At 52.2% G+C, this 55619-nt stretch carries 49 protein-coding genes and 1 pseudogene; 34 read left to right on the forward strand and 16 right to left on the reverse strand.

Going from position 1 to position 55619, the window contains the following annotated elements; all coding sequences use genetic code 11:
* Positions 1–14 precede the first annotated feature (14 nt).
* The 9 genes from fabG (at position 15) to LI114_RS06135 (ending at position 6942) form a co-directional block, all read left to right on the forward strand.
* Positions 15–749: a 3-oxoacyl-[acyl-carrier-protein] reductase gene (gene fabG, locus LI114_RS06095; protein WP_022128113.1), complete on the forward strand. Its 735-nt coding sequence runs from the start codon at positions 15–17 to the stop codon at positions 747–749.
* Between the two features lie 23 nt (positions 750–772).
* Positions 773–2008: a beta-ketoacyl-ACP synthase II gene (gene fabF / locus LI114_RS06100; RefSeq protein ID WP_227219905.1), complete on the forward strand. Its 1236-nt coding sequence runs from the start codon at positions 773–775 to the stop codon at positions 2006–2008.
* Between the two features lie 23 nt (positions 2009–2031).
* On the forward strand, positions 2032–2514 hold the full coding sequence (gene accB, locus LI114_RS06105; RefSeq protein ID WP_227219906.1) for an acetyl-CoA carboxylase biotin carboxyl carrier protein: 483 nt from the start codon (positions 2032–2034) through the stop codon (positions 2512–2514).
* A gap of 19 nt (positions 2515–2533) precedes the next feature.
* The gene (fabZ, locus tag LI114_RS06110) at positions 2534–2965 is read left to right on the forward strand and encodes a 3-hydroxyacyl-ACP dehydratase FabZ (RefSeq protein WP_022128116.1); all 432 of its coding nucleotides are present in this window, start codon (positions 2534–2536) and stop codon (positions 2963–2965) included.
* Between the two features lie 24 nt (positions 2966–2989).
* The gene (locus LI114_RS06115; RefSeq protein WP_227219907.1) at positions 2990–4333 is read left to right on the forward strand and encodes an acetyl-CoA carboxylase biotin carboxylase subunit; all 1344 of its coding nucleotides are present in this window, start codon (positions 2990–2992) and stop codon (positions 4331–4333) included.
* Positions 4334–4353: 20 nt separating this feature from the next.
* Entirely contained in the window at positions 4354–5235 is an 882-nt protein-coding gene (accD, locus tag LI114_RS06120; RefSeq protein ID WP_022128118.1) for an acetyl-CoA carboxylase, carboxyltransferase subunit beta, read from the forward strand.
* Complete coding sequence (locus LI114_RS06125; protein WP_227219908.1) at positions 5232–6065, forward strand: acetyl-CoA carboxylase carboxyltransferase subunit alpha; 834 nt, start codon at positions 5232–5234, stop codon at positions 6063–6065. The genes accD and LI114_RS06125 overlap by 4 nt, the downstream gene beginning before the upstream one ends.
* A gap of 102 nt (positions 6066–6167) precedes the next feature.
* Entirely contained in the window at positions 6168–6404 is a 237-nt protein-coding gene (locus LI114_RS06130; RefSeq protein WP_022128120.1) for an acyl carrier protein, read from the forward strand.
* A 94-nt stretch (positions 6405–6498) separates the two neighbouring features.
* Positions 6499–6942: a hypothetical protein gene (locus tag LI114_RS06135; protein ID WP_227219909.1), complete on the forward strand. Its 444-nt coding sequence runs from the start codon at positions 6499–6501 to the stop codon at positions 6940–6942.
* 53 nt (positions 6943–6995) lie between these two features.
* Here the strand turns inward: LI114_RS06135 and LI114_RS06140 are convergent, their stop codons facing one another.
* Genes LI114_RS06140 through LI114_RS06160 form a run of 5 tightly spaced genes read right to left on the reverse strand, consistent with a single transcriptional unit; the run spans position 6996 to position 10569 of the window.
* Positions 6996–8003, reverse strand: a complete 1008-nt coding sequence (locus tag LI114_RS06140) for an immunity protein YezG family protein (RefSeq protein ID WP_227219910.1) — start codon at positions 8001–8003, stop codon at positions 6996–6998.
* A 25-nt stretch (positions 8004–8028) separates the two neighbouring features.
* Positions 8029–8199 (reverse strand): DUF6472 family protein, encoded by a 171-nt coding sequence (locus tag LI114_RS06145; protein ID WP_022128194.1) that lies wholly within the window; start codon positions 8197–8199, stop codon positions 8029–8031.
* Complete coding sequence (locus LI114_RS06150; protein WP_227219911.1) at positions 8199–8336, reverse strand: hypothetical protein; 138 nt, start codon at positions 8334–8336, stop codon at positions 8199–8201. The genes LI114_RS06145 and LI114_RS06150 overlap by 1 nt, the downstream gene beginning before the upstream one ends.
* Before the next feature lie 28 nt (positions 8337–8364).
* On the reverse strand, positions 8365–8616 hold the full coding sequence (locus LI114_RS06155; RefSeq protein WP_022128195.1) for a YdbC family protein: 252 nt from the start codon (positions 8614–8616) through the stop codon (positions 8365–8367).
* A gap of 15 nt (positions 8617–8631) precedes the next feature.
* Positions 8632–10569, reverse strand: coding sequence for a polysaccharide biosynthesis C-terminal domain-containing protein (locus tag LI114_RS06160; RefSeq protein WP_227219912.1), 1938 nt, complete (start codon positions 10567–10569; stop codon positions 8632–8634).
* 208 nt (positions 10570–10777) lie between these two features.
* Here LI114_RS06160 and LI114_RS06165 point away from each other — a divergent pair, with 208 nt between their 5' ends.
* The 8 genes from LI114_RS06165 to LI114_RS06200 all read left to right on the forward strand — a co-directional run bounded on the left by LI114_RS06165 (position 10778) and on the right by LI114_RS06200 (position 22121).
* Positions 10778–11749, forward strand: a complete 972-nt coding sequence (locus tag LI114_RS06165) for a helix-turn-helix transcriptional regulator (protein WP_227219913.1) — start codon at positions 10778–10780, stop codon at positions 11747–11749.
* Positions 11750–11981: 232 nt separating this feature from the next.
* Positions 11982–12215 (forward strand): hypothetical protein, encoded by a 234-nt coding sequence (locus tag LI114_RS06170; RefSeq protein WP_227219914.1) that lies wholly within the window; start codon positions 11982–11984, stop codon positions 12213–12215.
* A gap of 5 nt (positions 12216–12220) precedes the next feature.
* Positions 12221–12817, forward strand: a complete 597-nt coding sequence (gene lepB, locus LI114_RS06175) for a signal peptidase I (protein ID WP_227219949.1) — start codon at positions 12221–12223, stop codon at positions 12815–12817.
* A gap of 65 nt (positions 12818–12882) precedes the next feature.
* On the forward strand, positions 12883–17931 hold the full coding sequence (locus LI114_RS06180; protein ID WP_227219915.1) for a Cna B-type domain-containing protein: 5049 nt from the start codon (positions 12883–12885) through the stop codon (positions 17929–17931).
* A gap of 44 nt (positions 17932–17975) precedes the next feature.
* A complete protein-coding gene (locus tag LI114_RS06185; protein ID WP_227219916.1) occupies positions 17976–19652 on the forward strand; it encodes a SpaA isopeptide-forming pilin-related protein in 1677 nt (558 codons plus the stop codon).
* Between the two features lie 82 nt (positions 19653–19734).
* Positions 19735–20670, forward strand: coding sequence for a class C sortase (locus LI114_RS06190; protein ID WP_227219917.1), 936 nt, complete (start codon positions 19735–19737; stop codon positions 20668–20670).
* Between the two features lie 22 nt (positions 20671–20692).
* A complete protein-coding gene (locus LI114_RS06195) occupies positions 20693–21502 on the forward strand; it encodes a hypothetical protein (RefSeq protein WP_227219918.1) in 810 nt (269 codons plus the stop codon).
* Entirely contained in the window at positions 21492–22121 is a 630-nt protein-coding gene (locus LI114_RS06200; RefSeq protein ID WP_227219919.1) for a sortase, read from the forward strand. The genes LI114_RS06195 and LI114_RS06200 overlap by 11 nt, the downstream gene beginning before the upstream one ends.
* A gap of 53 nt (positions 22122–22174) precedes the next feature.
* On the opposite strand, the gene LI114_RS06205 is transcribed toward LI114_RS06200, so the two are convergent.
* Genes LI114_RS06205 through LI114_RS06220 form a run of 4 tightly spaced genes read right to left on the reverse strand, consistent with a single transcriptional unit; the run spans position 22175 to position 25791 of the window.
* Entirely contained in the window at positions 22175–23617 is a 1443-nt protein-coding gene (locus LI114_RS06205; RefSeq protein ID WP_227219920.1) for an SPFH domain-containing protein, read from the reverse strand.
* Positions 23618–23671: 54 nt separating this feature from the next.
* On the reverse strand, positions 23672–24379 hold the full coding sequence (locus LI114_RS06210; protein ID WP_227219921.1) for a hypothetical protein: 708 nt from the start codon (positions 24377–24379) through the stop codon (positions 23672–23674).
* The gene (locus LI114_RS06215; protein WP_227219922.1) at positions 24379–25467 is read right to left on the reverse strand and encodes a hypothetical protein; all 1089 of its coding nucleotides are present in this window, start codon (positions 25465–25467) and stop codon (positions 24379–24381) included. Before LI114_RS06215 ends, LI114_RS06210 begins: the two co-directional genes overlap by 1 nt.
* A gap of 42 nt (positions 25468–25509) precedes the next feature.
* The gene (locus LI114_RS06220) at positions 25510–25791 is read right to left on the reverse strand and encodes a hypothetical protein (RefSeq protein ID WP_227219923.1); all 282 of its coding nucleotides are present in this window, start codon (positions 25789–25791) and stop codon (positions 25510–25512) included.
* Positions 25792–26051: 260 nt separating this feature from the next.
* Between LI114_RS06220 and LI114_RS06225 the strand changes: the two genes are divergently transcribed.
* Genes LI114_RS06225 through LI114_RS06240 form a run of 4 tightly spaced genes read left to right on the forward strand, consistent with a single transcriptional unit; the run spans position 26052 to position 32504 of the window.
* The gene (locus LI114_RS06225) at positions 26052–28832 is read left to right on the forward strand and encodes a glycoside hydrolase family 2 TIM barrel-domain containing protein (RefSeq protein WP_227219924.1); all 2781 of its coding nucleotides are present in this window, start codon (positions 26052–26054) and stop codon (positions 28830–28832) included.
* 29 nt (positions 28833–28861) lie between these two features.
* Positions 28862–29947 (forward strand): serine hydrolase, encoded by a 1086-nt coding sequence (locus LI114_RS06230; protein ID WP_227219925.1) that lies wholly within the window; start codon positions 28862–28864, stop codon positions 29945–29947.
* Positions 29948–29987: 40 nt separating this feature from the next.
* On the forward strand, positions 29988–31424 hold the full coding sequence (locus tag LI114_RS06235) for a hypothetical protein (RefSeq protein WP_022128213.1): 1437 nt from the start codon (positions 29988–29990) through the stop codon (positions 31422–31424).
* A gap of 39 nt (positions 31425–31463) precedes the next feature.
* Complete coding sequence (locus LI114_RS06240; protein ID WP_227219926.1) at positions 31464–32504, forward strand: 3-deoxy-7-phosphoheptulonate synthase; 1041 nt, start codon at positions 31464–31466, stop codon at positions 32502–32504.
* A 96-nt stretch (positions 32505–32600) separates the two neighbouring features.
* Here the strand turns inward: LI114_RS06240 and LI114_RS06245 are convergent, their stop codons facing one another.
* Positions 32601–34772, reverse strand: coding sequence for a D-alanyl-D-alanine carboxypeptidase family protein (locus tag LI114_RS06245; protein ID WP_227219927.1), 2172 nt, complete (start codon positions 34770–34772; stop codon positions 32601–32603).
* Positions 34773–35071: 299 nt separating this feature from the next.
* On the opposite strand from LI114_RS06245, the gene LI114_RS06250 reads away from it, so the two are divergent.
* Positions 35072–35581 (forward strand): MarR family winged helix-turn-helix transcriptional regulator, encoded by a 510-nt coding sequence (locus tag LI114_RS06250; protein WP_227219928.1) that lies wholly within the window; start codon positions 35072–35074, stop codon positions 35579–35581.
* Positions 35582–35588: 7 nt separating this feature from the next.
* Positions 35589–38600 (forward strand): ABC transporter ATP-binding protein/permease, encoded by a 3012-nt coding sequence (locus LI114_RS06255; protein ID WP_227219929.1) that lies wholly within the window; start codon positions 35589–35591, stop codon positions 38598–38600.
* 81 nt (positions 38601–38681) lie between these two features.
* On the opposite strand, the gene LI114_RS06260 is transcribed toward LI114_RS06255, so the two are convergent.
* Entirely contained in the window at positions 38682–39386 is a 705-nt protein-coding gene (locus LI114_RS06260; RefSeq protein ID WP_227219930.1) for a zinc-ribbon domain-containing protein, read from the reverse strand.
* Between the two features lie 216 nt (positions 39387–39602).
* Here LI114_RS06260 and LI114_RS06265 point away from each other — a divergent pair, with 216 nt between their 5' ends.
* The gene (locus LI114_RS06265; RefSeq protein WP_227219931.1) at positions 39603–40178 is read left to right on the forward strand and encodes an SH3 domain-containing protein; all 576 of its coding nucleotides are present in this window, start codon (positions 39603–39605) and stop codon (positions 40176–40178) included.
* Between the two features lie 107 nt (positions 40179–40285).
* Here LI114_RS06265 and LI114_RS06270 read toward each other — a convergent pair whose 3' ends face one another.
* The 5 genes from LI114_RS06270 to hydF all read right to left on the reverse strand — a co-directional run bounded on the left by LI114_RS06270 (position 40286) and on the right by hydF (position 48132).
* Positions 40286–42682, reverse strand: coding sequence for a GH25 family lysozyme (locus LI114_RS06270; protein ID WP_227219932.1), 2397 nt, complete (start codon positions 42680–42682; stop codon positions 40286–40288).
* A 222-nt stretch (positions 42683–42904) separates the two neighbouring features.
* Complete coding sequence (gene pflA, locus LI114_RS06275) at positions 42905–43702, reverse strand: pyruvate formate-lyase-activating protein (RefSeq protein ID WP_227219933.1); 798 nt, start codon at positions 43700–43702, stop codon at positions 42905–42907.
* A 31-nt stretch (positions 43703–43733) separates the two neighbouring features.
* The gene (locus LI114_RS06280) at positions 43734–45014 is read right to left on the reverse strand and encodes a bifunctional folylpolyglutamate synthase/dihydrofolate synthase (RefSeq protein ID WP_227219934.1); all 1281 of its coding nucleotides are present in this window, start codon (positions 45012–45014) and stop codon (positions 43734–43736) included.
* 7 nt (positions 45015–45021) lie between these two features.
* Positions 45022–46866, reverse strand: coding sequence for an excinuclease ABC subunit UvrC (gene uvrC, locus LI114_RS06285; RefSeq protein ID WP_227219935.1), 1845 nt, complete (start codon positions 46864–46866; stop codon positions 45022–45024).
* Positions 46867–46932: 66 nt separating this feature from the next.
* Positions 46933–48132 (reverse strand): [FeFe] hydrogenase H-cluster maturation GTPase HydF, encoded by a 1200-nt coding sequence (hydF, locus tag LI114_RS06290; RefSeq protein ID WP_227219936.1) that lies wholly within the window; start codon positions 48130–48132, stop codon positions 46933–46935.
* A gap of 222 nt (positions 48133–48354) precedes the next feature.
* Between hydF and LI114_RS06295 the strand changes: the two genes are divergently transcribed.
* The 10 genes and pseudogenes from LI114_RS06295 to LI114_RS06340 form a co-directional block, all read left to right on the forward strand.
* Positions 48355–48873 (forward strand): hypothetical protein, encoded by a 519-nt coding sequence (locus LI114_RS06295; RefSeq protein WP_227219937.1) that lies wholly within the window; start codon positions 48355–48357, stop codon positions 48871–48873.
* Between the two features lie 39 nt (positions 48874–48912).
* A complete protein-coding gene (locus LI114_RS06300; protein WP_227219938.1) occupies positions 48913–49668 on the forward strand; it encodes a zinc ribbon domain-containing protein in 756 nt (251 codons plus the stop codon).
* A 275-nt stretch (positions 49669–49943) separates the two neighbouring features.
* Entirely contained in the window at positions 49944–51110 is a 1167-nt protein-coding gene (locus LI114_RS06305; RefSeq protein ID WP_227219939.1) for a hypothetical protein, read from the forward strand.
* A 140-nt stretch (positions 51111–51250) separates the two neighbouring features.
* Complete coding sequence (locus tag LI114_RS06310; RefSeq protein ID WP_227219940.1) at positions 51251–51811, forward strand: hypothetical protein; 561 nt, start codon at positions 51251–51253, stop codon at positions 51809–51811.
* 26 nt (positions 51812–51837) lie between these two features.
* The gene (locus tag LI114_RS06315) at positions 51838–52836 is read left to right on the forward strand and encodes an LCP family protein (protein ID WP_227219941.1); all 999 of its coding nucleotides are present in this window, start codon (positions 51838–51840) and stop codon (positions 52834–52836) included.
* Positions 52837–53029: 193 nt separating this feature from the next.
* The gene (gene rimP / locus LI114_RS06320; RefSeq protein ID WP_022128229.1) at positions 53030–53512 is read left to right on the forward strand and encodes a ribosome maturation factor RimP; all 483 of its coding nucleotides are present in this window, start codon (positions 53030–53032) and stop codon (positions 53510–53512) included.
* A 27-nt stretch (positions 53513–53539) separates the two neighbouring features.
* Entirely contained in the window at positions 53540–54724 is a 1185-nt protein-coding gene (nusA, locus tag LI114_RS06325) for a transcription termination factor NusA (RefSeq protein ID WP_227219942.1), read from the forward strand.
* Complete coding sequence (gene rnpM, locus LI114_RS06330; RefSeq protein ID WP_022128231.1) at positions 54724–55002, forward strand: RNase P modulator RnpM; 279 nt, start codon at positions 54724–54726, stop codon at positions 55000–55002. Before nusA ends, rnpM begins: the two co-directional genes overlap by 1 nt.
* Positions 54992–55336, forward strand: a complete 345-nt coding sequence (locus tag LI114_RS06335; protein ID WP_022128232.1) for a ribosomal L7Ae/L30e/S12e/Gadd45 family protein — start codon at positions 54992–54994, stop codon at positions 55334–55336. Before rnpM ends, LI114_RS06335 begins: the two co-directional genes overlap by 11 nt.
* 11 nt (positions 55337–55347) lie before the next feature.
* Positions 55348–55619, forward strand: a pseudogene (locus LI114_RS06340) (translation initiation factor IF-2 N-terminal domain-containing protein); the annotation flags it as partial.

Genomic DNA, 55619 nt, shown 5'->3' on the forward strand with positions numbered 1-55619 from the left:
GGAGGATATAGGATATGTCAACTGCAATAATCACAGGTTCATCAAGAGGTATAGGCGCTTCCATAGCGCTGCGTCTGGCTAAGGACGGCTACGATATAGCACTCAACGATATAAGCGAGGCTATGTTCGAGGACAACGACATAATGGATAAGATAAGAGCCGAGGGCGTTATCTGCGAAAAATTCATCGCTGACGTTTCCAACTACGCGCAGTGCGAGCAGATGGTAAAGGACATAAAGGCGAAGTTCGGCACTATCGACGTGCTGGTAAACAACGCAGGGATCACCCGCGACGGGCTTCTCGCAAGAATGAGCGAGGAGAATTTCGACACAGTTATCGCTGTAAACGAGAAGAGCGTTTTCAACATGACAAAGTTCGTAGGCAGCGTAATGATGAAGCAGCGCAGCGGAAAGATAATAAATCTCTCTTCCGTAGCGGGTCTTTGGGGCAACCCCGGTCAGCTCAATTACTCCGCATCTAAGGCGGCTATAATCGGTATGACTAAGACGGTAGCGAAAGAGCTCGGCTCGCGCGGGATAACCTGCAACGCCGTAGCCCCCGGCTTTATAAAGACCCCCATGACCGACAAACTCACCGAGGCGCAGAAGGAGAACATACTGCGCATGATAGCTATGAGAAGATACGGCACGGTAGAGGAGATCTCGGGCGTTGTATCGTTCCTTGCATCTAAGGACGCAAGCTACGTTACGGGTCAGGTGATAGAGATCTCAGGCGGACTTTCGATGTAATGAAAGAGAGGTAATAAAGCGCTATGAAAAGAGTTGTAATAACAGGAATGGGCACTATAAACCCGCTGGGCAACAACGTGCCGCAGTTTTGCGAGGGTCTGAAAGAGGGCAGACTGGGTATAAGCAAGATAGACCAGTTCGACTGCTCTGATTTTGACGTAAAGTGCGTAGGCGCAGTAAAGGACTTCGACCCCCTTACCGCCATAGATAAAAAAGAGAGCCGCAGAATGGACCGCTTCACCCAGTTTGCAGTATGCGCGGCTGACGAAGCTATGAAAGACGCTGGCAGCGATTTTAAGGATGTAGACCCTTACAGAGCGGGCGTGATAATCGGCGTAGGCATAGGCGGACTCAACCTTACCGAGCAGGAGCACGCGAAATTCCTCGCTAAGCCCGATAAGATAAGCGTTTTCTATATCCCGATGATGATAGCGAACATGGCGGCGGGTACTGTTTCGATGAAAACAGGCTTCAAGGGCGACAACTACGCTACCGTTACCGCTTGCGCTTCGGGCACTCACGCAGTGGGCGAAGCTTTCAGAAAGATAAAGGACGGCTACCTCGACGTAGCTATCGCGGGCGGCGCTGAGAGCTGCATCTCGCGCTTTGCGCTGGCGGGCTTCAACAATATGAAGGCGCTTTCGCGCGAGGAAGACCCCGAAAAGGCTAGTACGCCTTTCGACCTCAACCGCAAGGGCTTTGTACTGGGCGAGGGCTGCGGAATACTCGTTCTCGAAGAGTACGAGCACGCTAAGGCACGCGGTGCCAAGATATACGCCGAGGTGGCAGGCTACGGCGCTACCTGCGACGCTTACCACATGACCAGCCCTTCGCCGACGGGCGAGGCTGCGGCTGCCGCTATGAAGGCTGCTTACACTGAGGCAGGTCTTGCGCCGGAAGACGTTACCTACATCAACGCCCACGGCACTTCCACCCACCTCAACGACGCTTACGAAACTATCGCGATAAAGATAGCGCTGGGCGAAGAGGCGGCTAAGAAGACTATCATAAATTCCACCAAGTCGATGACGGGCCACCTGCTGGGCGCTACCGGCGCGGTAGAGGCGATAGCCACCGCTTTGCAGATAAACGAGGGCTTTATACACCAGACCATCGGCTATGAAACTCCCGACCCCGAGTGCGACCTTGACTACTGCACCGAGGGACTTCGCAAGACTGAGATAAAGGCTGCGCTTTCAAACTCGCTTGGCTTCGGCGGACACAACGCTACCATCTGTCTGAAAAAGTTTGCTGACTGATTTTACGGGGAGGATATTTTGAAATGAGCAAGATCTTTGATATAATCGACGTAGAGGCGATAGAAAAACTCGCCGATATAGTGAACGAAAAGGACTTAGGCGAGATAACCGTAGGCTACGAGGGCAAGAGCGTTACCGTAAAGGGCAAAAAGCCTGCGCCGCCCGCACCACCTGCAGGTGGTTTCGCACCCGCTATGCCCCCTGTATCGCCAGCAGCGGCAGCCGCCGTTACCGAGCCGATAGAGATGTCGCCAAAGACTGAGGAGATAAGCGGAACACCCGTAAAAGCGCCGATAGTGGGCACATATTACTCAAAGCCCCGCCCCGACGCCGCGCCTTTCGTAACAGTTGGCAGCAAGGTGAAAAAAGGCGATGTGCTGTATATCCTCGAGACCATGAAGGTGATGAACGAGATAGCGGCAGAGAGCGACGGAATAGTTACCAAGATACTGGTAGCCGACGGCGATTCGCTAGAGTACGGACAGACCGTAATGATACTGGGCTGATAAACGGAGGATACAAAAAATGGCTGTAATAATGGATAAAGAGCAGATAAAGGAAGTAATACCCCACCGCGACCCCTTTCTGCTTATAGACGAGATAAACGAGCTGGAGGTAGGCAAGAGGGTAGTGGCTACAAAGTACATCAAGGCTGAGGATTTTTGGTTCAAGGGTCATTTTCCCGAGTACCCCGTTACCCCCGGCGTGCTGATGATAGAGATGCTGGCGCAGGCGGGCGCGGTAGCGCTGCTTTCCATGCCCGAGAACAAGGGAAAGATAGGCTTTTTCGGCGGCATAAACAACGCTAAGTTCCGCAAGCAGGTAGTTCCCGGCGACGTGCTGCGTCTGGAAGTTGAGATAACAAAGGTAAAAGGCCCTGTAGGCTACGGCAAGGGCGTTGCTACCGTAGATGGCAAAAAGGCAGTTTCGGCTGAGATCTCCTTTGCTATAAAGTAAGCGGAAGGAGCTGTAATAAAAACCATGTTCAAAAAGGTTTTGATAGCAAACCGCGGCGAGATAGCGGTGCGCATAATACGCGCCTGCCGCGAGCTGGGTCTGCGCACCGTGGCGGTGTATTCAGAGGCTGACAGAAGCGCTCTGCACGCCAAGATAGCCGACGAGGCGGTATGCATAGGCCCTGCCGCCAGCAGCGAGAGCTACCTGAACGTCCGCGCGATAATAGGCGCTTGCGAGATCACGGGTGCTGACGCTATACACCCCGGCTTCGGCTTTCTTTCCGAAAACGCTTCGTTTGCGCGTACCTGCGAAAAGTGCGGAATAACGTTTATAGGCCCCGACTCGCACAGCATAGAGATGCTGGGCGATAAGGCGGCGGCTAAAGAGGCTATGAAGGCTGCGGGCGTGCCCGTTATCACAGGATCTGACGGCGCTGTAAAAAGCTTTGAGGAAGCAAAGCGCATAGCTGCCGAGATAGGCTACCCCGTGATGGTAAAAGCCTCGGCGGGCGGCGGCGGAAGAGGAATACGCATAGTAGAAAAGGCGGAGGAGCTGGAAAACCAGATAAACGCCGCCAAGCAGGAAGCTCTCTCGGCTTTCGGCAACGACGAGATATACATAGAGAAATTTGTGGTAAATCCGAAGCATATCGAGATACAGATACTTGCCGACTCGCAGGGCAACGTTATCTCGCTGGGCGAGCGCGACTGTTCTATGCAGCGCCGCAACCAGAAAGTGCTGGAGGAAGCGCCATCTACCGTTATCGACGAGGACACCCGCCGAAAAATGGGCGAGGCTGCCTGTGCCGCGGCTAAGGTATGCGGCTACAAAAACGCCGGCACGATAGAGTTTCTTGTGGATAAGGATAAGCATTTCTACTTTATGGAAATGAATACGCGCATACAGGTAGAGCACCCGATTACCGAGGAGGTGACGGGCGTTGATATAGTAAAAGAGCAGCTTCGCATAGCGGCGGGCGAGCCCCTCTCGTACAAGCAGGAGGATATAAAGCTCAGCGGCCACGCGATAGAGTGCCGCATAAACGCCGAGAACCCCGCTATGAACTTCATGCCCTCGCCCGGCGTGATAGATTCGCTCTTTATCCCCGGCGGCCCCGGCGTGCGAGTAGACACGGCTGTTTATCAGGGCTACGAGATAACGCCTTATTACGACTCTATGATAGCGAAGCTGATAGTACACGGCAAAGACCGCGAAGAGGCTATCGCGAAAATGAAATGGGCGCTGGCTGAGTTTATAGTAGACGGCGTCAGCACCAATATAGATTTTCATCTGAAGCTTATACGCACCGAAGCCTTTGAAAAGGGCGATTACGACAACGGCTATCTCAACCGCGTTAAGCTTATCTAAGAAAGGGGGAGCTTACAGATATGCTGGAGGATCTTTTTTCAGTAGTGCGCACGCGCTTTAATTACGGCGACGATGACGAGCCGCCAAAGAAAAAAAAGACCGATATACCAAAGGGGCTGCTCTTTAAATGCCCCCGCTGCTCGAACAACACCTTTATGGAGGATTTTGCGGCAAACGGCAAGGTATGCCCCCACTGCAACTACCATTCGCGCCTTACCGCGCGCGAGCGGCTGGACATCACCATAGATAAGGATAGTTTGGAAGAATTTGACGCAGATATGATCTCGGGCAACCCGATAGATTTTCCCGATTACGAAAACAAGCAGCAGGCGCTGCGCGAAAAAACGGGTCTGAAAGACGCCGTAGTGACGGGAAGAGCCAAAATACGCGGCGAGGATATAGTTATAATAGTAATGGATTCTAACTACATGATGGCTTCTATGGGCAGCGTAGTGGGCGAGAAGATAGCCCGCGCTTTTGAGTACGCTGCCGAGCACCGCCTTCCCGTCATCGCGTTTACCGCTTCTGGCGGCGCTAGAATGCAGGAGGGCATAGTTTCGCTCATGCAGATGGCCAAGACCTCGGGCGCTGTCGGCAGACACAGCGACGCAGGCCTGCTGTACATCACGGTAATGACCGACCCGACTACGGGCGGCGTTACGGCATCGTTCGCCTCGCTGGGCGACATCATAATCGCCGAGCCGAAGGTGCTGATAGGCTTTGCGGGCAGAAGAGTTATAGAGGGCACTATCCGCCAGCGCCTGCCGGACGATTTTCAGTCGGCAGAATTTATGCTGGAAAACGGATTTGTAGATATGATAGTAGAGCGCAAGAGGATGCGCCGCACGCTGGCACATCTGCTCAAGCTGCATAAGCCATATGACGGAGGTGCTGAGCAATGAGTGAAAATAATATCCCCGCCAGCAAGCGCATGGAGATAATCCGCACCAAGGGCAGACCTACGGTAAAGGACTATATCCCCATGATATTCGACGATTTCTTCGAGCTGCACGGCGATAGGCTCTATGGCGACGACGGCGCTATAATGGGCGGCGTGGCCTACTTTAAGGGCGTGCCCGTAACGGTGATAGCGCAGGTAAAGGGCAGAACGCTGGAGGAAAACCAGCAATGCAATTTCGGTATGCCCCACCCTGAGGGCTACCGCAAGGCGCTCAGGCTGGCGCATCAGGCTGAGAAATTCCACCGTCCCGTTATATGCTTTGTAGACACCGCGGGCGCGTTTTGCGGCGTAGAGGCTGAAAAGCGCGGACAGGGCGAGGCTATAGCCCGCTCGATAATGGAATTTATGGAGCTGAAAACCCCCGTTATCTCGATAATACTGGGCGAGGGCGGCTCGGGCGGAGCGTTGGCTATGTGCGTTTGCGACGAGCTGGCTATGCTGGAAAACGCGGTGTACTCGGTGATATCTCCGCGCGGATTTGCCTCCATACTCTGGAAAAACGCCGAGCGCGAGAAGGAAGCAGCCGACATCATGAAGATAACTGCCGAAGACCTTGTACACTTAAAGGTCTGCGACAGCATAATAAAAGAATCTGACGGCGGTGCCCATACCGACCCCGAGCAGACGGCTGAGAATATTTCTGAATATATTTCGCAGGCTTTGAAAAGAAATTTGCAAAAAGGGCTTGACGAAATGCTAAATGGGCGTTATAATAAGTTTAGGACAATCGGCGAGTTTAGCGTGTACGAAGAGGATAGCGAAAGCGAATGACCTTTTTCGGCGCAAAGCTGCTGCCTTTGTTTTAGCGGCGAGGTTCTTGAAAAAAAACAGCTCCTCTCCGGCAATACTCAAATGACAGGAGGTTTGTTTAGAATGGTATTTGACAAGATCCGCGATATTATCGTAGACCAGCTCGACGCGTCTGCTGATGATGTTACCGCAGAGGCTTCGATCATCGACGATCTGGGCGCTGATTCTCTCGACGTAGTAGACCTTATCAGCTCTGTTGAAGATGAATTTGATGTTGAGATCCCTGATGAAGAGGTTGAGAACATCAAGACCGTAGGCGACATCGTTTCCTACATCGAAAGCGCTACTTCTGAGGAATAAGCAATTAGCTTTCACTAAAAGAAATCAAATGACGGAACGTGGCTGAAAGTAACGTTCCGTTTTTTCTTACGATCACCGCGAGGGGGATAAGCTTGTGCTTTGGGAAGAAAAAAATTACGATGATATTATAGACCTGCCGCACCACGTTTCGGAAAACCACGCGCATATGTCTATACGGGGCAGGGCGGCGCAGTTTTCGGCTTTCGCCGCGCTAAAGGGCTACGATGAAGCCGTGGCGGAGGCGGCAAGGCGCACCGACAGCCGCCGTGAGCCGGACGAGGACACCGCGCGAGAGATAAACGAGCGGCTGGTATGGCTGATAGAGCATTTGGCGGAGCTGCCGCGGGTGGAGCTGACGTATTTTGTGCCCGACGAGCGCAAGGCGGGCGGCGCGTATGTGCCCGTGAGCGGTGCTGTGCGCATTTACGACTCATACGCGAAAGAGCTGGAATTCGTTGGCGGCAAGCGCGTGCCGATAAACGATATTTACAGCATCGAGATCTTAGCCGACCGCGATTATACGGACGAGCAGACATAAAAAAGGCGGGTACGCTTAGTGTATAGCGTACTCGCCTTTGCTGTTTATGTACTTTAAGCCTTTGCGGTTTCCTGCGCGTCTTCGCCGGTGTACTGCTTTTTCCAGTCCTCTAAGCGCTGCTTTTCGCCGGCAGCATCGGCAGCGCCGAAGCCGAGGTGGCTCTGGAACTCGCCCTTTGAGGTGACCGAGAGGGTGATGGAGGTGAAAGGCTTCTGCTTCTCGCCGATGAACACCTGACGTATAGCCATGATGAGTTTTACTATCTCAACGCGGTTCTTCGCCGCCTCTTCCTTATCCATATCGAATTTCTCGAACATCTCGTCGCCGTCGATAAGCTCGCCGTCTGCGGTAACAAGGCGGTGGTAGTAGAAAACGCCGTTCTCGCCGTTCTCAGCGTAGAAATAGGCTATCTTGTAGTCAGTCTCGGGCAGGAAGCTGAAAAACTCGGTGCCGAGCTGTCTGTAAAGCTCAGCCGTTTTCGACTGTATCTCTTTAAGCTGCTGCTCGGAAACTTGGGGCGGCTGGTAGCGGGGGTTAGCCTTCTCTACCTTCTCGCGCCAAGCGGCGTAGCGCTTTTCCTCTTCGCCCTCGGTAAGCTCGGCGGCGGTAACGTCCATCTTTACCTGACCGTTATTGAGTATCATTATGCTGATAGCGTTGCAGGGCTTTCCGGTAGCCGCCTGCGAGCTTTCGTGCATAGCCATGAATGCCTTTTCAAGCTTCTCCTCGCGGGATACCATTTCGGGCAGGCTGAGTCCGCAAAGCTGGGGTATAGTCTGGCGCTCGAGAAGTCTGCCGTCAAGCGCGTAGCAGCAGAAATCGTCGATGTATCCGCCCGACTGAAGCTCGGCGTAGTAAAAGCCTATCAGCATCTGCTGCGGGAACATGACTCTCAGCGCTCTGCTCATCTCGGCGCAGTCTTTCTTAAAGCGCTCTTCGGGGGTAAGCTCGGGGGCTGCTTCTTCCTCAGCCGCAGCGCTCTCCTCCGCTTCGGTATTTTCAAGGGCTGCCTCCGCGGGGGCGGTATCAGCCTTTTTCTTTTTTTTGCCAAATAAAGCCATAGTAATGTCCTTTCGTGGTGTAGCGTCAATTCTGCTTTCTTACCACGGCGTATTCGTCGCCGTTTCGGTAATACGGGCAAGCGCCGCGTGGGTCTGACTCGAGCCTGTAAAGGTCGTCCTCGTCAATATCCACCGAGCAGAAATATTCTTCGTATTCTTCATCGTACATATAGTACGCGCAGGTATCGCAGTTCATCAAATATCTATCAGCTTTCTCGATACTGCGAAATATTTGTTTTTCTCGGAGCAGACCAGCCGTGCTATTACTATAAAAGCGGTGATCACTGCTGCCGCCGCCGCTGCCGCGGCTATTATTTTGCCAATTTTTTTCACAGCGCAGAAACTCCTTTCTTTGCGTTAGTTATACAAAATCGTCCTCGTCGATGTCGTCCTCTATCTCCTCGCCGTTGAGCAGCTTTTTCAGCGTTTCAACTTCCTCTTCGGTAAGGGTTATGCCCTTGCCCATGCGGGTGTGGTCGGGGTTCCATTCTCTAAGGTCGTACTTCGGCTCGCGCTCGTTCCAGCTTACCATGTTCAGCTCTTTTGTCCAGCCGCGCGCGCTTTCGGAAAGCACTCCTATATTTTTCGTGATCTCAAATTTCAGTTCTGCCATTTTTATCTACCTCCGTTAGTTTTGTTTTTTATTTATCGGCATATTTTCGCTGCCGTTTTTTACACGTTTTTCGTTCGCCGCAGCCGCTATCGCCGCGAGCGCGCCCTGCAATGCGCCGAGGTTCGTTATCGCCGCCGCCAGCAGTATCACCAGTCCGCAGAAAATTCCCGCGAGAGCGCCGCTTAGCGCCCATATCACGCCCGTGATGCAAATGCTGCCCGCCGCCGTGGTAACGCTGTCAGGCTCGCGCAGGTAGTCGAGCGCCGAGAGGATAAGCATTGCGAGCAAAGCTGCGGGCAGATCGTACATCGCCCATACGCATATGAATATCATAGCGCCGCCGCCCAGCTTTATAGCGCGCTTGCCGGTAACTGCGCCGAATGCCGCCGCCGCCGCAAATACCGCGAGCAGCGCCCAGCCGCGCGTAAGCCAGCAGATAACGAGGTACACCGCCGCGCCGAAAGCCAGCGCGATGAGCTTTTTGCTGCCTATACGCTCTACTATGCCGCGCAGCTTCGCAGGCATGAGCGCGAGCATAGCGTTCCAGACGGGCTTGATGTTTATCGCTGTGATTATGATGAAAAGTATCGGCAGAGTAACTATCGTAAATTTTACCGAGCCGCCCATAAACTGCATAACGTTTATCAGCACCATTGATATGAGCAGCGCGTTATTGATCATAAGCTTAGTAAGTCTGAGGTCGAAAGGCACTATCTTGCGCGAATCGTAAGCGCGCACCGCAAATACCGCCATGTAGGAAACTACGGTGGTTATCGGCGGGCCGTAAAGACCTATGCGCGGTATCAGTATGATATTCAGCGAGATATTTATCACGCCTGCGATAAGGCTGGTGAAAAGCGAGCGCTTAGTCTTGTTTGAAGCCAGATATATCGAGCCCATAAAGGTGGTGAAGCATGAGAATATCGAGGAGTATATCAGTATAGGTGCGTACCGCGCGGACTCCTGAAAGCTGTCGCCCATCCAAATAGCGGTAAGCGGCTGAACTATCAGCAGGCAGCCCGCCGCGAGGATATACATAAGGCACTGGTTCAGATGGAAAACGTTGCCGTAAAAATCATTGCGGTCGTCTGAGTCGTCCTCCATTATAGCCGACATATTCCATGCCTGCCCGAACATCATGTAAACGGTGGATACTAAGTTCGCTATTTTGTACGAAGCGGAAAGTATGCCGTTTCGCTCGCTGCCGAGGTAGTAGGTGGTCATGAAAGAGTCGGAGCTGTTTGTCACCAGCCACATAAGCTGCGCGGGGATAAGCGGCATACAGTAGGAGAACATGGTCTTTACCATCTCGCGCTCGATATGCTTGAAATCGAAATATCTCCAAAGCCGCGCTGCGAAGAGCATGAAAACGGTGGAGCATAGGTCGGAAAGGATGACCGAGAGCAGGTAGCCGGTATTGCCCATCTTGAAAACGCAGATGAAGAGTATAGTGCCTATCAGCGTAAGCAGGGTGGTGAGTATAGAGTTTACGGCGTAGAGCTTTACTTTCTCTATGGCGCGCAGGAAGTTTGAGTAAACAAGCTTCAGCGAAGCCGCCACGATGTATACGAATATCAGCAGCGAGTAGCCGTGGATATACTTATCCGCCACGCCTGTAACGGTAACTATCGGCAGTACTATCGCGAGCAGAGCGAAGCCCATAAGGCAGGCTATATTGCCTATGCTGAATACCTGCCGCTTGTCGTAAGCTTTATCGAGGCCGAAGCGTATTATCGACTCGCTTATAGTCATGGTAACTATCGGCAGCAGCCAGTTCGCTATCTGCTGTATAACGTCGTTGACGCCCATTTCGGCGGGCGTGAGGTAGGTGGTGTAGACGTTGACGAGCAGTATTATCAGCACTTTCGAGCTGAAAGAGCCGAGCGCAAATATCAGCGTATTAGAAAAAAGCTTTTTATAGCTTGACTTGGTAACATTATTCTTTTCAGGCATATTTAAAGAGTATCCTTTCTGCGGGGTGTGCCGCCGTTGTGACAACACATATACATTATAACATAAGAGAGAGAAAAAAGCAAGTACTTAGCGGCAAAAAGGCGGCTGGGCGTTTTTCGTCGGCATAGCCCTCTTGAAAATCTTGGCGAAAAGTGCTATAATTATACCGATAAATGATAAATACAAATAACACGGAGGTACTGCCGATATGTCTACCGCTAACCAAAGATTGAAAATACTGTATCTTGCGAAGTTTTTCGCAGACAGCACTGATGAAGAGCACCCCGTTACCATGCAGCAGATAATAGCCGAGCTGGACAGGCACGGAGTATCCGCCGCGCGCAAGGCTATTTACGAGGATATTGAAGCGCTGCGCGTTTTCGGCATGGATATAGTTTCGGTAAAGGGCAAATACTCGGGCTACTACCTCGCCTCGCGCGAATTTGAGCTGCCCGAACTGAAACTGCTCGCCGACGCGGTAAGCTCGGCGCGATTTCTCACCCAGCGCAAATCTGAGCAGCTTCTGAAAAAGATAGAGTCGCTCGCCAGCGTTTACGAGGGAAGGCAGATACAGCGGCAGGTGTACGTCACCGATAGGGTGAAGTCGATGAACGAGAAGATATATCTCAATGTAGATGCTATAAATTTTGCCATATCGTCCAAAAAGCAGATAGTCTTCAAATATTTCGACTATGGTGCAGATAAGAAAAAGAAGTACCGCGAGGGTCTGCGCGTATGCTCGCCCTATGCGCTGACTTGGAGCGACGAGCGCTACTATCTTGTGGCGTATTACGAAAAGTACGGCAGTATATCAAATTTTAGGGTTGACAGAATGGAGAGCGTGCAGCTGCTTGAAGAGCCGATAAAAACCGCGCCCGCCGATTTCAGCCTGCCGAAGTACCTCAATTCTACGTTCTCGATGTTTAGCGGCGAGGTCTGCGACGTGTGCTTGAAATTCAGCGACAAGCTGGTAAACGCCGTGTTAGACCGCTTTGGCAAGGACGTTTGGCTCGTGCCCGCTGAGGAGGGCTGGTTCACCGCGCGTGTGAAAGTAAAGCCAGAGCCGCCATTTTTCGGCTGGCTTTTCCAGTTTGCGGACAAGGCGCAGATAATCTCGCCCGAAAGCGTAAAACTGGAATATTTGAATATGCTGAAAGCCGCCGCAGACGCACAGAAGTGAATTTATCGGAATACATATATGTAAAAATATGCATCAAAACCAATCAAGTATCAATCGAATAAATTGTATAAAATATCTACATTTTCGGCGTGGCAATTGTATAAGATGTACAAAATGTTTGGAAAAATATTGACAGTGTGATAGAGCAGTGATATAATATGTTTACAGTATAAAATGCTCGGAGTGCGCCTGTTTTTAAATGCGGCGGCGCTGCGGGCGGAAAGTGTTTTTTATGACCGATAAAGAGCTTAAAAAACTGAATAAAAGAGAGCTTTTAGAGCTGCTCGCCGCCATGCGCGAAGAGATAGACGCGCTGAGGGTGGAGAACGAGGCTCTGCGCCGTACCATAGCGGGCGGCGAAGGCGACCTGCTTTCGGCAACGGCTATGCGCGTGAAAAAGCTTTACGAAGAGCGTTTCGGCGCGGATACGCCCGCCAAGCCCGAAACGGAGGGCGCGAAAGAGTGAGCGGTATGAGCCGTATGAACGGCAAACGTGAGTTAGCCAAAGACCTGCCAACAGCCGAGCAGCTAAAAGCCGAGCTTGCTAGGCGCAAGTCGCGCGCGGGATTTATGCGCATGCTTTACAGCACCGCAGCTTCGCTGATAGTGGTGGCGGCGCTGGCTGTTATAATATCCATGCTTTTCCTGCCGGTACTAAGGGTTACGGGTACGAGCATGACGCCTACTCTCGCCAACGACGAGCTTGTAGTGTGCAAGCGGCGCGGCGATTTCAAGCAAGGCGATATAGTAGCTTTTTACTACAATAACAAAATTTTGCTGAAACGCGTTATCGCTGTATCGGGCGACACCGTTGATATAAAGGACGACGGCACTGTTTATGTAAACGGCAAAAAGCTGGACGAGCCTTACGTTAAAGACAAAGCCTTCGGCGAGTGCAACATAAGCCTGCCTTACCAAGTGCCCGACCAGCGGATATTCGTAATGGGCGACCATAGGTCTACCTCTATCGACAGCCGCTCATCGGCTATCGGCTGTGTGAGCGAGGAAGCGGTAGTAGGCAAGGTAGTGATGCGCATAATGCCGCTGAAAAAGCTGATGTTTTTGTGAGAAGAATTTAACGCCGCCAATATCTGCACGCGGCTTTCGATAAATTCCGAGAGGGGGAACATATCGTGCAGAATATCGAACAAAAGATAAGCCAATATCTAAAGGAAAGAAAATACCGCAAGCGCGGGAGGATAGCGGCAGCTGTAATGTCGATTGCTGTTGTGATCTCGGTGTTTGCGGGTCTTATCATGCCTGCGGTAAGCATGACGCCTAAGCGCCTTGCGGGGGAAACCAAAACGGATGTGGATAAAGAGGGAATATCCATACCCTATACCAAGCCGCCCGAGGGCGCGCACCTCTTCAAGCCCGACGTTGTAAAGGTAGTTGCCACGCAGATAGAGGCAGGCCCTGACAGCGACGGCGGCATAAAGGTAAAGTTCGAGTTGAATTACGAGCTGCCCGAAAATACCATCACCAACGGAAATACATACATTTATTATAATCTGAATACCGACAGAGCGGATTCGGACGACCCAAACGCGCCTAAGATAGATGTGCCTAAGGGAGGTCTGCCGCCTATATCATCTGAGGATAATCTTGGGCCTGTAATGTATGACGGCAAGGCAGTCGGCGAATACCGTATAGAGGAAAACGGACTTATAGTTATCCACTTCACCGATGAAGAGTTCATCGCGAAGAACAAGGACGCTAAGATACCCGGCTGCTATGTACAGTTCAACGCCGACGTAGTTCGCGGCGAGGGCGACACCAGAGATGCGGTAGATATACCGATAGGCAATGACGCCAACAGCACCGTTACCATCAAGGGTTTTGAGTATGGCAACGCGGGCATTGAGAAATCCGCCGTTTACAACAAGGACGGCACTATAACTTGGAGCGTTAAGGTAAAGAACCCCGACGGCAAAAACCTCAAAGACTTTAAGGTAACGGACGAGATGTTTGATGAAAACACCGTTATCAACTGCGATAAGGGCACTTACGACGCGGCGAACAAGCAGTTTGTATTCAACGACGGCGTTGCCGATAAGGAGATCACGCTGGAATACACCACTAAGGTAGACAGCGACCTGCTTTTCGACGGCACTAACATCACAAACAACGCGAGCCTTATAAAGCCCGACAATTCCAAGGTCAGCGACTCGAAAAAGGTATATGTTGAGAGCGGATTCAGCATTGATAAATCCGGCTCGGCAAGCTACGGAAAAGACGGCGCTGACGATAAGATAACATGGACTGTAACGGTGAAGAACGCCGCGGGTACAGATATGGGCGGCTACTACGTTGAGGACAGCGCCATCACCGCTGATACCGCAATAACGGGCGTAGACAAGAAGTATTACGAAATTTCCGACGGCAAGATAACCTTTAAAGAGGGTCTTACCGATAAGGAGATCACGTTTACATACGTCACCAGCGCTAACAAATCTGACTCAAGCGCTTACGAGAACAAAGCTACCCTGCGCCCGCCGAAAGACCCCAGCAAGGGCAAGGACAGCTATGCAAAGGTAGAAAAGGAACAGTTCAGCATTAAAAAGAGCGGCACACCTAAGCAGGGCGAGTCGCTGATCAACTGGACTGTTACGCTTACCGACTATGTGCGGGATGATAATACCTCGCTCGAAGATTTTGTGGTCACCGACCCGCTGCTCATAAAGCGGCTCAACGAGGGCGGAAGTCTTACGATGAACGGCGCGGACTATACATTGGTAAAGGACGAAAACGGCAAGATCACGGGCGTGAAGATCGGCAAAGTTACTAACTCCCCCGATTGGCATGGCTATGTTTATGTCAATATAAAATACTCCACCCCCGCTAAGGACGCTGATTATGCCCAGAAAAACGAGAATGGAAGCTGGACGACCAAAAACACCGCTAATATGGCAAAAGATGGTTTTAACTACTCGACCGGCGAAGTTGACGCTACCTATCATAATATTTCGAAGGTAAAGAAATCTGCGAAGAATGAGCCTAAGTTTTCGGACGATAGGCAAGGCATTGTCCAAAAATGGGAAGCTGAGTATACGGGCGAAGAGGGCGGCTTTGTAAACGCTGAATTTTACGACGAGATGCGCTCAGATGCCGGCACCGACCACTATATCACTAGTGAACAACTTGGTTCTGCTGAGATACTGGTAAGGCAAAAAGGCAGCGATTCTTTTTCACCTTACACTGGAAGTGGCACGATAAAGCTTACGCAGGTAGACGCTGTTGACGGAAAAGCGAAGAAATTCAAGATAACGATCGACGGCGGTGAGAAAAACATCAACGGTATAAGGGTAAGTTACTACACAACCGTTGACCTCAGCAAGATCGATGTGGGCGAAAAGGTGACTTTTTACAACAAGGCAAGCGACGGCACTAATGAAAAAGAAGTTTCTAAGGAATACACCAAGGTAGAAGACCATAAACTGGTAAAGAGCGCAGCAGGCGACGACACCACCGCAAAGACCACGATAGATTTCAAAGACCTCGAAACCGTAACGGTAGACGGCGAAGAATGCTATCTGCTGAGATACAAGGTAGAGCTTAACGAAAACGGCGCGTACAACCATAAGAACGTAGTGCTGACAGATACTCTGCCCGAGGGCTTCAAGCTTTACACGGTCGCGAACAAGACAAGTAATTGGGCTGACAAGCCTAACCTTGCGATATGGAAAGACGGCGACAGCAGCGTAGGCGAGATACAGAATTTTGAAAAGTATCAGTATTGGGATTATTACCAAATCGACAAGAACGATCCTACCAAGATAACTTTCAAGATATTTGGAAGCGACAGAAATTACAAGTCGGTATTCGCATACGCGGCGTATATCCCTAAGGCAGACCTCGAAGCGAAGGTAGCAGAGGGCAAGAGCGTAGACTTTACGAACGTTATAGCCGACAGCGACGGCGAAAAGAGCAGCCAGGAGTACACTATAGACCGCAAGCCGAACGTCAACCCCTCAGGCAAAGCGGTGCTGACTAAGGGAGCAAGACCGCAGGCGGCGGGCGGCTCGATAACTTACGAGCTGGATGTAAACCCAGACGGACTTACCCTTGCACCGAACAGCTCGACAATAACGCTTACCGACCTTTTCAACTTCGACAAGACTCAGTACACGCAGGTCAAGTACGATCAGAAGGTCGAGAACGGTCAGTTGGTATTTGACGAAAACGGCGACCCTGTATACGTCAAGCCCGGCCACGCGGGAAGCGTAGTCAACGGCGACGGCAGCAAGTACATGAACGTGAGCTTGCGATCCATCAAGGTGGAAAAGGTCAACGCCGACGGCACTACAACGCCCGTTGACTTTACATACAACTTTGAGAACAAGGCTAAGGACGTAAAGAAGCTGAACTGCACGGTAACGGAAGTTACGTCGAAAGATGAAGTAATAAATAACAAACCGGGCTATGATCCATGGCTTGACAACGCTTTTAATAACTATTCAAAGGTCTATAGGGTCGACGGACTTAAAGCGGGCGGAAAGCTGAAGCTCACTTTCACGGGCGATCCAAGCAAAGCAACAAAATTCAACTTCATCACCAACTGCAACGGCTGCGTATGGTCGCCTCAGCATACCATCATTACTGCAAATGCTGATGGTACATACACATTTGAAGCGGATATAAGCAGTAATTTTGTAAATGGAAGCCCTGCATTTGTTTATTTTGAGGGCTATTCGGAAAGCAATTATATCCCCAAGACCGTTTCAGCGGAAGCTTACGAGATAAACGATACGGCGGACGCCAAGCTGACTATGCAGGTGCCCGACGGCGAACACCTCAAGATAACTTACACATATGTGTCCCGCTCGGACGAAGTTTTCTCCATCGGCGCAAGCAATAAGGTAAACGCTTCCACCAGATACGGCGGAGAAAGCGACACGAGCAAGGTAATTTACAAGGCGCACGATGATTCGCAGGCAGGCGTTATCAATAGCGAGCCTATCGAGATAAACAAGCTCGACGTTGGCGACACGGCTGTACGCTTAAAGGCAGGATTTATCCTCGCCAAGTACGACACCACCGTGAACAAGTGGGTATATGCGACTGGATTTACAGTTCCGACCACCGAGGACAACTTCTACACAGTTGCCGATGATAAATGGGGCGACAAGAGCGCAGCGCAAGAGATAAGCACATTTACCGAAAGCGCGCTGTACTTCAAGCCCGAAAAGGCTACGGTATATGCGCTGATAGAGGTCGACGCCCCCGCGGGCTACGACGACACGCTGCTCGCGACCAAGTACTTCACATACGAGGAAGCGCCGAAGAACCTGCCGACCACCAATGTGAACGGCGGCACGCTGAAATCTGACGACGTGCTTTACCTCAATTCGGGCAGTGCGCTCAATATCAAAAACAGAAAGAACATTTCGATAAGCGCTTCAAAACAGTGGGCTGACGGCGACTCTGCCGACCGTCCCGAAAGCGTAAGATTCACGCTTTACCGCTCTACTCAGAAGACGGATGACGGCACGATACCTGCGGACGCGGAACTGGTCGAAGGCTCTGAAAAAACGCTGAATGAAGCGAACAGCTGGACGGCTGAGTGGACAGATCTGGTAAACGGCAATGCGTTTGAACAGCCGTATTACTACTACGTTCACGAAGAGCCGATAGACGGCTACACCGCGCATTATACCAACAACGGCGTAAATGACAATGGCGCGTCGGTGACAGTGCTAAACTCAAAGGGACTTACGATAACTAAGGAATGGCTGACGAATACAGGCCTTGCGGCGAACGCGCCTGTTGATTCGGTAGACATTGAGCTGGTAAGATCGACCACAGCGCCCGACAGCAGCGGCAAGCTGCCCGACGGAGCGGCAAGCGAAACCCTTGGCACATACACGCTGACGGCTGCCAACAGCTGGAAGCTGAGCGTTACGGGCGACAAGATCGCTGAAAAGGACGCTAACGGCAATATCTGGTACTACTACGTTACCGAAAAGACCGACGTTGAAAACTATGCGCCTGTTTACTCGGTAAACGGCGTTGGCAGCAGCGACGTTATAATCCTCACTAACAAAAATACCCTGAAGCCCGGAGAAGTGATACTTCCCGAAACGGGCGGCATAGGCACACGCGTATTCTACGCGGCGGGCGGCGCTATGATGATCGGCGCGGCTGTATACTACATCGTTAACAAGCGCAGAAAAAACGCTTGAAAATAAAGGAATTAATATTTAATTCAAAAGGAGAGAAATCTGTTATGAAAAAATCCAAAAGAATTGCAAGCACTGCGGCAGCGGTGCTGATGGCTGTAAGCATGGCAGCGGCAACCTCCGCGATGAGCGTTTCCGCAGCAGCAGCTACCAGCTACACACTTACCATCACTGACGCGAGAACCGGTCACGAATACAATGCTTACCAGGTATTTGACGGTGATGTAAGCGCCGAGGCTACTAAGTCTATGACCAATGTGATTTGGGGCAACGGTGTTAATGGTGAGAATCTTCTCACTGCTCTGAAGGCTGACGCAAAAATCGGCAGCACGTTCGCTGCATGCAACAGCGCGCAGGACGTTTACAACGCACTTGCTGAGCACACAGAACTCGTTGACGCTTTCGCAAAGGTCGTAAGCGCTAATCTTAACGAGATCAACGCAGCATCAAGCACCACAGCTACCGGCGGCTACGAGTTTACAAACCTCGACGGCGGCTACTACTTCGTAAAGGACAAGACTGTTCCCGAAGCAGACGCATACAGCAAGTATATGCTGAAAGTAGTTAAGAACACTACCGTTTCTGTAAAGGCTGACCAGCCTAAGGTAGAGAAGAAGGTTTACGAAGAAGATTACACCGGCGATGAATACGGCACCGGTTACAATGACGTTGCCGATCACTTCATCGGCGAGTCTGTACCTTTCAAGCTGATAGGTACTCTGCCTTCCGCGGAGCAATTTGCAGCTTATGACAGCTACTACTATGAGTTCAACGATACTCTTGACGCAGGCTTTAAAGCACCCGCTGCCGGCGATTTCACCGTAAAGATCGGCGACACCGTAGTTACCGAAAATTTTGACATTGATATCAGCAATCTTATTGACGCAAGCGGCAACAGCATTGGTACGAGTATCAGCATCAAGCCTAAGGGCAACGACATCAAGAAAATAATGACAGATAAAAGCATCGACTTTTCTACTGCTACTCCTAAGGTAACTGTTGATTACAAAGCTGTTCTTGACGACGACGCGGTTATCGGTCTGGACGGTAACGAGAACAAGGTAGACCTGAAATTCTCGAACAATCCTAACGCTACCGGCGACGGAACAAACAACACCGGCAAGACCCCTGAGGATAAGGTAATCGTATTTACCTACGAATTCGACACCTTAAAGGTAGACTCGGCTGATGATACCAAGAAGCTTCAGGGCGCTGAGTTTACTCTTCAGGACAAAGCTACCGGCAAGTTTGCTAAGGTAGTGAATGGCATTTTCCAGGGCTGGGTAGACGCAGCTGAAGCAAGCACCCTCACCACTGACGAAAATGGTCTTATCGCAATCAAGGGTATGGAAGGCGGTACATACATCGTTAAAGAAACGAAAGCTCCCACAGACTACAACCTGCCCAGCGAGCCCTTCGAGATCACCCTTAAAGCTACTAAGATCATGTCTCAGGATTGGAACACTACCGCAAGCGATGCACTCGGTGAATTTAGTGCTACTATTGCGAACCCGCTTCCTAATACTTCTAATACAGCTACCGATAACGCAAAGGTCAGCGTTGACGGCTATACTGCAACTCTGACCGTCAAGAACACCAAGGGCGCTGAGCTTCCTGAGACCGGCGGCATCGGCACCAAGCTCTTCTACGTTGGCGGCGGCGCACTGGTACTTGCATCCGCAGTTATCCTCGTTTCCAAGAAGAGAGCTAAGGACGCTGAATAATTTCACGAATAGAGATTCGTTATAAAACCTTTGTCCGACGGCGAACGCACAGCCGTCGGGCATCAGGGAGGGCTTCATAAGCATGAGCGCGAGCGAAAAAAAAGTTAAGACTAAGCGGAAGATGAGCAAATCGACTGTAATACTGGTCATAACTCTGCTTGTGGGGTTCTCCGTGATGCTGTACCCATCGTTCAGTAACTGGTTCAACAACCGAAATATGTCAAAAGCCGTGGCCGGTTACCAGCGCACAGTTTCGGGCATGACGGACGAGGAGTACGAGGAAATAATCGGGCGCGCGCACGAGTACAACCGTGAACTTGCGGGCGTTTCCGACCCATTCAGAAATTACGATGAGGTGCCCGATTACGATAAGATACTTGACATCACAGGCACGGGGATAATGGGGTATATTACCATTCCGCAGATACGCGTTGAACTGCCCATCTACCACGGTACCAGCAAAGAGGTGCTGAACGTTGCGGTTGGGCATTTTCAGGGAAGCTCGCTGCCCGTTGGCGGCGAAACTACCCACGCAGTTATCTCGGCGCACCGCGGTCTGCCATCGGCAAAGCTTTTTTCCGACTTGGATAAGCTGACCGAGGGCGACGATTTCACGATAACCGTGCTTAAAGATACCTATACATACCGCGTAGACCAAATTTTGATAGTCGAGCCTGATCAGACGGAAGCCTTGCAATTGATGAAAGGCAAGGACTACGTTACGCTGACGACCTGCACGCCTTACGGAATAAATTCGCACAGACTGCTGGTACGCGCGCACAGGGTCAGCAACGCGGAAAAGGAAGCAGAATTTAAGATCACAGCCGATGCGACGCAGATCGACTCGATGCAGGTGATACCTTTCGTCGCCGCACCGCTGTTACTGGTACTTATTTGCATTTGGGTACTGGGCGGCAAGCGCAGAAAGCGCACTTTTAACGCCGAAAGCACGATGGCGGAACTTTGCGATAAAAATGAAAATACAGAAAAATCTGATGGCTGCTCGGGAAATGGGTAGGCTGGAAAGGCTTGGTGTAATAATGAATACAAGGAAAATTCGGCTTTTCAGCGTGCTGATGTGCGCGCTGGGGCTGGTAATGTATATCATGCTCGGCACGGCTGTCGCGGCGCACGCCGACGAGGCGCAGGCAGAGAGCGGCACGCTGAATATCGTCAGCAGGGACGACGGCACGGCGCTTTCCGGAATAAAGTGGAATATTTACCGCGTCGGTTCGCACCTCGCGACGGGCGAATTTGTGCTCGAGGGCGATTTTGCCGATTATCCTGCCGATTTCGGCGACCTTTCGGCTTCGGCGATGCAGGAAGCGGCACAGATTCTTGAGGAAAACGCCATCGCAGACGGTCTGCTGCCCGGTTGGACGGCTTCGGCTGATGAAAACGGCGAGCTTAGCGTAAACGGCGTTGCGGCGGGTCTTTACCTGCTTTCGGGCGAGATTATCACGATAGGCGACGTCACCTACGACCCTGCCCCTGCGATAATCGAGGTCAAGGCGAACGCTGACGGCAGCTACGATCTTACGGTTTACCCAAAATTTGAATCGACCGAAGTTCCGCCCAGCAGCTCGCAGGCGGACAGCTCTTCTGATGTTGGCAGCAGTTCGGAGGAGTCTTCCAGCAGCACCGATACCTCAAGCAATTCCGACGTTTCCAGTTCGACTTCAAGCACATCTACCAGTTCGGGCATGACGAATTCGACCAGCAGCGGCGAAAAAGTTCCGCAGACGGGTCAGCTTTGGTGGCCTGTTCCGATTTTCTCGGCACTCGGCATCGTGCTGATCGGCATGGGTCTTAGAGTTTGCGCGAAAAGGGAACACGATAATGACGAATAAAAAACGCGGCGTTGTGCTTATCGCCGCAGGTGCAGCGCTGCTTTTGGCGGCGCTGTTTCTGATTTTTGCCAATTTCAGAGAGGCGGATAAGGCTGACAAGACCGCGGCGAACGCCCTGCAAAAGCTGGATGCGGCGATAGCTGCTCAGCAGGCGCAGACGGAAACGACCTCCGCGCCCGAAGCGGAAAGCGCTGCTGACCCAGAGCCCGCCGAGCAGGAGGACGCTGCCTTAGAGATCGACGGACAGATGTACATATGCATAATCGAGATACCGAAGATAGGCGTGCGTCTGCCCGTAATGCGCGAGTGGAGCTACGATAACCTTGCTGCCGCGCCGTGCCGCTACTCTGGCTCAGTCGCGGGGCGAAACATCATAATCGCGGGGCACAATTACAAGGGCTTTTTTTCGCGGCTGCAAGAGCTGAACAGCGGCGACAAGATCTACCTCACCACCATCGACGGCGTGCGGCATGATTACGAGGTCGATTACTCGGTGCTGGTCGGCGGGAACGACCTGCCGACGATGAAAAGCGGCTCGGATAGCTGGGACTTGACAGTTTTCACCTGCACATGGAGCGGCTGGAGCAGAGTTACCGTGCGCGCGGTGCTCGTAAATTGAAAAACAAAAAGGCTGCGGATAAAACCGCAGCCTTTGCTGTATCTGTGTGAAAATTACTGAATGTCGTTTTCGTTGAAGGGGTCGCCGCACTGGGGGCAGAACTTCGGCGGGTGCTTCGGGTCGGCAGGCTCCCAGCCGCACTTGTCGCACTTGTAGAGCGGCTCATCGGCAGGCTTGGGCTTGCCGCACTCGGCGCAGAATTTGCCCTTGTTCACCGTTCCGCACGAGCAAGTCCAGCCCACAGCCTTTGCGGGCTGTGGTTTGCCGCACTCCATGCAGAATTTTCCTGTGTTGGCAGCGCCGCAGGAGCAAGTCCAGCTATCGGCGGCAGGTTTCGGCTCGGGCTTAGGTTTGCCGCAGCCCTGGCAGAACTTGCCTGTGTTGGTCTGTCCGCATTCGCAGGTCCAGCCGTCTGCGGGAGCTGCTGCGGGTGCAGGTGTAGGTGTGGGAGCTGCCGCCTGCTGCTGAGCCATGTTAGCCTGCATCTGCTGGTTGTACATGGTTGGATCCATAGCCTGACCCATCATTCCGCCGGCCATACCCATGCCCATAAAGCCTGCCATAGCGCCTGCGGAGTTGCCTGCTGCTGTTTCGCGCGCATTGTTTATCGACATTCTGTCCATAGCGTAGAGCATGCTCGGGTTGCTGCCCGCAGTCTGCGCTTCCTGGAATTTCGCGATGCGCTTCTTAGATTCGTCGTCAACGTTCAGCTCGATGGAGACCTGTCCCAGTTTTACGCCCTTTGGCGTCCACTGCTCGCTGAGAAGCTGGTTCATCTCGTTGCCGAGGTCGTCGGCGTAGCTGATTATCATATCGTATGGTATTCTCTTTGCGGAAAGCTTCGAGATCGCGATGCCGAATTTCGGCTTCATATCAGTCTTGAGCTGCTCGATGAACGCAGCACCGTCGCCCTCGTTTTTAACGAAAGGCTTGGATATATCGTGTATGCAGTTCTCGTAGAAAGCGCCGGGGTCTACTATCTGAAGCTCAAACGAGCCGTGACCCTGCGCGTTGAGGGTGAGGTTCATCTCGCCGTCGCGGAAAGGCACTTTGCCGAAGCCGATCTTGTTGTTTACCAGCGGCTTGAGGTTTATGTAAACAAGGCGCATGGTGTGGGTAGCCTGACCGCCCGCGGTAAATCTGTTGCCGATGTCCTTTATCGAGGGCATGAGATCTCTAAAGCCGCTGCCGAGGATAGAGGGCGCGGTCGCGGAATCGTACTTGTAGTGGCCCGCGGTGTCGTTATCGGTAGCAACTACCATATCCCAAACCTTGCCGTCTTCTACGAGCAGAGCTGCCTGTCCGATGGCTACGTCGAAAGTCGAGCCGCTGGATATGTAGTCGTTAGAGCCGTTGTTTACAGCCTTGCCTCTTAAAACTTTGGTCGCGGGCACGCACATAGTGTCCTGATTGAGTCCGTCGCAGCGGAAATACTCCACTACCTGGTCGGCGAGGTTAGAGCCTACTGCCGATGCAAACATTCTGATTAAACCCATGATTTTCGTTCCTTTCTGGTATATAAGTATCGTTTGATATTTCTAAATTTAAAGTCAGCGCGTTTTGGTTATCGCGTTTATCTTCCATGTGCGCTCTACTGAGGCTATTACTTCCGCTCCGCAGTATTCGCACACTTTAGCGCCAAGCGTGGTCACCGGCGCGCCGCAGTTGTCGCATATCAGGCTCTCGCTCGCTTGGTCGCTGTTCGCGGCTAGGTAGTAGCTGTAACGTACCTCATAAACGTGCTGCGAGAGCATCTTGCCCGGCAGGGTGTACTCCACCGCCGCCTGCCATATTATAGTGGACTGCTCGCCGTTTTTGCGGTAGTCCGAGATCACGGCGCGGTGCACTTTAGCCCCGCCGTATGTAGTAGTCACGCTGTCAAGGCTGTTCGCCAGCTCAGTCACGAACGACTCGGTGCAGTGAGCGCTCAAAGCTTCTGCGCCGCTACGCGCATTTAGTATCGTGAAATACTGCGTCAGCGTGCTTGTAACTATCTTTCGCGCTATCTCCGCGTCAAATTCGGGGAAGTCTTTTGCTATGCGTATCTTCATTAGACCCTCAGAGCCTGAGAGAGTAGCAGGCGTCTTTGCAGTTTCCTCCGTAGCCGCCTTGATCTGACCCAGCAGGCTGGAGTTGAGCATATTGCGCACCTTGCGCTTAGCTGAATCGACCGCCGACTTTATCAGCAGTATAACGCCAATTATTACGGCGACTACCACCGCCAATGTTATCAGCCTAATGATATTATCTTCGCTCATTATGCAAACAGCCCCAGTACACCCGCTATCGCGCCGATCACTGTGCCGAGTACGCCGCCCAGCGCCGAGAAGATCACGAGCTTTACTTTATCTATCGGCAGATTTCCGATGAATTTGCCCGTTTGACCGTTCATAGCGAAAAAGTATTTTTTATCCTTGTAGGTGGTGTACAGCAGCCATGTAGGCATAAGCGCGTACTCTGTTTTGTGTATCACCACTTCTTTTTTAAAGCTCTGCTTGGTAAGACTATCGTAGTCGCAGGATCTTTTGATAATATCCTCAGTAGAGTTTTCTATGCGCAGTTTTGCGCGCGAGTAGCAGGCGTCTTTATCTTCGTCAAATCTCTCGGCGAGAAAGCCCGAAAGATACGCGGGCTTAAAAGGCACCATGTCCTTGTAATCATAAGGCTCTATCGAGTCCATAGCGTCGTTGTCCGTCTTGGACGAAGCGTCTACGGGCACTTTCGCGAAGCCCATAGTGCCGTCGCGGTAAACGTCGTAATACTTGCACTCGGTGTACTTGTATTTGCCCTGACGCCATTTGCGCTCTTTCATGCCCTCAGCCTTGAATTTTCCTCTGCATCTGCCGCTGTAAAGCCAAAAAGGTATGTACACGCCCTGCATTTTATCGACTATCTTATCGTAGTCGAAATCGCTCGGCGTAAGCGGTTTTTTGCTGAATTTGTGAAATTCTTCCATTACGCGCTTTTTCTCGATCTTGAAAGGTATAACGTAGTCGGGCGCGAAATCGTTGATTATCTGTTCGCCCATTACTACGGCGTTGCCGCAGTACACGCATATCGTAGCAGCCGTAGCGCGGTCGGTGATTATCTCAGCGCCGCAGTGCGAGCAGGTGTATTTTACCAGGTCGCTGCCGACAGTTCCGTCGCTCGACTGATGGTATTCGCCCTCTTCGACCTCCTCGTGCGCCTCGACGTTTTCGGTATCTGTGCCGCCCTGACCATCTGCTTCCATGTCCTCCATAGAGAATTTATCTCCGCAGTATTCGCATTCAAAGCAGTTTTTATCAGCCGTCCAGAATATCTCTGCGCCGCAGGTGGGGCATTTGTATGAAATATTTGCAGCCATATTATTTTTCTCCCTTAGTTTCTAAATGGTGTCGCGCTAAGATCAGTCGCCGATCTCTTCCTTATCGGTAGTAGTTCTGAGATAAACGTCAGACTGTTCGTTGATCTTTAGTTTTCCGTGAACGTAATCGTCGGCCTTGGTAGCTTTTTCCTTAGTATGGCTCAAAGAAACCAAAATGCAGCCTGTGATTATAGCGCCGATGGGAAAACCCGCAACAGCGGCTATGGTAACGTCGCCGTCTTCAGCCGAAGCTATCAGCGGCGTGAAAAGTGTGCCGTATGAAATAAGGGCAAATCCTGCTTTGCGAAGCAGCGATCTGAACATATTTGACCAGCCTCCTTGTGAAAAAATTACAGTTTTATACTTATATCGACACAAATATTATATCATATTTATAAAAAGATGTCAATGAATTTTAACATAAAAGTGAAAATATTTCGATGCGGCGACTGATTTTCAGCATTTTAGCGAGCCGTTAAAGTTCATGCTATGTTTACTTTACGTCTATAAAATGTTCTATGAAAACGTTTCCCGATATCTTATAATAATTATATAAAATTGATGAAAAAAGGAGTGTTTATAAGATGGAATATAAAAATATGAAACTTGGCAGAACTGTTTATTCGATGGATCCCGGCTGGCTCTTCCACCTAGGCGATGTAGAGCTGCACCGCGGTATCTCACATGGCGATATTTACGGCACGTCTAAGGCGGGAAGCTGTCCCGGAGTTCCGCAGCCCGATTTTTACTGCGATCCTGCCGATTGGAAGAGCGTAGACCTGCCGCACGATTGGTCGGTAAAGCTGCCTTTTGATAAAAACGGCTCGCCGTCATGGGGCTATAAGCCGAAGGGCAAGGCTTGGTACCGCAAGCAGTTCGCCCTCGGCGAGGAGCTCAAAGACAAAAATATTACACTGGAATTTGACGGCGCGGCGAAGGACTGCTTCGTTTATTTCAACGGCTCGCTGCTGAAACGTCACTATTCATCTTACGCGCCCTTTACCGTAGATATTACCGACCGCGCGTATTTCGACGGCACGCCGAACGTGCTCGCCGTATACCTCGATGCTGATAGCTGGGAGGGCTGGTGGTACGAGGGCGCGGGGCTTTACCGCCATGTGCGCCTTGTTGCGAAAGAAAAGGTCAGCGTAGCGCAGTACGGTATATTCGTCTGCCCGCGCTTTGCGGACGGCGTTTGGAACTGTCCTGCGCAGGTGACGCTTGAAAATACAGGCTATTCGCCAGCCGAAACTGTACTGCACTGCGAGATATTAAACAAGCATACGGGCGAAGTCATCGCCGCGGACGAAGCGCAGGTGGCTGTTGAGAGCGGCGGGCGCGCTGTGCATACGTTTGAATTCACCGTGAAAGACCCCGAGCTTTGGAATATTGATTCGCCGAACCTCTACACCTGCCGCGTTTGGCTGGGCGGCGGCGCTGACGGCGACTCGGTCGACTTCGGCTTCCGCACCATTCGCTTTGACGCGGAAAAGGGCTTTTTCCTCAACGGCAGAAGCGTCAAGATATTCGGTACTTGTAACCATCAAGACCACGGCGGCATAGGCGTTGCGATACCCGACAGTATTCACAAATACCGCATCTCGCGGCTGAAAGAGATGGGCACGAACGCCTACCGCTGCGCGCACGGTATGCCGCACGCCGAGCTGCTCTACGAGTGCGACCGCGCGGGAATGCTCGTGATGAACGAAAACCGCTCGTTTGAAACCAGCGAGCAGTGCTTGGAAGAACTGCGGACGATGATACTGCGCGACCGCAACCACCCGAGCGTTATAATGTGGTCGATATTCAACGAAGAGCCGCTTCAGGGCACCGAGCAGGGCAGGCGTATGGCGCAGCGTATGCGCGCGGAGATACACCGCCTTGACGATTCGAGGTTCGTTACGGGCGCTATGAACGGCGGCGTTACCGAAGCGGACAGCGCGGCGCAGGCTTTGGACGTTGCGGGCATGAATTACCAGCTTTACGCCTACGATGAATTTCACGCGAAGTTCCCCGAGATACCCGTTATCGGCAGCGAAACTACCTCGACTTTCGCGGTGCGCGGCTGTTACAAGACCGAGATGGATAAGCACCTCATCTCCTGCTACGACGAAGACCCCGCCGACTGGGGCAACACCGTTCGGCAGACTTGGCAGACCCTCTGCACGCGCGACTTTGCGGCGGGCGGATTTATGTGGACAGGCTTCGACTACCTCGGCGAGCCTACGCCCTTTGAGTACCCCAGCGTTTCCAGCTTTTTCGGCATGATGGATACCTGCGGCTTCGCGAAAGACGCTTTTTGGCTCTGCAAATCGATATTCACGCCGGCGGAGGAACAGCCCGTCGTGCATCTACTGCCGCACTGGAATTTCAAGGGGCGCGAGGGCGAGAAGATACGCGTTATGAGCCACACTAACTGCGAGGAAGCCGAGCTTTTTGTAAACGGCGGATCGCTCGGCAGAAAGCGCGTTGACAAGCTGCACCAGACCGAGTGGCAGGTAGAGTACCGCGCGGGCGAGATAAAGCTTATCGGCTATAATAAAGGTATCCCTGCGGCGGAGTGCGTAAGGCAGACCACGGGCGGAGCGGCGCGGATAAAGATAGAGTGCGCCAACGTTTCGCCGCTAGAGATGGGCGGGCTTGACGCGGCTATCGTGAATTTCATCGCGGTGGACTGCGAGGGCAGGGAAGTGCCCGACTTCTGCGGCGAGATTGCGATAAGCGCCGAGGGCGGCGAGGTCATCGGCACGGCGAACGGCGACCCGAACTGCCACGAGCCTTTTGATTCTGCCCGCCGAAGCCTTTTCAACGGCCGCGCTCAGGCGATAATACGTCCCGCCGCCGAAGCCTCGCTCTTGACAATCAGTGCAGAATGTGGTAAACTAAAGTGTGACGCTCTTACGATAAAGCTTGCTGAGCCGAGCGAGCGTATGCCCGTAGTGCTCCCGATGGAGGAGATACAGGTGACCGGCTGGCGCGTTTCGGCAGAGCTGAGCGAAGAAAAGCCCGACCCGCTGAAAGTTTTCGCGGCGAACGATATGAATACTACCGAGCCGTATTTCCCATCGCACGGCAACGGCTCTAAAATGGCGGAAGCCGTGGGCAAATACGCGCTCTTCCGCGCGCATACCGTTATCCCCGAAACGCTGGGCGGCAGAGAGCCGCGCATACATTTCAACCAGCTTTGGGGCAGGGCTGAGGTATGGGTGAACGGCAAAAAGCGGCTGGACTTCGAGAATGAATGGGCAGCCGCGGCGGAGATACACTGCACGCCCGATATGACGGGCAGCGCCGAGATAACCGTTATCGTACAGAGCATAAATAAATACGGCGCGGGCGTTACATCTACCGTAGTGGTGAGGTAAACGCGGCAGCCGTAAAGGGGTAAAGTGATTTGAAAAAGAAAATAACTGCGGCGCTTACGGCGCTGCTGATGGCGCTTGCGCTGGCTTCCTGCGAGGTGCGTTCGCACGGGGCGGAGCAGTTCACGCGCAGAGTACAAGACGCGGATACTGAGCTTTCGGTTGACAGCTTTGGTGCGGACGAGTCGGAAGCGGCTGATACGCAGGAGAGCGCGGCAGAAGCCGACGCTGTGAATGCTGAGGCGGAAACCACGACGACTACTGCCGCAAAGCCTGCCGAGCCGCCTAAGCCGACTAAGTTAAAGACCGACGTGCTCTCTGGGCACAATTTCACGGCGGATGATTTTCCCGCCAAGACATACTCAAACAAAAAGCTTTCCAAGGCGCTGAACGCCATCGACGATATTTGTGCCGATTACGGCTACACCATAAGCTTTTACTACAAGAATATGGACAGCGGCGCGGAGTGCACATATAATGCCGACGCGAGCTACGGCGTTTGCTCTACCGTAAAAGCGCCTTTTTGCAAAGAGCTGCTGGAGCGCGGCATAGACCTCGACGACGAGATAACCATAGAGGTGATATGGGACGGCGACGACGGCAAGACGGCGGCGAACGGCTACGGAAAAACATATTCAGCGCGCGAGCTGATACGCCGCGCGATAACGCAGTCTGACAATACGGCCTACTACAATCTGATAAATTACTACGGCTACGACGGATTCAACAACATGAATTACGAGCTGGGGGTAAATTATGATCTGGGATATTCGTGGATATTCAACTACGGAACTTCCCGCGACCTTATGAAGCAGTACGAGGACATATACAAGTACGCCGAAAAGTCGAAGCGCGGAAAATGGCTGACGGAGCTTATGCAAAAGACCGATCTGGAAACGCAGATAACGGCAGAGCTTGCGGATAAGTACCCCGTGGCGCACAAGTACGGCTCTGACTGGGATCAAAACTGCTACCACGACTGCGCGATAGTTTATGCAGATTCGCCTTTCGTGCTGGTGATAATGACCGACCAAGTGCCCGAAACGGCGAAGAGCGATAAGGTATTCAAAAAGCTGGCGAAGCAGTTCGATATAGTAAATTCGCAGCTTGTCAATTAAACTGTAAACGATTTTTTGTAACGAACAGGAGGATATATCAATGGAAAATTACAAGGCTTATTCAGTACACATGGGCAAAGCCAAGTGCGCGGTAGACCTGGGCGACGGCTCTGAGAGAGGCGAGTATGTAAATCAGGACTACATACTGCACAAGCTGGGCAGACCCCACCGCGGCGTCAGTCTTATGTACTGCTACTACCCGCTGGACAAAGAGTGGCCCGCAAGGATCTCGGAAGCCTGCAAGGATATGGACGTTTCCTTTGCGTGGGACTACCCCTACGATGATTACTTCACCTACAAGGGCGGACTTAACGGCACTACCGATGACGAGCCTTTCACCTGCATGAGAGATGTTCGCCGCCACGGACAGGAAGTAGTGCTGACCCTCACCATCGACCCCAACGTTTCCGACGAGCACCTTATCGCCATCGCGAAAGACCTGCGCCCCTTCGGAAGAATGATGCTGAGAATAAACCACGAGGCTACGGGCAACTGGTTCTCATTCACCAAGCGTACCACATATCAGGGCGTAGCGGATTTCTATTGCAGATTCAACAAGATACTGAAAGAGTACGCGCCGAACGTTTCGACGATACTCTGCATAGGCGGTATCGAAGACCTCAACGCTACCGAGATAATAATGGAAAAAGAATTTTCGCAGGCGGTAAAGGAGACCGATATTTGGAGCGTGGACAAGTACATGGCTCTGCACTGGGGCTGGCCGTACGACGTTGCCGAGCGCGGCGGTTCATCGCACTCGCGCTCTAAGGTAGACGACACATACAAGCTTACAAAGATGTCTTACAACCGCTTCAAGGAGATAAACGGCGGCGCGGCTAAGCCGATGGTAATGAGCGAATTCAACGCCGACGGCGACGTTACGGGCGCTTACGAGCAGGCAGACATGGTAAAGGAATTCTGCGATATGCTGAAAAACGACCCCGAAGAGTGGTTCTCGGGCTTTACATTCTACCAGTTCCGCGACCGCGGCAGACTGGGCCTTGAGATAGAAGACCCCAACTACGCCGACTGCGGAATAGAGCAGCCTGTAATGCAGACCTACAAGGAAATAATCCACGACGATTTCTTCAAGCCCGCGATGACCAAGGGCGAAGAGCTGGCGTTCCCATGCAAGCTGCGCTGGGGCAGCTCGGAGGACGCTGAGGGCATAGAGATACCCCTGCACTTCGAGAAGAACCCGCATTTCTGCGAAGTCACCTTTGACGACGACAGCAACCTCATGCTGGAGATAAACGGAAAGTGGTTCTACAAATCGCCGAAGGCAAAGACCATCGACCTCATGAGCGCATTCTTTGAGAAGCCGCTGGAGGGCGAAGCAGACCTGACCCTGCGTATATTCGCGCCCCCCGCTACCGGCGAGAACGACCTCAGCATAGAGGACGGACTGATGAACAGCTACACTGAGATAGCTAAGATGCCTAATATTAGGATAAGATTCGAGCCGGTGGAGAAGTAATAGGATCTTTCATCGCACCCCAAGAAAGGAAAGAGAAAAATGAATCTCGAATTTATCAGAAAACTGCCTATTCCGGCAGAGATCAAGGAACAGTTTCCGCTTTCGGAAAATTTAAAGAAGATAAAGGCTGAGCGCGATTCCGAGATAGCTAAGGTGTTTACGGGCGAGTCGAAAAAGTTTATCCTCATCATCGGCCCCTGTTCCGCCGACCGCGAGGACGCAGTGCTCGAGTATACCTCGCGCCTCGCTAAGCTTCAGGAAAAGGTGAGCGACCAGATAATCATTATCCCACGCATTTATACCAATAAGCCAAGAACTACCGGCGCAGGCTATAAGGGTATGATCCACCAGCCCGACCCTAATAAGGCTGAGGATATGCTCGCGGGAATCATCGCTATCCGCGACCTGCACACTAAGGCTATCGCCGAAACGGGTCTTACCTGCGCTGACGAGATGCTTTATCCCGAAAATCACCGCTACCTTAACGACCTGCTTTCGTATGTGGCTGTCGGCGCGCGCTCGGTAGAGAACCAGCAGCACCGCCTTACCGCCAGCGGTATCGACATTCCCGTCGGCATGAAGAACCCCACGGGCGGCGACCTAGGCGTTATGCTCAATTCCATCATGGCGGCTCAGGGCTCGCACACTTTCCTCTATCGCGGCTGGGAGTGCCATTCGCACGGCAACCCCCTCTCGCACGCTATCCTGCGCGGATATGTCAACAAACACGGCGCTTCGCTGCCTAACTACCACTACGAAGATCTCATGTACCTCTACGAGCTGTACAAGGAGCGCGGCTTACAGAACATGGCGGTCATCGTTGATACCAACCACGCAAATTCGGGCAAGCACTTTGAGCAGCAGATACGCATAAGCAAGGAGATACTCCATAGCTGCCGCCAGTCGCCCGAGATAAAGTCGTATGTAAAGGGTCTTATGATCGAGAGCTATCTCGAGGACGGCAGCCAGAAGATCAGCGACGACGCCATTTACGGCAAGTCGATAACCGACCCCTGCCTCGGCTGGGAGAAGTCTGAGCGTCTGGTTTACGATATTGCAGAGCAGCTCGCGCTGATGTGATCTCAAAATACAGATAAGCGTTATAAGCATAAAAATACGGAGCGGTTTTTGAAGCCGCTCCGTTTTGTGTTTATTCAGTTTTTATTCGCTCATCGCTCAGTTTGCGCACTGCGAGGTTATTCCGAGGTACTCCTCGAGCGAAAGACCGCTCGCCGTTATCTTCTTAGCCAGCGTTTTGCCGACGTAGCGAACGTGCCAAGATTCGTACATAAAGCCCGTGGAGCTTTCCTTGCCCTTAGGAAATCTTACGATAAAGCCGTAGTTTGCGCAGTTTTTCGCTATCCACTGCGCTTCCTTAGTGCCGTTAAAGCTTGAACTGGGGTTGTTTATGTCGAAAGCCAGACCCGTCTGGTGCTCGCTGTGACCCGGGCGTGCGGAGTATGTGTCTGCCGCAGCTTTGCCGTCGCGTGCAACGTAGTTATCGTAAAGCGTTTTCTGCTGTGCATAGCTGCGGAAGCCCGAGGCTATCCAAAGATTTATGCCGTCGTTCCAAGCTGCCTGCTGCATTTTCTTCCATGCCGCCTGCGTTTCGGCAGTCAGTCCGCCCGGATTGTAGCTGGCGGGCAGCGCGTATGTCTTGTTCGCGATGAGCACGCCGTTTATGTATGTTGGCTTATCACCGTTATTTGGCAGGGGAGCGGTAGTCATTTTGAAATTCTTTGCAAATTCGCCGAAAACCTTGCCGCTGTTCGAGTTGTTGAAAGCGCGAACGGTGAAGTAGTAGGCGGTAGACTGGCTCAGCCCCTCAACGCGGAAATTTGTGGCGCTTGCCGAAGCTGTGCCCGCAAAGAGCCACGAGCCGTTTTTGTTGACATATACTTCATATCCGTCGCATTTAACAGCGTCCCAGTAGATGCGTATAGCCGTCTTTGCTCTGCCGCCCTTTGTGATCTTCACCTGCGCGGGGGCGGATACGGTATTGCTCTTAGTGGTGGCGGTGTAGTAGTCGGAATACGCGCTGTATACCTTGCTGCCGTTGGGGTTATAGTTGAAAGCGCGCATTACAAAGGTGTACTTCGTACCCGCCGCCAGTCCGCTTACGCGGTAGTTGTCAGCCGTGCCCGCCGCAGTGCCCATCAGCTTCCACGAGCCGTTTACTATCATGTAAACTTCGTAACCGCCGCAGTTCTGCTTGTTCCAGTAAAGGCGTACAGCTTTCTTGCTCTTGCTCGATTTTGTGATAACGGGCTTCGCAGGAGCGGAAACGCTCTGGTCGTTCTTTGTGGTGGCGCTGTAATTATCAGCATACGCACCGTATACTTTGTTGCCGTTAGCGTCGAGGTTGTAAGCGCGGGCTGTGAATGTGTACTTAGTGCCCGCCGCCAGTCCGTTTACGCGGAAATTATCCGCCGAGCCGTCAGCCGTGCCCATAAGCTTCCATGCGCCGTTTACTACCATGTAGACTTCGTAGCCTGCGCAGTTCTGCTTGTTCCAGTAAAGGCGGATAGCCGTCTTAGCCTTGCCCGATTTGGTGAAAGTTACCTTAGCGGGGGCTATTACCGACCGGCTGCCCTTTGTGGTAACGGTGTAGTTGTCAGCAAATGCGCCGTAGACCTTGTTGCCGCTAGCGTCGAGATTAAAAGCGCGCGCGGTGAATGTATAAGAGGTTCCCGCAGCGAGTCTGCTTACGCGGAAGTTGTCTGCCGAGCCATCGGTAGTGCCGACGAGCGTTTTCTCGCCGCCGTCGACTCTGTATATCTCGTAGCCCACGCACTCGCGCTTAGCCCAGTAAAGGCGTATAGCCTTTTCAGCTCTGCCCGCCTTGGTGAATATCACCTTAGTGGGGGTAACGTCCTCGCCATCGGTAGCGGCTATCATATCGGTGTAGTCAGTTGCCTGACTTTTTACCTTACTGCCGCCGTCGTTGACGTAGCTGAGAACGTAGTAGCGGAAGCCCGATTCCTTCGGGCGAGAGGTGTAGTCCTCCCATGTGTACTGATTGGTGTTTTCGATGAAATAATCATAAGTGCCGGTAGCCGCGTCGTAGCGGTAAACTATGTATCCGTCAGCTCCGGACACCGCTTTCCACTTTACGGTGAGCTGCTTGCCATTTTTCGTGGCAGATGTTACCGCAGGCGCGGCGGGCGCAGCCTTTTTCGCGAGCAGTTCAGCCGAGCTTTCGGTATCGCTCTCCGCCGTGAGGGCTATCTCGTTTTCCTGAATGGGCGCAGTATCTGCCGCGAGAGCCGCCGCCTGCGAAACAGGCATCATAACAGCCGCCGCCAGCGCTACTACCGCCGATGCGAACTTTTTATTCTTCATATTCATACTTATACAACTCCTTTTTCTGTCTTTTTCTGTCTTTTGCTTTCTTTGTCTTTTCTATATAGTATAGCGGATATTTCCTCTATGCTTACATTATAGCACGTTATCGCGGATTTTTCAAGTGCAGAAGCGAAGTTTTAACGAATTGTAAATATTGTTCATGCCATGTAACTAAAGTCAGTATACATTTCACCGCTTTTTCACAAAAATATTGTCGGGCGAACATATTTATGGTTGACAAATCAACTTGATGGTGGTATAATTATTACGTTGATTTATCAACTATCGGAGGTGAATGTTTATTGAACGGTCTTGACCATTTTGATTTTTTCGTGACTATGCTCATGAAAAATCATAAGAATGTTCAGAAGCTGCTGGAGAATATTTTGCCCGAATGTGGGCTGAAGCATGTTTCTATAATGTGCATTCGGCTGATAACCGTCAGCGAAAGCGGACTTTCGGCGAGCGAGCTGGGCAGCATTTTCGTTTACGATAAGGCGCTTATCTCACGCACGCTGCGCGACTTGCAGGAGCGCGGGTACATCTGCCGCAACCCCGAGGACGAGGGGCTTTCACGCGGCTACCGAATGGTGCTCACCGAAAAGGGCAGAGAGCTTGCGGAGAATATGTCGGCGGCTATCAGCGAGCTGACGGCTGAGGTATCGGCGGATATACCGCAGAGCGACATCGAGGTCTTTTACAACACCTCTGTGCGGCTCTCGGAAAACTTGATAAAGTATGCAAAAGAGATCAAAAAAAACGCGCACGAAAACAGCGCGGACACAACCGAACAACTGAAACAGGAGGTATGAAAAGAAAATGCTTGAGTTAAAGCAAATCAAAAAGGAATACCCTGCGGGCGACGGCGTGGTGCACGCGCTGCGCGGAGTAGATCTGAGGTTCAGAAAGAGCGAGTTCGTTTCTATACTCGGCCCTTCGGGCTGCGGCAAGACCACTATGCTGAATATAATCGGCGGCCTTGACCAGTACACTGAGGGCGACCTTGTTATAAACGGCAAATCTACTAAGGATTTTAAAGACCGCGACTGGGATTCTTATCGAAATCACTCTATAGGCTTTGTTTTTCAGAGCTACAACCTTATCCCGCACCAAACGGTGCTGCAAAACGTAGAGCTTGCGCTGACCCTTTCGGGCGTTTCAAAGGCTGAGCGCCGCGAGCGTGCGAAAAAGGCGCTGGCAGACGTGGGTCTGGAGTCGCAGCTAAATAAGCGCCCCAGCGAGATGTCCGGCGGACAGATGCAGCGAGTAGCCATCGCCCGCGCGCTTGTAAACGACCCCGATATTATCCTTGCCGACGAGCCTACCGGCGCGCTGGATACTGTTACCAGCGTACAGGTAATGGAGATACTCAAAAAGATCTCTAAAGACAAGCTGATAATAATGGTAACGCACAACCCCGAGCTTGCCGAGAAATATTCCTCGCGCATAATCAATATCCTAGACGGCGAGATAACGGGCGACTCTAACCCGCTCACCGAAGAAGAGTACAAAGCCGAGCAGGAAGCCGACAAGGCGCAGATAGAGCAGGCTAAGGGCAAAAAGGTAAAAAAGCCCTCGATGTCTTTCGGCACGGCATTTTCCCTCTCGCTGAAAAATCTGCTCACTAAAAAGGGCAGAACTATGCTGACATCTTTCGCGGGAAGCATAGGCATCATCGGCATAGCGCTGATACTCGCGCTCTCGCAGGGCTTTACCCTCTACATCGACTCGGTGCAGGAAAACGCCCTTTCAGCTTACCCGCTGACTATCGAGTCTAAAGTAATGGATCTCAGCTCGCTGATGGAAACTATGCTGGGCAAGAGCAGCGCCAGTAAGGATCACAAAAAGGACGCGGTATACACAAAGCCGATATTCCAAGACCTTGTAAACGCCATGAGCGCTTCAAACCAGAGCGAGAACGACCTCAAGAGCTTTAAAAAATACATCGACGGCGAGCTTGCGGATAATGAGAGCGAGCTGCACAATGCCATAAGCGGCGTGCAGTATTCCTACGATCTCGATATGCAGGTGTACACCAAAAATGTCGACGGCGATATTATCCTTTCCGACCCCAACAAGCTCATGATGGAAATGATGCAGGAAGCTATGGGCGTAGATATGTCCGCGATGATGGATATGCGCGAAAGCTACATGAGCAGCTCAGGAATGGGCAGTATGTTTTCTACGCAGGTAGTGCTTTGGCAGGAGATGCTCGCTAACGATAACGGCGAGGGCATCAGCGACCTGCTGAAAGAGCAGTACGACGTAGTTTACGGCGAATGGCCTAAGGAGTATAACGAGATAGTGCTCGTGCTCGATGAAAACAACGAGCTGGACGACCTCACCCTTTACGCGCTGGGTCTTGAATCGCACGACCAGATGAAAGACCTTATGGACGCGGCTATGAATCAGAAAGAAACTCAGAAAAACGACGGCAAGTGGAGCTACGAGGATATTTGCGGCATGGAGTTCCGCACCGTGCTCGGCTCTGACTGCTACACTTATAATAAAGACACCAAAACTTACAGCGACCTCAGAAATACCGATACCGGCATGAAGTATCTTTATGATAACGGAATACCGCTGAAAGTAACGGGCATTATCCGCCCAAATGAGGACGTGCAGACCACTATGCTTACAGGCTCTATCGGCTACACCAAGGCGCTAACCGATCATGTTATAGAAAAATCGCAGGATACCGACGTGGTAAAGGCTCAGCTTGAAAACAAGGATACCGACATTCTTACAGGTCTGCCATTCAAGAGCGAGGATAAAGAGCTTACCAACGAGGAAAAGCAGCAGAAGCTTGCCGATTACATCGCGGGACTCAGCGAAACCGAAAAGGCGGACGCATACGTCAAGATAATGAGCCTGCCTACCGAAGAGGAGATAAACGCCCTCATCGAGCAGATGTCTGCTATGACCAAAGAGCAGAAAGAAGAAATGATAAAGCAGGCTATCGCGGGCGAAGCAGAGATGGACGAGGAAACGCTAAACCAGTACCTCGCTTCCATGAGCGAAGACGACTTTACTCAGATGATACAGCAGGCTGCCCCCGAATACCTCAAGGAAACTAAGGGCAAGGAAGTAGAAAAGCAGCTTGGCGCTATGAGCACCAAAGACCTTGCGGCGGCGCTGGACGCGGCTCTGGATACCTACACCGCCGACCAAAGCGCGGCTTACTACGACGAAGTAGTTCCGCAGGATTATTCGGAATCCACCTACGAGGATATACTCTCAGAGCTGGGCTATGTTGACCTCGACACGCCCTCTTCCATAAATCTTTACGCTTCGACCTTTGAGAACAAGGACGTTATCACCGACGCCATCAAGGATTACAACAAGGGCGTAAAGGAAGAGCAGGAGATAACCTACACCGATTACGTCGGCATAATGATGTCCTCGATGACTACGATAATCAATACGATAACCTACGTTCTTATCGCTTTCGTAGCTATCTCGCTGGTGGTATCCTCCATCATGATCGGTGTTATCACCCTCATCTCGGTACAGGAGAGAACGAAGGAGATAGGCATACTCAGGGCGATAGGCGCTTCCAAGCGAGATGTTTCGAGTATGTTCAATGCTGAAACTATGATAATCGGCTTCAGCTCGGGACTGCTGGGCGTATTGGTGACATACCTGCTCTGCATACCGATAAATCTCATCATACACCACCTCACGGGCATAAACAACCTCAGCGCGTACCTGCCGCCGCTCGCAGCAGTGATACTCGTTGCGATAAGCGTAGCGCTCACCCTCATTTCGGGACTTATCCCCTCGAGAAGCGCGGCGAAGAAAGACCCCGTAGTTGCACTGAGAAGCGAATAAACGCTTTGTTCATATACGCATGAAAGCATAAAAATAGCGCGGACGGCTGTAAAAAAGCCGTTCGCGCTTTTGCTTTGCTGTTTATTTTGTGTACCTCGTCATTACCCAGCCCGTGTAGCCGTTCCACTCGATGTACGACCAAAATTCGTCGGCGTCCGCTTCGTAATATCTGGCATATTCGTAAACCGTCTTGCCGTTGTCGATGGCGGTGCGGTCGTTCGGCAGGCTGAGGGTAGGAAAGTCTTTTGAAGGGCCTATCCTAAAATTTATAGCCTTGTAGCCGTATGCCGAGCCGTCGATGGTGCGGGCGGTATAGCTGCCGCCGTTTATGTCAACGTCTGGCGGATTGTAGGGTATACTGTGGTCGAGCCCATCGGGGACTAGGGGAACAGCGTCGCCGTCCATGCCGCCGATGTCGCCCGCTTCTTCGGCAGGCTGTTCCGTTTCCGCCTCAGTCTGCTCGGGCAGGCTTTCTTCCTGCGCCTGCTGCGCGGTCTGCACCTCGGCAGCCTGCACGGTGCCGTCGTCGCTCTTATTATCGTCGCCGTTGTTGGAGAATATCACTATCCCCGCGACCGCCGCGAGGGTGATACAGCAAATACCCGCGACCACCACGGGGATTATCCAAGTCCTGCGCGCAGAGCTTTTCGGCGGGTACTGTTCATACTGTTCATATTGATAGCCGCCGTACTGCGGCTGTTCGGGCATATCCTCCGAGGGCGCGCCGCAAAAACCGCAGAACGCAGAGTTGTTCGGTATCTCTCTTCCGCATTTATCACAAAACATAGTGCAAGACCTCTTTTATATGATTATACATCTTAATCATAGCACCGCTGCCGCGTTTTGTCAATATTTCATGTAACGAACAGTTGAAAAATGCACGCAATTTTTTTTGCCCACCCTCTGACTTTTCCAAAATAAGCTATTGACTTTTTTAAAAATACATTGTATAATTAAATATAGTTAGTATTATATAGATATATTTGAAAGGAGCTTGACATAATGTCGGTAAATCGCAATAATAACGATCGTAACTACCGCGGCTACCCCGACGAGCGCGCACGCTATTACCGCGAGCCGCAGCAGGAGGCTGAGGAGAAGAACGATTTCCAATATACAGTAAAGGGGCTTATCGCCGTTTTCATTACGATACTTATTGTCGTGATAATAGTTATGCTTTTCGCCAAGAGCCTTTTCGTAAGCAGTTCGAAGCTTTCGGCTAACGTGAAAACAGGTCACATTACCTCTACCGAGTACGTTTCGGTAGCCACCACGGCGGGCGACGATGTAGAGATAACCTCAGTGCAGAAGAAGAAAAAGAAAAAGACTACTACTGAGGATAATACTCCCGATATTTCCCTACCCGCCGACCTCGATACTTCGGTAGCGGGCAAGTACGTTGTCAACGATTCCGTTTACCTGCACCCCGAGCCAAGCTCCTCCAGCGAGAACCTCTCGACCCTGCCCGCAGGTGCGCAGGTAGAGGTATACGGCAGCTCGAACTACGGCTGGTATTACGTTAAGTATGACGATCAGGTAGGTTACGCTTGGGGCACATATTTCACGGCTGCTCAGTGATCTAAAAGATAAAAAATTCGCCGCAGAGTTTGCGTAGTGCAGACCCTGCGGCTTTTTTATGCGAAAAAAAGCTCCGTACAACTGCTGTGTGTACGAAGCTTTTGTATTTACTTGTTTACGTACTTTGAAACTGTTCTCGCATTGTAGGTCTTTGATGATGTGCCCCAAGAAATGCCTGTGCCGGTCTTTGTGAACGCCTTTACGCGGAACTTGAACTGCGAATTTGCCGCAAGATCGTTGAGCGAAAGCGTTACGCTGCCCTCGCCGTATACTGTCTTTACCTTGACGTATGTCTTCTTGGCTTCATCGTACTTGTAGATGCGGTAGCCCGAGCAGCCCTTGGAAACTGTCCATCTCAGAGTGAGTATTCCGTCGCTGCCGGACATATACGAGATTATCGAGGGGGTAGCGGGCGGGTTTTCGGGCAGGCAGGCAGCCGCGCTGTAAGCGCTCGTGAGCGCCTTTCTGTTTATAACGGTCGAAGCCGCCACAACGTACTCGGTAGAGAAGTTGCCCGCGGTGTTGTCAACTGCTAGCGTGGTGTCGGAAACTGTGCCGAGCGAGGTGTAAGAGCCGCCGTTTTTCTTGTAAACGGTGTAGCTGCTTGCACCGCTTACCGCGTTCCATTTCAGCGTTATGCTGCCGGAGGTCTGGGTAACGTATGCGCCGGAAGGCTCTTCGGGGGCGGTGCCGCAGGTGCGGTATGACGACCAGTTGCCGTAAACCTTGCTGCCGTTTACCGTGGCGTAGGCTCTTACCGCAACGCGGTAGCCATAAGCCGCTTCAAGTCCCGAGATAGTAGCCGCGGTGGTGGAACTGTTTACAGTTTTCTGCACGGTGTATGTCTTAGTAGCCGAGTTGTAGAGCGATATTTCGTAGCCGTCAGCGCCCTTGACCTTGCTCCACTTTACGCTTACCGAGCTTTTGGTGGAGGCGGTGTGGGTGGGAACGCTCATCTTCGGCAGCTTGGTAACAGCCGTTACCGGTTCGGAATATTCGCCGCCCACCAGCTTGCTGCCGTTCTTGAATATCGGTCTTACTTTGTATGTAACGCTCGTAAGGCTAGAGCTGATGTTCTCGGTGTAGCTGTTTGTGGTGGTGGTGTCGATGCGGGTGTAGTAGCTTGTGTAAGGCGTTTCTACCAGACGGTATATCTCGTAGCTGTCGCAGCCGAGCAGCGCACCCCAGCTAATGGTTATGCTCTTGTCGCCCGCCGCAGCCTTGAGGTCTGTGATCTTCTTGCCGCTGTTCATGTAAAGCACGTCGGAGTATGCGCCGTAGACGTTCGCGTTCGACTCTACTTTTGTGCCGCGTACGCAGTAGCCGTAGCTGGCGCTTGCCGTGGTCTTGTACTGGGTGGTGTAAGAGTAGCCGATGCGCGTGTACTTCTTGCTTGAAGCGTCATACTTGAATATCTCGTACTTTTCAGCGTTGTCAGCCTTGTTCCATTTGAAGGTAACGCTGCCGTCGCTGTTGGTGGTGTAGCTGAGCCCCGTGACCGTGCCTACCGCATTGCTGTTTCCGTTGGGGTCGCGGTAATCTACGTTCATGTCTACCGAGGTAGCTATGCCGTTTACCTTGCCCGTGCTGGAAAACTGCCATGTGCTGTAATCGCCGCTGTAATTGGTCTGAGTAGTGTAGTGCGCCAGCCATATCGGGTACTTTTTGCCGAGCGCCGCGCCGTCGATCTGGTATGTCAGCCAGCTCATGTTCGCGTAAACGCCCGCCTTGTAGCCCTTAGAGATTATCCTGTCGCAGAAAGCGGTGCAGAGCGCTGTTTTCTGCGCTTTGGTAAGTCCCGCGCTGTCGAGTCTGCCCGTGTCGTAGTCTACCGACTCTATATCGTAATATACAGGCAGGTCGAGGGTGTAGTCCTTTATGTAGCTGAGCACGAAATCGGCTTCTTCCTGCGCTTCTTTAGTGTTGACAGCCTGCGTGTAGAAGTACACGCCTACGTCAAGTCCCGCAGCTTTAGCCGCTTCGATATTTTCCTTGAATTTGTAGTCGAGCACAAGCTGTCCGCCCGAACCGTAGCCGCGGTAGCCCACGCGGATTATAGCGTAGTCTATTCCGTCAGCCTTTACCTTGTTCCAGTCGATATTGTACTGGAAGTAGGAAACGTCGATGCCCCAGACCTTATCCATATTGTCGAAGCGTGAGTTGTGTATCAGCGAGTTATTGGTGTAGCCGAAAGTTAATATTCCGTCGTCGCTGCCGCCGCCCGCTTCTTTGGCAATGTCTGAAAAATCAGTCGTGGGCTTTTCGAGTGAATCTAAATATTTGCCAAGCTGGGGGTCGCAGTTTTCCTCTGCAAATTCCTCAGCCTTTATCTGCTCTTCGGTCTTTTCCTGTGAAGCAGGCTTTTCTGCGTCAGCGCCTTCCTGCGAATCGGTGTTTACGGCAACAGCCGCCTTTTTGCCGTATGAGCGGTCGGCGAAAGCCGCCGTGCTGCTGCTTGCCGCTATTGCTAGAGCCGCCAGAAAACCTACTGCTTTTTTCAACATCGGTGTGATCTTCCTTTCTTGCCGCATTCCGCGGCAGTGTAACTTATATTTTCCCTTTTATTTACTTCTGTGAAATATATGTGCATAAAGTTTAATTTTGCACAAAAGTTATTCGCTTTGCATACGAATATACATCAACATACATATATAAGTATACACTATCTTAATCGGTTTGTCAACCTTTTTAACCGTTTTGTTACAATTCAAAACCGCAAAATAGTATTATTCCGTCTTTTGTGCCTTTTCAGCCTTAGCTTTGGCGATGTCCTCGGCTATTCGCTGCTTTACCCCTGCGAATATCAGGTCGCGCGCTGCCTTTGCCTGCGCTTTGGTAGCGGCGGGCACGTCTTTCAGGCGGTAGGGCAGACCTAAGTTTTCGTACTTTACTATTCCCATAGTGTGGTAGGGCAGCACGTCAATAGCGCGCAGCGTTTTTATCCCGCCGATGAATTTTCCCAGCCGCGTGAGCGACTCGTCGTCGTCCGTAACGCCGGGTACTAGGACGTGCCTTATCCAAACGTCTATGCCGCGGTCGCTGAGGTGGCGGGCGAAGTCGAGTATGCCCGCGTTGTCCTGCCCCGTGAGCCAGCGGTGCTTTTCTGGGTCGATGTGCTTTATGTCGAGCATAACCAGGTCGGTGAAGTCGAGCAGGCGGTCTATCTTCGTGCGCATCTCGGCGTTGCCCGCGTTCCACATTATTCCCGAGGAGTCAAGGCAGGTGTGAACTCCGCGCTCTTTCGCCCTGCGGAATATCTCGCCCACAAATTCGGGCTGCATGAGCGGTTCGCCGCCTGTGCAGGTTATCCCGCCGCCGCGCAGAAATTCTTTTACCGCGTCGAACTGCGACATTATGTCAGATACCGATGTAAGCTTGCCGTCCTGCTTGTTCCAAGTATCGGGGTTGTGGCAGTAGGCGCAGCGCATGGGGCAGCCGCTTACGAATACTACGAATCTCAGCCCGGGGCCGTCTACCGTGCCCAAACTTTCTACCGAATGTACATAACCTTTAATATCGTCCATAAAGCTGTCTATCTCCTTTGTACAAATTGTATCATCTGTTTTCAAGCGCGCTGCTTACTATCTTTCCGTCGGCGAAAAGCGCGGCCAGGAATAGCGAGCCGCATATCACAAGCGCTTCGCCGTCCTTCAGCGCGGCTATCTCCCGCCGTACAGTTTCCTCGGGGGAGTATGGCGAGGGTGCGGCTTTCGCACCGTGTCGCGCCAGTATCTCGGCAAGCTCGCCCTTTTCACGCGCGCGCGGGCAGTAGCCGTCTACGCAGATAAAGCTTTCCGCCGCCTGCGCTATCTGTTCCGCCGCCGTTTCGCTGTCTTTGTCGCCCAGCATACCTATCACAGCGCGTTTCGGGCAGTTCAGCGCCGCCAATGCGTTCGCAAGCGCCTTTACCCCCTCGGGATTATGCCCGCCGTCTAAAATTACCAGCGGCTCGCGCGAGAGTATCTGCACACGCGCGGGCACTTGCGCCAGCAGACCGCTTTTCAGAGCCGCTTCGGGAATATCGTAACCTTCGCCGCGCAGAGCGTTTATCACTTCGATAACTGTCAGCGCATTTTTTATCTGATGATAGCCGCCCATGTGCGTTTCGTACTGCCCGCCGCGGTAGCTGAATTTGCAGCCGAAAGGCGTGCAGCTCTCAACTTTCAGCTCAGCCATATCGGGGATAACGAGCTGCGAATTGCATAGCCGCGCGCGCCTGCCGATAGCGCCCATCGCCTGCCGCGGGTTCTCGGGGGCGGTAACGCAGGGCGAGCCTTTCTTTATTATGCCCGCTTTCTGCGCCGCTATTTTCTCGATAGTGCCGCCCAGTATCGCCGTGTGGTCGAGCGAGATGGAGCATATCACCGATACCAGCGGCGGCGGGATAACGTTGGTAGAGTCGAGCAGCCCGCCAACGCCCGTTTCCAGTACTACTACGTCGCAGCCGCGGTCGATGAAATGCAGAAAAGCCATAGCCTGCGTTATCTCAAACTGCGAAAATTCGTAGTGCGGCAGCTTTTTCACTGCGCCGTCTACTATCTCAGAAAGCGCGTTCAGCTCGGCGTCTGAGATGTCCTCGCCGTTCACGCGTATGCGGTCGTTGTAGCGCAGTATGTATGGCGAGGTGAAAAGCCCCGTGGCGTACCCCGCCGCGCGCAGCGCTTCCGCCGTCATTTCGGCGCAGCTTCCCTTGCCGTTAGTGCCCGCTATGTGCACGAATTTCAGCTTTTTGTGCGGGTCGCCCAGAGCGCCCATCAGCGCGCGTATCCTTTCAAGGTCGGTTATCTTGCCGCCAAGCTTGCCGTAGCTGTCTACCAGCTTCATGTATTTTTGCAAATCGTCGTCAGTCCTCTCCGTGAATGTATTTGTAAAGCTCCGCCGCCGTAGCGGCGCTCACGCCCGCCGTTTTCGCCAGTTCGTACTCGGTGGCGGCTTCAAGCGCGGCGCGCGTCTTGTACTCGGTCATTAGCTTCTGCGCCTTTTTCTCGCCTATACCCTTTACCGAGGTAAGCCCCAGCGCGAAGCTGTTTTTCTTGTGCCGCGCTTTGGTGAATGTTATCGCGTATCGGTGCACCTCGTCCTGTATAGCCGTCACCAGCGCGAACGCGCGTCGGTATGAGGTAAGGCTTATCTCGTGGTCTGAAGCGGTGGCGGCGCGGGTGCGGTGCTTCGAGTCTTTCACCAGACCGTATATCGGCACGTTTATCCCCAGCGCGCGCACTACGGGCGTTACCGTGGCGACGTGCCCCTTGCCGCCGTCGAGAAGTATAAGGTCGGGCAGGGTGGAAAAGCCCTCGTCCTCGCCATCCAGATAACGCTTGAAGCGGCGTTCTACCGCCTCGCACATACAGGCGTAGTCGTTCTGCTCGTGCACTGTTTTTATTGCGAATTTGCGGTAAAAGCGCTTGCATGGTCTGCCGTTTTCGTAGACCACCATTCCGCAGGTCATGTCGGAAGAGCCGAAGTTTGATATATCGTAGCACTCTATGAACCGCGGCGGTTTTTCCAGACCCAGCGCTTTCGCAAGCTCTTCAAGAGCGGTTATCTCCTTGCCCGTTCTGCCCACGCGCAGCGAAAGGTGCTCGCTTGCGTTGCTTTTCGCGAGGGTGGTCAGCCGCAGCAGTGCGCCCCTCTGCGGCACAGATATGTGCACGCGGTGTCCGCATTTGTCTGACAGATACCGCTCGAGCAGCTCGGTGTTCTCTATCGGCTCGTCGAGCAGTATGTCTTTCGGTATCTCGCTGCGCGCCGAGTAAAATTCGGTGATAAAGCCCTCACGCATGGCAGAGCCCAGATCGGTCATGCCTAGCGGCGCGCTGTATTTGTCGAAAAGCCGCCCGCCGCGGTACATCAGCACGCTGCCGCAGGCGCGGTCAGCGTTTTCCGAAACGGCGAAAATATCCATATCGCGCAGGTCGTCGGAAACTATCTTCTGCCCCTCGGCGGCTTTCTTTATGGCGGCTATGCGGTCGCGCAGTTTTGCCGCCTGCTCAAAGTCGAGCGCTTCGGCGGCGGCGTTCATCTGCTCTGTAAGCCGCTCAACGCTCGCTTGCGAGCCACTTTTGATGTACTCTACCGCCTGCTGTACCACGCCGCGGTAGTCCTCGGCAGAGATCTCGCCTTTGCACACGCCCATGCACTGCTTTATGAAGCAGTTTAGGCAGGGGCGGCTTTTGCCGAGATCCCGCGGGAACTGCTTTGTGCAGGTGGGCAGCATGAATACTCTGTTCGCTTCGTCCACAGCCTGCTTTACCGAATATGAGCTGATGTAAGGCCCGATGTACTGCGCGCCGTCGTCCTCTTTTTGCAGCGCCGCCGTCAGCCGCGGGTACTCCTCGTTCGATACGCGTATATAGCTGTAGCCCTTATCGTCTTTCAGCAGGATATTGTACTTTGGCGAATACTGCTTTATCAGCGAACATTCCAGCACCAGCGCTTCAAACTCGCTGTCGGTTACTATAAAATCGTAGTCGCGCACCAGAGATACCATTTTCCACACCTTAGGCAGATGGTCTTGTCCCTTGCGGAAATATGAGGTAACGCGGTGCTTTAGGTTTTTCGCCTTGCCGACGTATATTATTTTTCCGCCCGAGTCTTTCATGATGTAGCAGCCGGGCTTTTCGGTAAGCTTAGAGGTCTTGTCCCGCAGATACGGCAGACAAGGATTGTGTTCTTCTGTAATATGCAAATCTTATCACCGGTTGTAGTGTTAATTATCGTGTGTAACTTATATAATGTATATGCTGAGCGCGGGTCACACCAGTTTCTCCAGCGCGGGGAACGGCGCGAGCGAGCGTTTGAGTATGCCGTTCATGTAGGCGATAGCCGTGCCGTAATTTGTAAAAGGCACGCCCGCCTTTTCTGCCGACTTCATTCTGTAAGTCAGTTCGGAAGCGTTCAGCATACAGCCGCCGCAGTGTATCACCAGCTTGTACTGCGAAAGCTTTTCGGGGAAGCCGCCGCCAGAGCTGAACTCAAACTGCGGCTGCGCGCCCGTAAAGCTGCGTATCCAGCGCGGCAGCTTTTCTGTGCCTATGTCGCCGCACTGGCGGTGGTGGGTGCAGCCCTCTGAGATGAGTATTTTGTCGCCGCCGCGAATGTCCTTTAGCGCAGTAACGCCCTTTACCGCCGTTTCAAGAAAGCCTTTGTACCGCGCCATCAGTATCGAAAACGAGGTCAGCGGTATCTCCTGCGGAACTATTTCAGCCACAAGCTTGAAAGCCTGACTGTCGGTTATCACCATAGCGGGCTTTTTCGCGCAGGCGCTCAGCGTTAGCTCAAGCTCGCTCTCGCGGCAGACCATAGGTATGCAGCCCGACTCGAGCAGGTCGCGTATAGCCTGCTGCTGGGGGAGTATCAGTCTGCCTTTCGGTGCGGCGGAGTCTATCGGCACTACCAGCACGGCTATGTCGCCCTTTTCGAGCAGGTCGCCGACTAATCTGCGGCCGCTTTCGGCACGCTTCGCTGCAGCGGCTATGCGGTCTTTCAGCACGCCGATATTCTCGCCCGTTTTCGCGCTTACGAATATCTCTTTATCCGAAGCTGTCTGCGGCACGCCGGTGAGGTCGCACTTGTTCATGGCTATGACGTAGGGTATCCCGCGCTCTTTGAATATTTGCAAAAGCTCGCGGTCGCTGACGTTCAGCCCGCGGGAGGCGTCGGCTATCAGCACGGCGCAGTCGGTCTTTTCAAGCACGCGCTTTGTGCGCTCTACGCGCATCTTGCCCAAGCCGCCCTCGTCGTCTACGCCGGGGGTGTCGATCACGAGCACCGGGCCGAGCGGCAGCAGCTCCATCGCCTTTGAAACAGGGTCGGTGGTAGTGCCCGCCACGTCTGATACCAGCGCGAGGTCTTGACCCGTAACGGCATTCACCACGCTTGATTTGCCCGCGTTGCGGCAGCCGAAAAAGCCTATATGCAAACGCTCGCCCGAAGGAGTATCGTTCATTCCCATGATAATTGTCATTCCTTTACAGTAAAATTCCCATTTGTGCTCCCACTTATTCCATTATATATTGTACCACATTATAAGTGAATTTTCAAGAGATAAATAATTACGCGTTTTAGCGAATACATACAAATTTGCCCTTGACAAAAATGAAAAAATGGTGTAATATTAAAGGAGTAAGTCGGCGCGGACATACTGCGCCTATGAAAACGAGTTGAACGATAAAAAATGATGCTGAAAAAATTGCTTTGTGCAGCCGCCGCCTGTGTTATGGCTGCGTCTTTAGCCTCGTGCGGCGCGAAAGAGGACACTACCCTCAATTACGAAAAGCCGCTGACGGCTGCCGCAGGCTCGCTCAATTTTGCCGACGGCAAAAGCTACCTGAATTGCTTTCTGCCGCAGGAAAAAGCGCGGTATGCCGAAGAGGAAAAGCCCGAGGAAGGCTTTATGAAAAAGATCTTCGACCGCAAGGCTTACGGCTGTAAGATAAGGGCGAAGATAACCGATACCGCGGCGCTAAACGGCGAAGAGCTTGAAGCGCTGGAGCAGCAGGCGCATGAAAAATACGGCGTCAGATTTGATTTTACAAAGGGTCAGTCGGCAGACGTGCGTTTTCAGCTGACTAAGGACGACGAGCTGCTCGCTGACGACGAAAAGCTTACTTTTGTAAGGTGCGGCGGGATCTGGTACATCTACGGAGAAGTCATCGACTCGCTGGAGCTTACTGCTCAAACAGACAAAAAATAAAAATTACGACCTATTTATACGAAAGGGATTGATCTTATCATGGCTAAAAATTGCTCGGCTTGCGGAAGCCCTTTGAAAGACGGCGCAAAATTCTGCGAAGTATGCGGCGCACCCGTGGCTGTTAAAAGAATAGAACAGGAAAGATTTTGCGCGCAGTGCGGAAATCTGTTGAAACCCGGAACGAAATTCTGCGAGATCTGCGGCAGGGAAGTACCGCAGGAAAAGGCTAAGGCTGAGCCGCAGATAAAAGAGCCTACCACAATGGACGAACTTGAAGTGCCCGAGATCACGGCGGATACTTTCGCTTCAAACAAAGAGATAAATACGAGCCAAAAGTTCGACGGCTTTGAGGAGGCCGTAATGCCCGATAAGGAAGAGCCTAAGCCGCAGCAGCCTGCGCCTGCCCCTGCATTTTCTATGGATTCAGCGCCCTCGCCCGCCGCGCCGAAGGTAGCCGTATCGGTAAATCAGCCCGCGCAGACCCAGTCTCAGGCGAACGCTTACGCGCGTCCGCAGCAGCCTAACCAGTACGCTCAGTCGCAGCAGGCTAATACATATCCCCAGCCCGGCTCGCCTATACCTACCGTCGGCGCTGACGGCAAGGAGAAGAAAAATTCGCTCGTAGTGCCTATAATACTTATTGTGCTGATAGTAGCGGTGCTCGTTGCCGACTGCATAATCTTCCTTGGCCATAAAAAGGACACCAAGGACGACTCTGCCGAAAAGAGCGCGGCGGTAGTTGCCGACATAGCCGAGTACAGCGCGCAGGCGGAAGATTTCGACATTTTATTATAATACGCATATCATTACCGCCGTTTTTCGGAAGAAAATTCTTCCGAAGCGGCGGATGTTTGCAGTAATTTAGTTAAAATAATTTACCATATTTGTAGAATATACAAAACAAGCGGTGAAATTTTTTGCAGTATTTTTTGTAGATTTTTTTATGAAACTATTGCTTAATCGAACGAATTGTGATATAATACAATTATAGTGCCGCCTAAGCGTCTGACTTTGTGAGATACGGGTAAGGCGCGGGCGCGAAATTTGTTAGCGAAAGGGTTGAAACTACAATGCCGGCATTTGGTAAGAAACAGAAGGAAGAATCTATTAACGATAAAATGGTGAGATTTTTTAAAGAGGGAAAGAGCGTAGAGCAGATCTCTGCCGAGCTCGCTGTAAAAGCCGACGTTATAACTAACGTTATAAGAAGAAGGTGCGGCGAGGACAGCATCCCCGAGACCGTTGTCCGCTCGAAAAATGCAGTAGCGCCCGCGGCAGAAGATCAGCCGCTGAAGGCAGACGCATACACCCCCGAAGAGAACGAAGCTGCTGAAGAGTCCGCTGAGGTAAACGTAGAGGGCATGAGCAAGCTTGAAAGATATATGCTCGAAAAAGAAAAACAAAAGGCTGAAAAGGAAGCTGAGATTGAGGCTGCTGCCCCCGCGCCTGCACCCGCAGAGCCCGAGGAAGTTTCTATGGAGGGCATCTCTACCGACAACATCGACCTCGAGCTGGAAAAGGCTGAGCCTGCACCCGCAGTGACTGAGCCTGCCGCAGAAGAGCCGGTTGCAGAAATGGACGGCATCTCGGCAGAGGAAATACCCAGCATAGCTGCCGATGAGCCGATAGTTGAGCACCCCGTAGATGAATTCATCGCAGAAGAGCCTGCCGCTGCTGACGAGGGTGAGGACGTTACCATCACCGTGCACGAGGGCGGTACAGCTTTTGATAAGATGAAGGCTTTCGCTATGGCGCAGGTCGAGGCTAACAACACTAAAATCGCAGAGCTGGAGAGCAAGCTTTCTTCCGTAGAGGACGATTACAACGCTCAGCTCGCCGACGCTGAAAAGGCAGTTGAAGAGTCTAAGAACGCTTATGAGAACGTGCTTACCCGCGGCGAAGAGGTTCACGAGAAGAGAATGGCTGCCCAGACCGAGCACAGAGCCGCTCTTGCAAGAGCAGAAGAAGAGTACCGCAAGAAGATAGCTGAGATAGAGGACGAGTACAATAACGCCAACGCTCACGCTAACAAGGTACTGGCTGAGAAAGAGGTCGAGATCAACGCTGAGAGCGACGCCATCGACGCTGAAAAGGAGATCGCTAAGAACGACTTCCTCGATAAGCAGGCGGCTGTAAACGGCATAAAGGATAAGATAGCGGCAGACGTTGACGCTGTAAAGGCGCAGATAGCAGGTATAAAGGAAGAAAATGCAGGCTATCAGCAGTTTATGGTATAAACTTACATAACGAATATCACGGCGCTGAGGGCTATGCGGCTCTCGGCGCTTTTTTTGTGAAAAAATTCGGTGCGGTACTTGAAAACGAAATTATAATGTGATATAATGTAATAGTATGGACTAGGACGGGGTGAAAACTATTGACTATTGATAAATATTCGCAGAAAATAGTTTTCACAGAAGGCTTCGAGCCGCCCGCTGCGCTCTCGGGCGCTGCTAGGGCAAAGACCTGCTGCTTTACAGGTCACCGCCCCGAAAAACTGCCCGCGGGCGAGGAGCTCGCGCAGATGAACAAAAAAGCGGCGGTGTTTATACGGCTGCTGGCGCAGCGCGGCTTCGGCAGATTCATAACGGGTATGTCGCGCGGCTTTGATCTTGAGATGGCGCGGCTGGTGATGCAGCTCGGCGGCAGGCTGATATGCGCGCTGCCGTACCCCGAGCAGGAGCGCGAGATGCGCACCGAAGAAGAGAAAAAACTGTACGCCGCGGCGTTGGAAAACGCGGAGCTGATAATGATAAGCTCGCCGCACTACACACGCGGCTGCTACGGCGTGCGAAACAGACTTATGGTAGAGTGCTCGGCTGCGCTGATAGGCTACGCCGCCGACCGCGAGAGCCGCTCGGGCAGTATGCAGACGGTGAGGATGGCGGAGCGCGCGGGGCTGGAAACGTACATAATGTACGGCACTCAGCAGATGTGAGATAGATTTTAAGGAGAAGAGATAATATGGCACAGGCGATGGATAACCTCAGCAACGAAAAGTTAGGCGCAGCGCCCGCCCCCGGCGGTAAGAAGCGCGGCAAAAAGAAGAGAAAAAAGCGCTCGCAGGCGCCCGTAGCGCTGGTGTATTTCATCACGCTGCTGCTTTTCCTCGGCGTTTTCGGTATGTTCGCGCTGACTATCGTGAACAAGCTGACCGATAAGAGCGACCAAAACGTTGACCTTTCGGGAACGTATATCGACTCTTTCAATACGCTCTATGCGCGCGTGAACAACAAGAACGTGCTCAGCGATATGACCATCGTGAGGATATGCCCCGAGCAGGAAAAAATACTCGTTATCCCGCTCTCGGCTTTCACCGTAAGCAGCACCGATAATAGATCCACCATGCGCGAGATATACGCCGACGGCGGTATACGCCAGCTTTCCGCGGCGGTAGACAGCACCCTCGGCATTTCTACGAATTACTACGTTACCGTGAGCAACGACGCTTTCGAGGACTGCGCCGATATAATCGGCGGTTTCGTATACTCGCCGCCTGAGGAGCTTTACTACCTCTCGCCCGAAAATGACAACGATATATCGCTGCGCCAGAACGAATCGGTATCGCTCAGCGGCAAGCAGATAAGGCTGATATGCCAGTACCCGAAGCTTTTCTCTTCGGGCAGACAGGGCAACACCGAGTTCTTGGGGCTCGCGATAACCACTATGCTCAACAACGCTTTCGATCAGGTGGAGATAACCTCTAACAGCCTTGATATTCTTTACGGCAAAATATCTTCGGGCAGCGTTACCAACCTTTCGGAAAACGACTATAAGCAGCAGAAGGTGTATATAAAGGAAATGCTCAAAAAGCAGATACAGCCCGCTTACAGCCTTATCCCCGAGGGTACATGGACTGACGACGAGCACTTTGAGATGTCGGCGGAATTTAAGCAGAAGATATACAACGAAATGGAAGCTACTAAGTCGCAAGAAAAGAGCGGAGAAGTTTCGGAAGAATAAAGTTTTCAGATAAGAAACAGATTGTTCATGATCTGACTTAAAAAGTTCTTCGCGGCTCTTGCATTTTCCAAAGTAATGTGGTATAATAAATACAATACTTTGAAAGAAAGGACCGATTGAAAGATCGGTCTTTTGATTTTGTATGGCAGTTTTGCAAACGAAAAGGTGTATCAGCGAAAGGAATGATAAGAAAGTGAATACCATTGCAAAAGCGAGGTCGCTCGCAGAGCCGCTCTGCGAAAAGCTGGGGCTGTACCTTTGGGACGTGCGTTTTGAAAAAGAGGGCGCGCTTTGGTACCTGCGCGTGTTCATCGACCGCGACGGCGGTATAGATATGAACATATGCGAAGAATTTTCGCGCGCGTATAACGAGCTGCTCGACAGCGAGGATTTCATCAGCCAGAACTACGTTTTTGAAGCTGGAAGCCCCGGGCTGGGCAGAAAGCTCACAAAGCCCGAACACTTCAAAGCCTGCATGGGCGACGAAGCGCGGCTGAAACTTTATAAGGCAAGGGACGGGAAGAAAGATTTTCTGGGGCTGATAGCTGACTGCGACGATACGGGCTTTACCCTCGCCTACTCGGTGGACGAAGATGGCAATGTTCTGGAGGGCGAGCGCTTTGAGTACAAAGACTGCTCTTCGGTAAACTTAAACGACGACGCAGACTTATTCTGAATGACACACAATATTTAAAGAGAGGATATGATCGTAAAAATGAACGGCGAATTTTTTGAAGCTTTAAAGCTTATGGGACAGGAAAACGGCATGGAGCCTGACGCTCTGGCAGAAATAATCAAGCAGGGCGTGGCTAAGGCTATAAAGAGGGATAACCCTAACTGCGAAAACATAAGAGTAGAGATAAACCCCGAAACAGGCGTGTTCGAGATGGGTGTGCTCAAGGTAGTAGTAGATGACGAGCCGCTCGACGAATACAACGAGATAAACATCGACGAGGCGAGAACGATAGACCCAAACGCACGCGTAGGCGGTATGTGCCTTATCGAGGTATCTCCCGCTACATTCGGCAGAGTAGCCGTGCAGAACGCTAAGCAGCAGATAAAGCACGAGCTGAAAAATCACGAAAGAGAGCGCCTGATAGAGCAGTTCAACGACAAGCTTTACGAATGCGTTACCGCTAAGGTGGAGCGCATAGAGGCAAGAACCGGCAACGCAGTTCTCTCGCTGGATAAGAGCGAAGTTTACCTCGTTCGTCAGGAGCAGATACCCGGCGAGATACTGCGTCCAGGCGACATGATAAAGGTATATGTAGTAGGCATCGCGAACCCCGAAAAGAAGCCCGCACTGAAGATCTCCAGAACACACAAGGACCTTGTAAAGCGCCTTTTTGAGAACGAAGTTCCCGAGATAGCCGAGGGCGTAGTTGAGGTAATGGGCATTTCGAGAGTAGCAGGCTCGCGCTCGAAGCTGGCTGTACGCAGCAAGGATAAAAATGTAGACGCTATAGGCGCTTGCATAGGCCCTAAGAAGTCGAGAATATCCGCGGTAGTGAACGAGCTTTGCGGCGAGAAGATCGACATCATCCCTTACAGCGAAGACCCCGCCGAGTACATCGCAAGAGCGCTCGCACCCGCGCAGGTCATAGACGTAGAGCTGATAGAGGGCAGCGAAGTGCCCGCCTGCCGAGTTATCGTGCCTGCGAACCAGCTTTCTCTTGCGATAGGCAACAGAGGTCAGAACGCGCGCCTTGCCGCAGGTCTTACCGGCTACAAGATCGACATAATCTCTGACGCGCAGGCTAAGGAGCTGGAAGAAGCTGCCGAGGCTGAGCAGGAGGAAAAAGCTCTGGAAGGCGAGAACGAAGTATCTGAGCTGGAGCTTGCCGACGCGCTGGAGGAAGTACCCGCTGAGGGAGAGAGCGAGGTCTGATGAAACAGACGAAGCAGAAAAAAATACCTCTGAGAATGTGTTTGGGCTGCAGCGAGATGAAGTCCAAGCGCGAGATGATAAGAGTCGTAAAATCGAAAGAGGGCGAAGTATCGCTAGACCTCACGGGAAAAAAAGCGGGCAGGGGAGCATACATCTGCCGCAGCGCCGAGTGCTTCAGAAAAGCGCGAAAGGCGCACAGGTTTGAAAAAAGCCTTTCCTGCGCGATAAGCGAAGAGGTATACGACGGAATGGAGCGTGAGCTGGAAAATGAGCAGTAACGCAGATAAAACAGGGCTGCTGAGCATGTGCCGAAAGGCAGGCAAGGTGAAGTGCGGCATGGATATATCGAAATCGGCGTGCGAAACGGGCGAGGCAAAGGCGGTTTTCACCGCGAGCGATCTTTCGGAAAAATCGCTGAAAGAGATACGCTTTTGCTGCGCAAAAAACGCGGTAAAGATATACCGACTGCGTATCACCATGCAGCAGGCTGCTGATAAGCTAGGGAAAAAGTCGGGAATATTCGCCGTTTGCGACGGCGGCTTCGCCAAAGCGCTTGCTAAGGGCGAAGAGGATATTTCGGCAGATATAAATGATTTTTACAGTGAGATATAAGGAGGCTGCCTATGAATAAGACGGTTAAAAAATACAAGCTTTCAGAGCTTGCAAAGGATATAAACGCAGCAGCGAATGAAGTTATAGAATGCCTGAGCGTGCTTGGCGGAGAGCCTAAGAAGAGCGGCGCTTTCCTCACCCCGCAGGAGGTAGGCTACGTTATGGAGTACTTTACCCAGAAAAATCAGGTAGAGAGCTTCGAAGCTTACTACGCTAACAACGTAAAGCCCGAGCCTGCTAAGGAAGAAAAGCCCGCGGCTAAGGCTGAAAAGCCTAAGAAGAA

The sequence above is a fragment of the Ruminococcus sp. 210702-SL.1.03 genome (genome assembly GCF_020559915.1).
Classification (GTDB): domain Bacteria; phylum Bacillota; class Clostridia; order Oscillospirales; family Ruminococcaceae; genus YE71.

What these genes read in the sequence shown, in the direction of transcription:
- LI114_RS06305 (WP_227219939.1), top strand. Translation starts at nt 49,944, where the DNA reads ATGCCGGCATTTGGTAAGAAACAGAAGGAAGAATCTATTAACGATAAA.
- LI114_RS06295 (WP_227219937.1), top strand. Translation starts at nt 48,355, where the DNA reads ATGATGCTGAAAAAATTGCTTTGTGCAGCCGCCGCCTGTGTTATGGCT.
- LI114_RS06160 (WP_227219912.1), bottom strand. Translation starts at nt 10,569, where the DNA reads ATGCCTGAAAAGAATAATGTTACCAAGTCAAGCTATAAAAAGCTTTTT.
- LI114_RS06200 (WP_227219919.1), top strand. Translation starts at nt 21,492, where the DNA reads ATGACGAATAAAAAACGCGGCGTTGTGCTTATCGCCGCAGGTGCAGCG.
- LI114_RS06115 (WP_227219907.1), top strand. Translation starts at nt 2,990, where the DNA reads ATGTTCAAAAAGGTTTTGATAGCAAACCGCGGCGAGATAGCGGTGCGC.
- hydF (WP_227219936.1), bottom strand. Translation starts at nt 48,132, where the DNA reads ATGGGAATGAACGATACTCCTTCGGGCGAGCGTTTGCATATAGGCTTT.
- LI114_RS06165 (WP_227219913.1), top strand. Translation starts at nt 10,778, where the DNA reads ATGTCTACCGCTAACCAAAGATTGAAAATACTGTATCTTGCGAAGTTT.
- LI114_RS06205 (WP_227219920.1), bottom strand. Translation starts at nt 23,617, where the DNA reads ATGGGTTTAATCAGAATGTTTGCATCGGCAGTAGGCTCTAACCTCGCC.
- LI114_RS06240 (WP_227219926.1), top strand. Translation starts at nt 31,464, where the DNA reads ATGAATCTCGAATTTATCAGAAAACTGCCTATTCCGGCAGAGATCAAG.
- LI114_RS06260 (WP_227219930.1), bottom strand. Translation starts at nt 39,386, where the DNA reads ATGTTTTGTGATAAATGCGGAAGAGAGATACCGAACAACTCTGCGTTC.
- LI114_RS06170 (WP_227219914.1), top strand. Translation starts at nt 11,982, where the DNA reads ATGACCGATAAAGAGCTTAAAAAACTGAATAAAAGAGAGCTTTTAGAG.
- LI114_RS06190 (WP_227219917.1), top strand. Translation starts at nt 19,735, where the DNA reads ATGAGCGCGAGCGAAAAAAAAGTTAAGACTAAGCGGAAGATGAGCAAA.
- accB (WP_227219906.1), top strand. Translation starts at nt 2,032, where the DNA reads ATGAGCAAGATCTTTGATATAATCGACGTAGAGGCGATAGAAAAACTC.
- LI114_RS06335 (WP_022128232.1), top strand. Translation starts at nt 54,992, where the DNA reads ATGAGCAGTAACGCAGATAAAACAGGGCTGCTGAGCATGTGCCGAAAG.
- LI114_RS06220 (WP_227219923.1), bottom strand. Translation starts at nt 25,791, where the DNA reads ATGTTCAGATCGCTGCTTCGCAAAGCAGGATTTGCCCTTATTTCATAC.
- LI114_RS06315 (WP_227219941.1), top strand. Translation starts at nt 51,838, where the DNA reads ATGGCACAGGCGATGGATAACCTCAGCAACGAAAAGTTAGGCGCAGCG.
- LI114_RS06195 (WP_227219918.1), top strand. Translation starts at nt 20,693, where the DNA reads ATGAATACAAGGAAAATTCGGCTTTTCAGCGTGCTGATGTGCGCGCTG.
- LI114_RS06225 (WP_227219924.1), top strand. Translation starts at nt 26,052, where the DNA reads ATGGAATATAAAAATATGAAACTTGGCAGAACTGTTTATTCGATGGAT.
- LI114_RS06210 (WP_227219921.1), bottom strand. Translation starts at nt 24,379, where the DNA reads ATGAGCGAAGATAATATCATTAGGCTGATAACATTGGCGGTGGTAGTC.
- fabF (WP_227219905.1), top strand. Translation starts at nt 773, where the DNA reads ATGAAAAGAGTTGTAATAACAGGAATGGGCACTATAAACCCGCTGGGC.
- LI114_RS06140 (WP_227219910.1), bottom strand. Translation starts at nt 8,003, where the DNA reads ATGGCTTTATTTGGCAAAAAAAAGAAAAAGGCTGATACCGCCCCCGCG.
- accD (WP_022128118.1), top strand. Translation starts at nt 4,354, where the DNA reads ATGCTGGAGGATCTTTTTTCAGTAGTGCGCACGCGCTTTAATTACGGC.
- LI114_RS06245 (WP_227219927.1), bottom strand. Translation starts at nt 34,772, where the DNA reads ATGAATATGAAGAATAAAAAGTTCGCATCGGCGGTAGTAGCGCTGGCG.
- LI114_RS06185 (WP_227219916.1), top strand. Translation starts at nt 17,976, where the DNA reads ATGAAAAAATCCAAAAGAATTGCAAGCACTGCGGCAGCGGTGCTGATG.
- LI114_RS06155 (WP_022128195.1), bottom strand. Translation starts at nt 8,616, where the DNA reads ATGGCAGAACTGAAATTTGAGATCACGAAAAATATAGGAGTGCTTTCC.
- pflA (WP_227219933.1), bottom strand. Translation starts at nt 43,702, where the DNA reads ATGGACGATATTAAAGGTTATGTACATTCGGTAGAAAGTTTGGGCACG.
- nusA (WP_227219942.1), top strand. Translation starts at nt 53,540, where the DNA reads ATGATCGTAAAAATGAACGGCGAATTTTTTGAAGCTTTAAAGCTTATG.
- fabG (WP_022128113.1), top strand. Translation starts at nt 15, where the DNA reads ATGTCAACTGCAATAATCACAGGTTCATCAAGAGGTATAGGCGCTTCC.
- rnpM (WP_022128231.1), top strand. Translation starts at nt 54,724, where the DNA reads ATGAAACAGACGAAGCAGAAAAAAATACCTCTGAGAATGTGTTTGGGC.
- LI114_RS06255 (WP_227219929.1), top strand. Translation starts at nt 35,589, where the DNA reads ATGCTTGAGTTAAAGCAAATCAAAAAGGAATACCCTGCGGGCGACGGC.
- LI114_RS06300 (WP_227219938.1), top strand. Translation starts at nt 48,913, where the DNA reads ATGGCTAAAAATTGCTCGGCTTGCGGAAGCCCTTTGAAAGACGGCGCA.
- LI114_RS06270 (WP_227219932.1), bottom strand. Translation starts at nt 42,682, where the DNA reads ATGTTGAAAAAAGCAGTAGGTTTTCTGGCGGCTCTAGCAATAGCGGCA.
- LI114_RS06125 (WP_227219908.1), top strand. Translation starts at nt 5,232, where the DNA reads ATGAGTGAAAATAATATCCCCGCCAGCAAGCGCATGGAGATAATCCGC.
- lepB (WP_227219949.1), top strand. Translation starts at nt 12,221, where the DNA reads ATGAGCCGTATGAACGGCAAACGTGAGTTAGCCAAAGACCTGCCAACA.
- LI114_RS06145 (WP_022128194.1), bottom strand. Translation starts at nt 8,199, where the DNA reads ATGAACTGCGATACCTGCGCGTACTATATGTACGATGAAGAATACGAA.
- LI114_RS06265 (WP_227219931.1), top strand. Translation starts at nt 39,603, where the DNA reads ATGTCGGTAAATCGCAATAATAACGATCGTAACTACCGCGGCTACCCC.
- LI114_RS06215 (WP_227219922.1), bottom strand. Translation starts at nt 25,467, where the DNA reads ATGGCTGCAAATATTTCATACAAATGCCCCACCTGCGGCGCAGAGATA.
- LI114_RS06235 (WP_022128213.1), top strand. Translation starts at nt 29,988, where the DNA reads ATGGAAAATTACAAGGCTTATTCAGTACACATGGGCAAAGCCAAGTGC.
- LI114_RS06130 (WP_022128120.1), top strand. Translation starts at nt 6,168, where the DNA reads ATGGTATTTGACAAGATCCGCGATATTATCGTAGACCAGCTCGACGCG.
- fabZ (WP_022128116.1), top strand. Translation starts at nt 2,534, where the DNA reads ATGGCTGTAATAATGGATAAAGAGCAGATAAAGGAAGTAATACCCCAC.